Consider the following 57,671-nt stretch of genomic DNA (forward strand, 5'->3'; position numbering starts at 1 on the left):
GCCGTCCCGCGTCCGGGTGAACCAGACCGGCAGCTCGCCGAGTCCGCGGAGAACGCCCGTCTCGCGATACTCCAGCTTCTCGACCGGGAGGGCCAGCGTCATCTCGGAGAACTCGTTGAGCAGCGAGGTGAACGCGATCTCCGTCTCCAGGCGGGACAGGGGCGCCCCGATGCAGTAGTGGATGCCGTAGCCGAACGCCAGGTGGTTGCGGTCGCCGCGGCTGACGTCGAGCCGCTCGCCCTCGTCGAACCTGCGCTCGTCGCGGTTGGCCGACGCGTTGGCGATCGTCACCAGCGCTCCGGCCGGGATCGTCACCTCGCCGATCGTGATGGGCTCGGTGGCCACCCGCAGCATCGCCCGCTCCACGGGGCCGTCGTAGCGGGCCAGCTCCTCCACGGCCGACGGCATCAGCGACATGTCGCCGCGCAGCCGGTCCATCTCGCCGGGGTTCTGCAGCAGCGCCAGCATGCCGTTGCCGATCAGGTTCACGGTCGTCTTGTAGCCCGCGATGAGCAGCAGGTTGGCCGTGGAGACGACCTCCTTCTCGGTGAACGTGCTGCCCGAGTCGGACGCCACGATCAGGGCGCTGAGCAGGTCGGGCTGCTCCTCCTCGTGCCCGGAGCCGGGCTTGAGCTCGGCCCGCTTACGGGCGACCAGGTCGACGAAGTAGTCGCGCAGCAGCCGGTTGGCCTCGTACGGGCGGATCCGCTCGCCCTTGACGTAGGTCGGGGTCAGGGCCGCGAGCACCCAGTTCGTGAAGCTCACGGCGTCCTGGAACGGGACGCCCAGCAGCTCGCAGATGACCTTGATCGGCATCGGCGCGGCGAACGAGCTCATGAAGTCGAACTGCTTGGAAGTGTCGATCTCGGCGAGCAGCTCGTCGGTGATCTGCTGGATGCGGGGGCGGAGCCGCTGCACCCGCTCGGCGCTGAACGCCTTGTTCGCCAGCTGCCGGAGCCGGGTGTGATCGGGCGGGTCGGCGTTGAGCATGTGCGGCTCGGAGTCCTCCTCGCCCTCGTCGTACAGCTCGGTCTGCCGCATGACGTCCCACATGTTCCGGGGGTCGCGGGAGAGCCGGCGGTCAGCGAGCGCGGCCCGCGCCTCCTCGTACCGGGTGATCACCCAGTGCTCGATGCCGCGCGGCTCCTTGACGAGCTGGACCGGTCCCTCCTCCCGCATCTGCGCGTAGACGGGGAAGGGGTCGTGGCGGAGGTGCGGTTGATACAGCGGGTGAAGCTCGTCCTCGGCGTGTGCCATATCGCCGGTCCTTCCATGGTGGATGGGTGGGGAACTTGCGCGAGGTGACCGTCATCCGGGCATGCCGTCCGGCATGTCCGGCGGGGACATCCGCCGGACGAGATTGCCGAGACGGTCGAAGGCGGCGGCCCAGAACTGGGTGAGCAGGGTGCGGTCGTGCGGGGCGGTCTCCGTCGAGCCGAACATCTCCCACCCGTAGTGGAAGACCTGCAGCAGGCTGCCGCCGAGGTGCGTCGGCTCGATCCACAGATGGCCGGACAGATGGTCCGGCCATCCGCCCCGGTCGAGCCGGAAGTGCAGGCTCGGCAGGTACGACGGGAACCGCTGGCCGGCCTCGATGTGCTCGGTGACCGTCAGGACGCAGCTTCCGCTGGCGTCGCCGATCACGAACGTCATCGGGTCGTCGACGTTCAGCGAGCCCGACGTGCGGCCCGTCCAGTACTGCAGGGCCGGGACGGCGGTCAGCGCCGCCCATGCCTCGTAGGCCGGGACGGGCAGCTCGGTCTGCACGTAGGGCCCCATGCGCCGCCAGGTCCAGCGCACGTCACGTCCGGTCTGGATGTGGTCGGACAGCTGGTCGAGGATGCCCGGCCAGCCCGTGCCGTTCCAGCTCCGCCAGTCCGACGGCCCGTTCGAGCTGATCTCCGTGACGGTCACCGTGGTGGCGGCGCCCATGGCGGTGAGCTGCCACGTCACGCGCGTGGCCGGGCCCACGCCCACCCACCGCCATCGATAGCCAAGCCTGGCCGAGTGACCGTCCGCGCCGGGCGGCTCGACGACGTCGGTGTGACACCAGAAGAACTCGCCGTCGCGGAAGTCGAGCATGCTCCGCTCGCCTTCGCGGGCCCAGGCCGGCCCGGTCCTCGCCAGCCACCGCCCGACCCGGTCGGGATCGGTCAGCGCCGTCCACGTGGCGTCCAGGTCGGCCGGGACGGTCACCGAGGCGACCACCCGTTCCCACCGGTCGTGCGCGACCGGCTGGGCCGACGACCGGAAGGGCGGGAACGGCGACGGCTCCATGAGCGGGACGGTGAGATCGTCGGGCAGTGATTCGACAGCGGTCATGGCTCCTCGGCTCGATCAGCGGGGGCTGGGGACTGGTCTCGCCCTGGTCAGGCGAACCGCTCCGGGGCCAGGTAGCCGCCCATGTTGAACCGCAGGCTGGTCAGGTAGCCGACCGGCAGGCCGTCGGGGTCCGTGAGGTCCATCAGCGGCAGCATCCGGTAGATCTGCCCCTTGCCGGGGGCTCCCGCCGGCGGGATCGAGCGGACGTCGTCGATGGTCAGGATGACCGGCTCCTTGTTGAAGAGCGTCTTGCCCAGCTTCGGCATGTCGAACAGGCAGCCGACCGCCATCCGGCACGCCTTGGCCGCGGGGCCCTCACCGGCGTACGGGTCGAAGGGGGTGCGGATCTGGCCGGCGGACAGGCAGGTCGGGTTGAGGGTGACGGTGATGGTCCCCAGCTCTGCCGACTCCCCGGTCATCTTCATCTCGATGAGGTTGGTGTAGACCTCGGCGTCGGCCCATTCGTTGTCGGTGGGCTGGGACCGGACCACCCGGACGTAACCATCGAACTCGACGTCGAATTCGCCGACGCCGGGAATGGCGAACGTGTCCCAGGAGTGGATCCCGAGATTGTCGATCCCGGCCTCGGGCGTCGCCCACCTGACGACCGGCGTGCCCTCGTACAGGTTGGGCACCCCGTCGGTCGTGACCGGCCGGCCGAAGACGGTGGTCTTTGCGGGAGTGGTCATTGTGGTTGTTCCTTTCGGGGAGTGTGAGATCGGCCTGTGGTGACGGCGGGTCAGAGGCCCACGGCGCGGTGGTCGCAGCAGGTCCGCCCCGGCTCGTCGGCGATGCCGTCCTGGTCGCTGTCGACCTCGCCGTCGACCGTGCTGTAGACGTCGCGGGAGTTGAGGTCGATCCGGCCGTCGCCGTCCCAGTCGTTCAGCTTCCCCTTGAAGGTGCCGAGGATGAACACGTTGGTCAGGTCCCTGACCTCGGGGTCGTGCATGGTCGACAGGATCCCGTTGCCGGGCTGCAGGATCTCCTCGAGGGACTTGCCGGCGACGCCGGCGACGTTCGTGTAGCCCCAGCCCTGGAAGCGGCCCCGCACGTACCTGATGGCGTCCTCGCCGCGGACCTTCAGCGTCGGGTCCAGGTGCCAGGTGCCGTAGCGGGCGAACCCGATGCGCGTGTCGTGGGTGCCCATCGAGTCGTCGTCGGCCCGGCCGGACTTGAAGAACGTCCGCGGGACCTGCGACTCGAAGAAGAAGTTGCCGCGGTCCCGCCTGGACCGGTCGGTGAAGCCGCGGAACAGGTAGTTGTCCATGTGCGGCGAGCCGTCGGCGTGCAGGCCGCTGATGGTCTTGGCCATGAGCAGCTGCTTCTCGCGGGTGGCCACGTTCGGGCACGCGTGCGCCTGCCCGTAGATCCGGGCCAGGCCGAGAGGGCCGAGCGAGACCTTGCCCCAGTGCCGGTTGGTGTCGTCCAGCCGCACGTACAGGTCGCAGTGGATGAGCAGGTAGATCGTCTCGTCGAAGGTCCGGCCCTCGGTGAAGACGCCGCCGCGGCCGTCGAAGGCCGGGTCACCGGTGGTGAGCTCGCTGGCGAACAGCTTGGACCACTCGGCGATCTCGGGGTCGGAGTCCGTGGCGAAGCGGCGCAGCGCCGCGATCGCGTGCGGGCCGCCGAGCTTCTCCATGGCCCAGAGCGTGTCCCAGCGGACCTCGCGGTGCTTCTCGTGCCTGATGACCTCGGTGAGCAGCTCGAACGCGTCGGGCAGGTCGCGGTCGGCGTACTCGAAGACGGCCTGCTCGCGCATGACCGGGTCGGGGTGGTGCAGCGCGTCGTGCTGCAGCTCCTCGTCGGTGCGGTTGTCGACGCGGACGGCGGCCCGGTTCAGGGCGTAGCCGAAGTCGCTGCACCAGGCGGCGGGGTCGCCGGCCACGAAGCGCGGGTCCATGCTGAGCGTCGTGCGGTACGCGAAGTTGAGCGCGTCGCGCTGCTCGTCGCGCAGCGACTCAAGCGGCGGGGCCTCGACCGGAAGCGATGACTGAGGATCGGGATTGCCCACCGATTCTGGGGACTTATTGCATAGATCAATTGCCATCTGTTGCCTCCGAAGGGCGAAGTTGTGGCTACGGAATTCACGTTAGGAGGGGCCGGGTGACAAAACTTCTCCCACCTTGCCCACCCCCGTGGTCGGCGGTATCGGAGCTGGCGGACGCTGTGGTGATCGGATACCGTCGGCATGACTCGGGAAAGCCGATTCGCCGATCATGGGAGTCCACGGAAGGGCCGCGATGGGCAACCTAATCGCACCGAGCACGGATTTGACATTCGTTCCCCGACCCTGCCCGCCGCGACGTTGCGCCCCGGTGGCGACGTCGAATTCTGATTCACGAATTCACTTCGGTGACGAGGGAGTCGTCGTGGAGCTGGGGAGCCGCTGGCGTCCCGGCGACGCCACCGTCCTCCTCGACGGGATCAGGCGGGCGCTGGCCCGCGACGTCCCGCTGACCCTCGCCCACCGCGGCGCCGGCGGCGGCAGCCTGCTCCAGGCGGCGGCGGGCGAATGGCCCCGGCTGCGCTGCCGCGAGGTCGTGCAGGGCCGGCACGCGTCCTTCCATCCGCGCCCGCCACGCTGGATGCAGTACCGGCTCCCCGCCCCCGGCCTCCCCTTCCCCGGCCTCTCCGCCCCCGGCGCCGCCGCGGCGGGCCGCGAGCCGGCCGGGGTGGCGATCAGCGGCGGGCTCGGCGGGATCGGCCTGGCGCTGGCCGCGCGGCTGGCCGCCGCCGGGCACCCGCTGTGGCTGCTGGACAGGCGCCCCGCCGAGAGCCTGTCGCCGGCGGCCCGGCGGCGGCTGGCCGCCATCGTCACGCGCACCCGCGTGGTCGTCGACCGGACGGATGTCACCGCCGACGTTCCCCCGGCCCCGTTCCCGATCACGCGGCTCGTGCACGCCGCGGGCGAGCTGCACCTGAGCCCGCTGGCCGAGATGGCCGGCGACGAGCTGGAACGGCTGGCCGACGGCAAGGCGAGAGCGCTGCGGACCCTGGTGGGCGCGCTGGCCCCGGCCGGGCTGCGCTCGGTTGTGGCGTTCGGCTCGACCGAGTCCCGCCGGCCGCACCGGCTGTTCGGCGCGTACGCGCTGGCCAACGAGCTCCTGCGGCGCGAGGCCGCCCGGCTGCGCCAGGAGCATCCCGGGATGCGCGTCGTCACCGCCGAGTGGTCGCTCTGGTCGGCGGTCGGGATGGGCGCGGCCGCCGCGGCCATGGCGGGCCGGGCCGGGTTCGCGATCGTGCCGCCGGCCTGGGGCGTCCAGGTCACCGAGCACCTCCTGGACGAGCGGCGCCCGGCCCCCGACGAGATCGTGCTCGGCGGGCCCCAGCCCACGCCCGATCGCCCGCTGGCGGCGGTCGGCGGGATCGGCGGCAGCTCCCTGGCCCTGGACGACGCGTCCGTGCGTCGGCTGGTGGAGCTCTGCCGGCCGGGCCGGGCCGCGCGGCACCAGCCCGTCGGCCGGCGGGACCGCGTCATCCGCGCCCAGGTGGCCGACCACACCGTCTACACCTGGGGCTCCGGCTGTCAGGACTGGACCACACGGACACCGCGGAGGCAGGGGTGAGGGGTTTCACCGTCGAGCACTCGGTAGAGCTGCCGTCCGACGCCGCGACCGTATGGCGGATGCTGGTGGACGCCGGGCGCGCCCAGGCGTGGTGGGGGCGGCTGGAGAGCGACATCACCCACATCGCCCAGGAGCTGAGCGTCTCCACGGGCTCGTCGTCGGTGTACCGCGTCTGGATCGAGTCGATCGTCCCGGGCCGGACCCTCGAGTTCACCTCCGCGTACCTCGGGGTGAGTCCCCTCAGCTCCGTCCGGTTCGAGGTGCTCGGCAGCGGACCGGTGCGGCTGCGCGTCACCGAGGCCCTGGACGCGGCGGACCCGGCGACCGTCTACCAGGTCAGGAGGCTGTGGCAGCATCGGTTCGACCGCCTGGCGGCGGCGCTGCCGGTCGCGCCCGCCGGGCCGGGGGACGAGGTCGCGGAAGTCGTGGCGGGGGGCCCGATCCCCGACATCAGCGTGCGCTGCACGCTCGACAGGCCGGGATGGCGGCCGCTGCACCGGGCCGTGCTCGGCGAGTGGCTGCCGCTGTCCGGTCCCGCATGGCCGCCGCGCTGGTTCTACGTGGTCGACTCCGAGGGGCCGCGGCCGTTCCCCATCATCCGCTGGCGCATGCACTTCGACGACCTGATCGCCCTCGGGATCGAGGCCGTCCGCGGGTCCCCGCCCACCGAGGCCGAGGTCGCCGTCACGGCGAACGCGTCGTCGCTGGAGCTTCGGGTGCGGCACACGGGGTGGTCGGCACTGGACCTGGACACGGAGACGCGCGAGGTGCTCCGCGACCGGTTCCTGGCCACCTGGCAGCACACGCTCCAGCGGGCCGCCCACGTCTGACGGCGCTCACCCCACCCCCGAGGCGGCGGGAATCTGCAGGTCGGGCCACCATCGCCGGAGCGTTCCCTCCACGATCATCAAGGACATCAGCGGGAAGGCGAAGTCGGCCGGCGGGTGCACCCCGAACCTGTTCTGCGACTCGAAGACGCGGGGGCCGAAGTCCGTCATGTCGAACCGTCCTCCCGGCTCCGTCGCCGTCCGGACCAGCTCGGCGATCTCGCCGGCGAACGCGCGCCGGTCGGCCGCGGTGTGCCGGGCGGGTGGCCCGTCGGGGAACGCCGAGTCGTACATGATCTCTCCGCACCGGAGCCCGTTGCGCAGGGCCAGGTTGATGAAGAAGTCCCGGAGGGCGTCCCGGACCGCCGTGGGCATCTCCACGCAGTAGCCGGCGTCCAGGATGACGACGGTGCCGTCGGAGCGGATGTAGATGTTCCCCGGGTGCAGGTCGCAGTGGACGAAACCGTCCTTGAAGATCATAGAGCCGACGGCGTCGAGCACCCGCGCGGCTACCCGGTCGCCCGTCGCGGGGTCCACACCGGCCGGGGCGCCGTCGGCCAGGCCCGGGACCAGGTCGGTCACCAGGGCCGTGGCGCAGGTGTACTCCTCGTGCAGCCGCGGCACGAGGATCTCGTCGTACCGGGCGAGGTTGGCGGCCAGGCGGCGCAGGTACGCCGCCTCGCGGAAGAAGTCGATCTGCCCGTAGAGGGCCCGCGACATGTAGCCGACGAGGTCGGCCATGGGCGCGCCGCCCGCGGCGGGCAGCCGCTCGGCGACCCGGGTGAGCGCGGTCAGCAGCGTGAGGTCGATCGACATCGACTCGGCCACGCCTTCGCGCTGCAGCTTCACGGCCAGCGGGCGGCCGTCCGGGTCCAGGGCCTCGTACACGCAGGCGATGCTGCCGCTGCCGATGCAGCGATCCATCACCTTGAGCCGGCCCAGGCGCGGCTCCTGCCGCACCGCGAGGGCGAGCTGGCGGGCGAACTCCGCGGCGCCCATCGGGGTGACGTCGTCGTGCAGGGCGGCCAGGCGCGCGGTGACGTGGGCGGGGAACAGGTCGGCGCGGCTGGCCAGCATCTGACCGAACTTCACGTAGGTCGGCCCCATGCGTTCCAGGTGCAGGACGAGACGCCGGGTCCCGCGCGCCTGCGCCTTCACCCTGCCCGAGACGAGCCGGTCGAGGACCCACATCGAGACGACGTGCAGCGAGGCGGCGGCCACCCGCGCGGCGAGCCGGGCGGCCCGGCCGGCCAGGCGGAGCCGGCCGACGCGCGGAAGGCGGTCGAGGACGGCCTGCTCCTCCCGCGCCGCCTCCCCGGGCTCGGCGTCGCCCGGCGGCCGCGCTCCCGCCCTGCCGAACGCGTACGCCGACACGAGCGGGTGCACGGCGGGAAGGGTCGTGACCTGCGCCAGACCCGCGTCGGCGGCCATGGGCACCAGCACGTCGGGGGTGAGCCCCATGGTGCCCAGCGCCTGGCCGCCCCGTGCGGCGGTGGCCGGGACGCAGTACAGCACGCTGGTCGCCAGCAGCATCGCCGCCGCCGGTCCCGTCAGCGGTGGGGACTCCACCACCAGCAGGATGCCGCCGGGGCGCAGCGCGGACGCCGCCGCGCGCAGCAGCCGCGGGAGGTCGCTCACGTCGTGCAGCACGCTGAGGGCGACGATCAGGTCGTACTCGCCGTTCAGAGCCGTCGTCGCGTCCAGGGGGCTGAGCGTGACCCGGCCGGCCAGGCCCCTGTCGGCCAGCCGGGCGTTGCCGGCGCTGGTCAGCCGCTCGTCGAGGTCGAATCCGTCCGCCGTGATCCGGGGGAACGCCGTCGCCAGCGTCTCCAGCGTCTCGCCGGCCGCGCAGCCGATCTCGGCCACCCGTCCGCCGCCCCGCAGGGTGTCGGTGAGCCCGGGAACGGCGGGCAGCCAGACGTCCGGCAGGATGACCTTGGTCCACTGGGCGCTCATCCGCTGCATGGCGTCGGCGAGCTCGCGCGGGTACCACACGTCCGCGAAGGCTCCCCCGGCGCGGTAGGCCTCCGCGACCTCGGGGACGGATCGGGTCAGGGCGCCGAACAGCGCCACACCCGGCCCGACGTCCATCATGCCGCCGATGTACGGCCGGACCTCCGGCAGCCAGGCGTAGTGCGATCCGTCATGGGCGGCCAGTCCGGCGGCGACCATGCCGCGCAGCCACTCCTCCGCCAGCCGCGCGTCGCCGCCGGTGGCCTCGGCGAGCTCGGCCGCCTGTGACGGGCCCTCGGCCAGCGCCGCGCTCAGTCCCGTCCGTGAGCCGAATTCGAGCATGGCGGCGACCATCGCGGTGGCCACGATGGCCATCGGCCGCGGTAATTCGAGGCCGCCGTCGCTGTCGTCTCGGGCCGTCTCGGCGGACGGCGCGGATTTCCTGCTCATTCGGACGCCCCCGTATTCCGGCAGCAAATGACCAGATTCTAGCCGCGCCCGTCCCGCCGCACTTCTCCGAAATTGCTGCCCTGTACGCGTGATATGCCGGGGCCGACGCCGTTCCGTCGCCGATATCGCCGTGTTACCGTGACCCCATGCCCGCGGACAGAGATTCGGGAGCCGATTCCGCCACCGTATCCCTCCGTCGCCATTTCGACTGCGATTTCGCCGGTCTGTGGGAGGCCGTGTCCTCGCCCGGGTCCGTCTCCGTCTGGTTCACACCGTGTCGCCTGGAACCGGACCGGCGCTATTCCCTGCGATTCACCGAGGATTCCGGGGAGACGTATGTGAAATACGCGACGGTGCTCCAATGCCGCCGGCGCGGGAGCGTCGGCGAATACCGTCTTCTTCTGCAGGACGAGGGATATTCGGACAGCACGGTCGAGGTGCGGGTCAGCGCGGCCGCGCGGACAGGGGCCACTCTGGAGCTGCGGCACCTGCATCCACCGCCCGAGCTGGTCGACGGCTACGCGCGCGGCTGGGCCGACTACCTGGACCGCCTGCGGCGGCACCTGGCCGCCTCTCCCCCCGCCGGCCCTCCCCCCGCCGCCTGTCCGCCGGCCGTCTCTCTGCCGGTCCCCGCGGACGCCGCTGCCGCGACCCGGCGGGCCGGGAGCCCCGAGTGAGAGCCGCCGACCGGCGCCCGCTGCGCGACCTCGCCTGGCCGGTGGTCCGGACCGCTCAGATCGCCGTCGTCCTGTGCGGGGTGGCGGCGTCGCTGGCCGGGTCCCTGGTGCGGCACGCCGGGCGTGGCCGCCGTGAGCGGATCCTGCGGGACGCGGGCGCCGTCGTGAGCGCGGCCCTGTGGCGGCTGGGCCCGGCGTTCATCAAGGTCGGGCAGATGCTGTCCAGCCGCAGGGACCTCTTCGCGGCCGCGTTCTGCGAGGAGCTGGAGTCGGGCCTGGCCCGGGGCCGGGCCGGCGGCGCCGAGGAGGGCGTGGAGATCGGGTCGGTCGCCTCGGTGCAGCGACGTCTCGTCGGCGGCGTCGACGCCGCCGTGAAGACGATCCACCCCACCGCCGCCGAGCGGCTGCGGGTCGACCTCGGCCTCATCACGGCGATGACCGGGATCGCCGGCGCGCTGCTCCGGCGCTCGGGGCCGACACTGCGGCACGTGGTGCACGAGATGTGCGCGTCGGTGCGCCGGCAGACCGACCTGGTCGCCGAGGCCGCGGCCCTGCGCCGGCTCGAAGACCTCGAACTGGTCCTGCCCGTCGTCTTCCCCCGGGTCCTGGACGACGAGAGCGGGCCCGACGTGCTGACGATGACCTGGATCCCCGGGCAGGCCGGCGGGCGGCGGTTCGCCGATCCCCGGCGGACCGCCAAGCGGCTGGTCCTGACCCTGTACGAGATGCTCTTCGTCAACGGCGTCGTCCACTGCGACCTCCACCCGGGGAACTGGTGGGAGCTGCCCGACGGGCGGCTGGCGATCGTCGACGCCGGGTTCACCTATGAGCTGGACGACGAGATGCGGACGCACTTCGCCGAGTTCTTCCTCGGGATGTCCAGCGGCAACGCCGAGGTCTGCGCCACGCACGCCCTGGCCGCGGCCGCCCAGCCCGTTTCGCCGGAGCACGAGAAGGCGTTCCGCCGTGACATGGAGGACCTGATCGGCTCCATCACGGGGCTGACCGCGGGGAGGTTCTCCCTGACCGGGTTCGCCGCCCGCTTCTTCGCCGTCCAGCGGCGGCACCGGGCCTTCTCCCGCGCCGAGTTCATCTTCCCGCTCATGGCGTTGCTGGCCATCGAAGGGCAGGTCAAGCAGCTCGACCCGGGGATCAACTTCCAGTCGCTGGCGGGCCCCGTGGTGCTTCGCTCCATCGTCGCCCGCGCCCGAGCCGGGCGCTGAGCCCCTGCGTCACATCCGTCACCGGGAGAACCGGCTCGTCGCTATAGAGTTTATTGGTATGGCAAACGAGCCGGCGGTCCGCGCCGGCGAACGCAGACGCTACGGCCAGTACTGCGGCCTCGCCGCCGGCCTCGACGTGATCGGTGAGCGATGGACGCTCCTGATCGTCCGGGAGTTGCTCATCGGCCCGCAGCGCTACAGCGAGCTGCTTCACAATCTTCCCGGCATCGGCACCAACCTGCTCGCCGAACGGCTGCGCTGGCTCACCCGTCAGGGCGTGATCCGGCAGCATCCCCGCTCCAACGGCAAGGGCCACTCCTACGAACTGACCCGTTTCGGCGAAGGACTGCGTGAGCCGATTCTCGGCCTGGCCCGCTGGGGCCTGAACGTCCCGCACCCGTTCGACGCCGAGGACGAGGTACGGCCCCAGTGGGGGGTGCTGGCCGTCGAGGCGCTGATCAGGAGGGACCAGATCCCCGAGGTCGACGAGTCCTACGAGTTCCTCGTCGACGATCAGGTCTTCCACATCGCCGTGAAGGACCGGCGGATCTCGGTCCACCAGGAGGGCGCCGAACGGGCGGCCCTGCGGGTCTCCACCGACGCCAAGACGTTCGTGGACATCGGCTCGGGCCGGATCTCGCCGTTCGAGGCGGTGGCGACCAGGCGGCTGACCCTGGAGGGGGAGCAGGAGGCGCTGACCCGCTGCTCCCGCCTGCTGGGGCTGCTGCCCGGCGCCGGCCCCGCCGGGGCTACCAGGGAATCATCGGGTACCAGGGGATGATCTCGCGCCGGGCGAGCACCCGTACGTCCCAGTAGAGGAAGGTGAAGACGCCGACGACGATGAGGGCCGCTCCGGTGATCAGGGCCAGGCGGCCGGGGCGGGCGGCGAGCCAGCGCTGCACCCGGCTGCCCATGACGACGGCGAGGAGCACGAAGAGCACCGACAGGATCACGATGTTCCCGACGGACTGCAGCATGAAGGCCAGCGCACCGTACACCGGGTTGTGGCTCTCGGCCGCGTCCCGGAAGAGCTGCCGGAACAGCCCGTACGGCCGGCCGATGAGGAAGCCGCCGATCAGCGCCCCCATGACGACCAGCGGCGCGTTGGGGAAGCGCCGGGTGAGCCGGGCGAGCGGGTCGCGCACGACGCCGAGCGAGGCGAGCCCGAGCCAGAGGAAGGCCAGCCCGATCAGCCCGAAGGCCACCATGGACTGGATGCTCCTGGCCGACAGCTCCCCGGGGGCGGAGGCTTGGGTGGAGAACTGCGGCATGGCGGTCCCGACAAGCCCGACGACGATCCCGTACAGGCCGGAGACGGTGAGCATGCCCGCCGCCAGCCACCCGAGCGGTTTGAAGACGGCCCCGACCCGGGTGGCGAGCGAGCGAGGCTGCCCCACGACCGGGCAGAGCGCGCCGAGGACGGCGATGTTGCAGGCGGTGAAGGTGCCGCCCAGCCCGGTGGCGAAGGCGTAGACGATGCCGGGCAGGACCCCGCCGATGACCGTGCCCTCGGCCTCGCGGCCGAGCAGGGCGCTGGCGACGTTCTCCCCGATGACCGAGTCGACGAACTCGGCAGACCAGACGACGGTGAGCAGGAACCCGATCAGCACGCTGACGACGACGGCCGGCCAGGGGCGGCTGACCCCGATCCGTTCAGCGGACTGTTGCTGGGTGAGCGTCACGTGAGTCTCCCTTTCGCGGGCGAACTGAACGGACAGGGCGGAGCGGGTGAGGGCAGCGGCGTTCCACCCCGCCGCCGGCTCCGGTGGCGAGGTCGGGGGTGCTGTCGTCCGGATGAGCCGGGTCGTTGCGCGGGAGCCAGGCTGAGGAGGGACAGGGGTCGCGCAGAACCGCGGGGTCCACCTGGCCGAACCCGGGGCCGACGGGGGGAGCGTCGTGCTGACCGCACCTGTGCCGCTTGAAACACCTATATCAATCGTCCGGGTACGGGTCTAGATCTCCGTATTTACGGACGTACTGACTATGGTTTATTGAAGCGGGCGCTCTGCGAGCGGGAGGCAAGGGCGCGCTGCGGCGGCCGCGGGACGATCTCGGCGACCGGCCGGGGCGGGTTCCGGGCATGCCGGAGGAGTTCAGCCGGCCCGACGTGCCGGCGACGGAGTACAGGCAGGGCCTGGAGGGCTCCGGTCAGGGACCGGGCGCCCGTTCAGGACGGCTCGGCGACGAGCTCCACGAGGCGGGGCAGGACCGAGCTCTCCCAGCCGCGGCCCATGCGCTCGAAGGCGGCGCGGTCCCGCTTGTCGTCCAGGTCGAAGCCCGAGTGTTCGAGCAGCAGTCGGGTGCCCTTGCCCTCGGCGACCAGCCGCCAGGTCAGGACCCAGGTGGCGTTGAAGGTGTAGACGAGCCGCTCGTACGGCTCGACCTCCAGCACCTCGCACGGTACCGAGTCCCGGCCGGGCATCTGCAGATGGAACCGGTGACCGACGACGGCACTGATGTCACCAGGGACCCACCAGCGGGCGAGCAGTTCGGGCTCGGTCAGGGAGCTCCATACCTTCGCCGGCGGCGCGGGGATGTACTGGTCGACCGAGATGGCGGCGGGACTGGCGTCGTGCACGGTGCTCCTTGTTCATCGGAGAGCGACCCACCAAATCCTAGGACATCAACCGGGCCGGCCAGGGGAAACGGGCGTGACGGCGCGGAGGAATTTACGATCATGTCGTCGGATGGTCTGCACATGACCTGCCGCCACGAATATGCCGTCAAGATCTGCCCTTGCGACGCCTCCGGGCGATCGCACCCGCCCTGACGGCCCGCTTCCATGCGTCCTAACGCGTGGGAGACAATCCTCCACCCTTTCTGTCGGACGACTGTAAACCCCCGGTCACTTGAGGCGGCCGGCGATATTCGGAGGGCGTCGGCGTCCGTCTCCGCTCCGTAACCATTGCGGATGTCTGATTACCCTGCCGGAAAGCGCTCCTATTCGGATCGGGCCCGTCCGCACTCCGTCACGGGACCGCGTCGAACGGCCGCCGACCTCGCTCGTCGAACATTCACATTCCGCCGGGCCGGGGTCGCCGAATTCGCATTCGCCGCTCCCGTCCGAGCGATCAGAGCCGCCTTGACCCTCGCTTGAAAAATGCTTAGTTTCACCGTGAAGGTCGCCCAGATCAGGACGGGAACAGCCATGGAGCCTACCCGGCTATTTCGCCTGCCCGAAAATCGGCTGACAGGCTTCGTGCCAAACTCAAGCCCGGTTAAAGAAAATCTTTTGGAGGTTGTCGCCGCATTTGGAAAAGGTTATAACAGCGCCCTCACCGGGGACCCGGACGTCGGCGGCCTGCCGCGCCGCCTGCACGGCTTCGCCTTCGAGGGCGCCGCCATGAGCTGCACCCTGCTGGACACGATCACCCTGAGCGGGAACCGGCGGCTGCGTGCCCTGGAGAAGGACACGGGAGGGGCGTACACCCACCTGATCCACGTCGGCGCCGGCTGGGCGCTGGCCCGGCTGCGCCGCACCCGCTGGCGAGGCATCGGCCATCCCATGCTCACCTGGCTGGCCTGGGACGGCTGGGGATTCCACCAGGCGTACTTCAACCCCCGCCGCGTCTTCCACGATCACTGGGTCGAGCGCGGCGCCCGCGGCGCCACCCGGTCCATCAGGGACCAGGGAACCGGCCGTGCCCTGTGGTTCCACACCGGTGCCGACCCGGACCTGATCGCCCGGCTCATCGGCGCGTATCCGCGGCACCGCCAAGGCGATCTGTGGGCCGGCATCGGCCTGGCCGCGGCCTACACCGGAGTGGTCCACGAGCTGGACGACCTGCTCGCCGCCGGCGCCGGCCACCGCGCGGATCTCGCCCAGGGCGCCGCCTTCGCGGCCAAGGCGCACGTGCTCGGCGGCCATGTCCCGCCGGGTTCGGCCCGCGCCGTCGACCTGCTGACCGGGGTCAGCCCGCACCAGGCCGCCGAGTGGACCGACCAGGCCCTCGCCCGGATCCCCCGGCCGGCCTCGCCCCGCGACTACGAACGCTGGCGTGCCGAGATCCGCGGAGCCTACGAACGACACGCGGAGGACGTCCTCCGATGAGCAGATGGCCGGCCCCCGCGGTCAAGTTCGGCGCCCTCCTCACGATCCTCGTCACCGGCTGGGCGGCCGCCCTGCCCGCCATCCCCCCTGCCGAGGCGGGGCAGGTCGCCGCGTCGTTCTCCTTCGTCCAGCAGCCGCTCGACGCGCCGACCGGCGGGCGCACCGTCCGCCAGGTCGCCCCCGCCTACCAGGGCATCCGGCACTGGATCTCCTCGGTCGGGGCCGCGGTCGGGCTCGCCGACCTGGACGGCAACTCCCGTCCGGACGACGTGTGCCTGGTCGATCCGCGCACCGACACCGTCACCCTCCAGCCGGCCCCCCAGACGCGGAGCCGGTATCAGCCGATCCCGCTGACCCCGGTCGGGCTGCCGTACGACACGACGATGGCGCCGATGGGCTGCGTGCCCGGCGACTACGACGACAACGGCTCCATCGACGTCCTGGTCTATTACTGGGGACGCTCACCCGTGCTGTTCCTGCGCGGCACCGGGCCGCTCACCGGCCCGTCGGCCTTCACCGCGCGCGAGCTGGTCCAGCCCTACCAGCTGTGGAACACCGAGGCGCTGGCGCTGGCCGACGTGGACGGCGACGGCCGCACCGATGTGATCGTCGGCAACTACTTCCCCGACGGCGCCCGGGTGCTGGACCCGAAGGCCCCGGACCGGCCCGAGCTGCGGATGCAGGCGTCCATGTCGAACGCCGCCAACGGCGGCACGAACCGCGTCCTGCTGTCCCGGGGCGGCGGGACGTTCGCCGAGGCCGCCGGAGCCTTCGGCAAGGAGGTCGCGGACGGCTGGACCCTGGCGATCGGCGCCCAGGACCTCGACGGCGACGGGCTTCCCGAGCTCTACCTGGCCAACGACTTCGCCCCGGACCACCTGCTGCGCAACCGGTCCCGTCCCGGCAAGGTCGTCTTCGAGGAGGTCCACGGCCCGCGCCACCTCACCACCCCCAAGTCCAAGGTGCTGGGCAAGGACTCCTTCAAGGGCATGGGCGTCGCGTTCACCGACCTGAACGGCGACGACGTCTCCGACATCGTGGTCAGCAACATCACCCAGCAGTACGGACTGCTGGAGAGCAACTTCGCGTGGATCAGCGGCCAGAAGCGGATCTTCGACGGCGACGGCACCGCCCTCTACACCGACGAGAGCGAGGGCCTCGGCCTGTCGCGCAGCGGATGGGGCTGGGACATCAAGGCCGGCGACTTCAACGGCGACGGCGTCTCGGAGATCATCCAGGCGACCGGGTTCCTGCGCGGCGACGTCAACCGCTGGGCCGACCTGCAGGAGCTCGCCATGACCAACGACGACCTCCTCGACAACCCGGCGATGTGGCCCCGCTTCCAGCCGGACGCCGACATCTCCGGGGACAACGCCAACGCCTTCTTCGCCCGCGTCCCCGACGGCCGGTTCGCCGACGTCGCCGGCGACATCGGCGTGGCCGATCCGGGGCCGTCCCGCGGCATCGCCACGGCCGACGTCGACCACGACGGCCGGCTTGACTTCGCGGTCGCCAACCAGTGGCGGCAGAGCTACTTCTACCGCAACACCGCGCCGGCACGCGCGCCGTTCCTGGGGCTGCAGCTGATGCGCCCGGCGGGTGGCTGCTCCGCCGGCACCGGCGCCCTCTCCCCCGCCATCGGCGCGACCGTACGGCTGAAGGCCGGCGCCCGGGGCCTGCGGACCGGTCAGCTCTACCCCGCCAACGGGCACGCCGGCGTCACCGCCGCGGAGCTGATGTTCGCCCTTCGCCCGAACACCCCGTCCGTGCCCGTCGAGGTGACCTGGCGTGACACCTGCGGCCGGCCGCGCACCGCCGCCGCCGACCTCGCGCCCGGCTGGCAACGCCTCCGTCTCGGAGACGACGGTTCGATCACATCCCTCACGGAGGAGACGCCATGACCTCTGCTCAGCGCAACCCGAGAACGGCCGCGCTCCGCAGATTCGCTCTCTCGATCACCGTGTTCACGGTGCTCGGGCACGCCTGGCTCGGGTTCGAGCAGGCGTTCGTCACCCCCGTCGCCGCCGTGGCGTTCGCCTACCTGCTCGACCTCGCGCTGGAGACGGCGGAGGCGTGGGCCGAGCGGCGAGAGCCGAAGTACCGGACCGAGAAGATGTTCGACTTCCTCCTGCCCGCCCACATCACGGGCCTGGCCTGCGCCATGCTCCTGTACGCCAACGACCGTCTCCTGCCGGTGCTGTTCGCCGTCGCGGTCGCGATCGGCACCAAGTACCTCATCCGCGTGCGGGTCTTCGGCAGAAGGCGTCACGTCCTCAACCCGTCCAACGCCGGCATCGCGATCACGCTGCTGGTGTTCCCGTGGGTCGGCATCGCGCCGCCCTACCACTTCACCGAATGGGTCGCCGGCCCGATCGACTGGCTGATCCCCGGCTTCATCCTCGTCGCGGGCACCCTGCTCAACGCCGGGCTCACCAAGAAGATGCCGCTCATCCTCGGCTGGGTCGGCGCGTTCTTCGCCCAGGCCCTGATCCGTACCTGGATCGACGGCACGGCGACGACGAGCGCGCTGGTGGTCATGACGGGCGTCGCCTTCGTCCTGTTCACCAACTACATGATCACCGACCCTGGTACGACGCCGACGCGGCCCCGCAACCAGGTCGTGTTCGGGGTCGCCACCGCGGCGGTCTACAGCCTGCTCGTCCACCTGCACATCGTGTACGGCCTGTTCTTCGCGCTGGTCATCGTGTGCGCCGCCCGCGGAGTGCTGCTCGCGGCGCTGGCCGCCCGCGCGGCCGCCGCGCAGCACGGCGACGTGTCGGCTCCCGCCACCTCGGTGGCCGTCCCCACCTCCAGGTGATCGCCATGGCAGACGGCATCGCCATCGTCGGCATGGGCTGCCGCTATCCCGACGCCTCCGGCCCGGACCGGCTGTGGGAGCTGGTCATGGCGCGCCGGCGGGCGTTCCGGCCGCTGCCCGCGGCTCGGCTGAACACCGCCGACTACGACACCGACGACCCGGACTCGACCTACGTCCGCTACGCGGCGGTCCTGGAGGGCTGGTCGTTCGACCGGAACCGCCACCGCGTCCCCGGCGCCACCTATCGCGTCACCGATCCGGCGCACTGGCTGGCCCTGGACGTGGCCGCCGACACCCTGGCCATGGCGGGCTTCGCCGACGCCGGCGGGATGAACCGCGACAAGGCCGGGGTCGTCATGGGCAACACGCTGACCGGCGACTTCACCAGGGCCACCGCGATGCGGCTGCGGTGGCCGTACGTCCGCCGCGTCCTGCAGGAGACCCTGGCCCGCGAGGACATCCCCGAGGACGTCCGCGACCGGCTGCTCCTGCGCTCCGAGGAGCTCTACAAGGCGCCGTTCCCGGAGCCCACCGATGAGACCCTCGCCGGAGCGCTGGCCAACACCATCGCCGGGCGGATCTGCAACCACTTCGACCTGCACGGCGGCGGTTTCACCGTCGACGGCGCGTGCGCCTCGTCGCTGCTCGCGGTCGCGCACGCCTGCGCGGCGCTGACCGCCGGGGACCTGGACTTCGCCCTCGCCGGAGGCGTCGACCTCAGCCTCGACCCCTTCGAGCTGGTCGGGTTCGCCCGGACCGGCGCGCTCGCCCGTACCGACATGCGCATCTACGACGCCTCCCCCACCGGCTTCTGGCCGGGCGAGGGGTGCGGCATGGTCGCGCTGATGCGTCTCGACGACGCGCTGGCCACGGGACGGCGGCCCATCGCGGTCATCCGCGGCTGGGGGATCTCGTCCGACGGCCGCGGGGGCATCAGCAGGCCCGAGGCCGGCGGGCAGCTGCTGGCCCTGCGGCGCGCCTACGAGCGAGCCGGGTTCGGCCCGGAGACGGTCGGCTACTTCGAGGGGCACGGCACCGGGACCGCGGTGGGCGACCACGCCGAGCTGGAGGCCATGCGGGCCGTCCGGGGGCCGCACCGGAGCCCCGCGTTCGTGGGGTCCGTCAAGGCCAACATCGGGCACACCAAGGCGGCGGCCGGCGCGGCCGGTCTGATCAAGGCGGCACTGGCCGTGCACCACCAGATCATCCCGCCCACCACCGGCTCGCACACGCCGCACGAACTGCTCGGGGACGGCCTGGCGACCGCGGAGCGGCCCCTCCCCTGGCCAGCCGCCCCGGTGCGGGCCGCGGTCAGCGCGATGGGCTTCGGCGGGATCAACACCCATCTGGTGATCGAGGGGGCCGGACCGGCCCGGCGCAGCCGGTTGTCCGCCGTACAGGAGCGGATGGCGCGGGCCCCGCTGGAGGCGGAGGTGTTCGCCGTGACGGCGGGTACCCCCGACGAGCTCGCCGGGAAGCTGCGGCGGATCGCCCGCCGCGCGGAGACCATCTCCTTCGCCGAGCTCACCGACCTGGCCGCCCGGCTGGCCGACGAGCCGCCCGGCGCCTGCCGGGTGGCCTTCACCGCCCACCACCCGGCCCAGCTGGCCCGCCGGGCCGGACAGGCCGTGGCCATGGCCGGCCGCGACGCCGCCGAGTCCGGGATCTTCAGCGGGACCGGACCGGCCCGCAGGATCGGCCTGATGTTCACCGGCCAGGGCGTCCCCGCGCGCGGCAGCGCCGGGGCCCTGGGACGGCTGTTCGAGGAGGCACGGCCCTACTTCACCGGGCCGGAAGGCGTCGACACCGGCATCGTCCAGCCGGCCGTCTTCCGGGCCTCGATGGCCGCCCTGAGGTGGCTGGACAGCCTCGGCGTGACGGCCGTCGCGGCGCTGGGCCACAGCGTCGGCGAGATCGCCGCGCTGACCTGGGCCGGAGCCGTGGACGAGGAGGACGCGCTCGACCTGGTCGCCGAGCGCGGCCGGATCATGAGCGAGATGGGCGCCGCCGGCACCGGCATGGCGTCCATCGCCGCCCCGGCGGACCGCGCCGCCGCCCTGATCGAGGGCCTGGACCTGGTCGTCGCCGCGGACAACGGCGCCTCCACGGTCGTCGCCGGACCGCTGACCGCGATCGCGGCAGTGCTGGGGCGGGCGGGCTCGGCGGGCCTCCCCGCCAAGGAGCTGGAGGTCAGTCACGCCTTCCACTCACCCGCCGTGGGAGAGGCCACCTCGCCGTTCGCCGCCTGCCTGGACAAGGTGCCGTTCGCCGCGCCGGTGGGACGGGTCTTCTCGACGGTGACCGGCGTGGAGCTGGGCGCGGCCACCGACCTGCGGCAGCACCTGGCCGCGCAGATCACCGACCCGGTGCGCTTCCGCGAGGCCCTGGAGCTGCTGGCCGCCGAGTGCGACCTGCTCGTCGAGGTGGGGCCGGGCCGGTCGCTGGCGGCCCTGGCCACCGCTCACCTCGGCGCCTCGCCGCCCGCCGTGTCCGTCGACGCCGGCGCGCGGAGCGGGCAGGGCCTGCTGGAGAGCGCCGCCGCGCTGTTCGCGGCGGGCGCGACGGACTCGCTGCTGCCGCTGTTCAGCCATCGCTTCCATCGGCCGTACGACCTGGACCGGGAGCCGGTGTTCCTGACCAACCCGTGCGAGCTGGCGCCGGCGCACGAACCGGCGCGGAGGGAGACGCCGGAACCGGCGCGGACGGACACCACCGAGCCGGCCCGGCCGAGCGGCGGGAGCGTGGCCGAGACCGTCCGCGCCCTGGTCGCGGCCGCCCTGGAGCTGGAGCCGGACGCGATCGGCGACGACGACCACCTCCTGGCCGACCTGCACCTGAACTCCCTGCGCGTCATACAGCTCGCCGTCGAGTCCGCGTCGGCGTGCGGGAGGGCGCTGCCGGCGAAGCTGCCCCGGATCGCCGAGGCCACGGTCGGCGACCTGATCGCCGCCGTCGGGACGTTCCCCCCGGCTCGCGAGCGCGAACCCGACGCGCCGGAATGGTTCCGGCTGTTCGCCGAGCACCCCCTGCCCGTCCAGCCGTCCGAGCCGGAGGGCGCGCTGCGGGTACGCGTCCCCGCCGAGCCCGCCGACGCCGACGCCGCCCGCCTGGTCGCCACGGCCCGGCAGGCGATCGCCGAAGGGCGGCCCCTGGTCGTCGCCGACGAGGCCGACTGCGCGTCCGGGTTCGTCGCCGCGCTGCGTCAGGAGCACCCGGAGCTCGACGCCCACTGGCACGGCGTGGACCGCGCCGGGCAGGCGTACGCCGTCCGGCACCTGCCGTTGCCCCCCGGGGACGGCGCGGCTCCCCTCCACCGGGACGAGGTGGTCCTCATCACCGGAGGAGGCAAGGGCATCGGGCTGCACGCCGGGCTCACCCTGGCCGGGGCGTACGGGGTGCGGCTGGCGTTGATCGGCCGCTCCGATCCCGCGACCGACCCCGAGCTGGCCGGCGGCCTGGAGCGGCTGCGCGCCGCCGGGATCGTCGCGGCCTACCGCAGCGCCGACGTCACCGACGCGACCGCCGTCGGGCGGGCCGTGGCCGAGCTGTCCGGCCTCGGCCCGATCACCGGCGTCGTGCACGCCGGCGGGGTCAACCGGCCCGCGCTCTTCGGCGAGCTCACCGAGGAGGACTTCGCCGAGCACGCCCGTACCAAGTGCGAGGGCCTGGCCAACGTCCTGGCCGCCTTGGACACCGACCGGCTGCGCCTCGTGCTGGCCTACGGCTCGGTCATCGGGCGGTTCGGGCTGGCCGGCGAGACCCACTACGCGCTGGCCAACGGGCGGCTCCAGGCCATGGTCCGCGCCCTGGCCGGCGAGCTGCCTCCCGGCTGTGTCACCGCGACGCTCGCCTGGACCGCCTGGGCCGGGGCCGGGATGGCCGAACGGCTCGGCGTGGTCGAGCAGCTCACCGGCGCCGGCATCGGCACGCTGCCCGTGGAGCGCGGGGCGGAGCTGCTGCTGGAGGCGATCGCGGCGCGCCCGGCCGGCGAGACCATCGTCATCAGCGGCCGGCTGCCCCAGCTCGACCGCGCGGAGGACACCCCGTCACGGCATTCGCTGCTGCACCGGGTGCGCGGCTTCGTCCCCGGGGTCGAGTTGGCGGCCGAGTGCGAGCTCGACCCGGCGAGCAGGTTCCTCGCCGACCACCGGCTCGACGGGGTGCGGCTGCTGCCGGCGGTCTGCGCCCTGGAGGCCATGGCCCAGGCCGCGGAGATGCTCGGCACCCCCGCCCGTACGATCACGGACGCGCGGTTCGAGCGGCCGGTCATCGTGCCCGGCGACGGCACCCGTACGCTGCGCGTCCACGCCCTCCGCCAGCCCGGCGGGGACGTGGACGTCACCATCCGCAGCGCGGAGACCGACTTCTCCGCCGTTCACTTCGCCGGCCGGGTCTCCGCCACGTCCGCCGAGCCCCCGGACGTCGCCGTCCCGGCCGACGATCCCCCCGCCCACGACCCGTCCGACCTGTACGGGCCGCTGTTCTTCCACGGGCCCGCGTTCCGGCGGCTGACCCGCTTCGAGTCCCTGTTCCCCACCGGCTGCCGGGCCGTCCTGTCGGCCACCGGCGACGACCTCGGCATGGGCTCACCGGTCCTGGGGGAGGCCGCCCTGCACGACGCGGCCATCCATGTGCTCCAGGCCTGCGTGCCGCACCGGCGGCTCCTGCCGGTCGGCTGCGACCGGTTCGAGGCGCACGGCCGCGCGGCTCCGCCCGCGGAGGTGGTCGTCGAGGCGGTCGAGCGGTCCCATCACGGCACCGACTACGTCTACGACGTCGTGGCGCGGTCGGCGGACGGGCGGCCGGTGTTCAGCTGGACGGGGCTGCGGCTCCTCGACACCGGGCCGCTGCGCATGGACGCCATGCCTGCGCTGCTGACCGGCCCGTACCTGGAGCGGATGGTCGGAGACCTGTGCCCGGGGGCGTCGGCCGTGACCGACGAGTGGCTGGAGCTGGGCGAGCCGCCGCTCCAGCCCGAGCCTCCGCTGACGCCGGAGCCGGAGTGGGCCCGGCAGGCCGAGCAGCTCGCGCGGCTGACGGGCGAGTCCCGGCTCACCCTCGACTCCCGGCTGAGGACGGCTCACAAGTGCCTGCCCGAAGCCGGCCAGGCGGAGTCGCTCCAGGTGGAGGCGGCCTACGAGCACGGCTGGATCAAGCTGACCGGCCCGTCGGGGCTGGCGGTCCTGTCCGGCCTGCTCACCCTGAACAGCTCCGACGGCCCGCCGCGATCCATGGTCGTCGCCGTGCTCACCCAGGAGACGCGATGACTCCTTTCTACGAACACCGCCAGGTCGTCACCTTCGCCGACACCAACGTCGTCGGGAACGTGTACTTCTCCCACTATTTCGAGTGGCAGGGCCGCTGCCGGGAACGCTTCCTGGCCGACCAGGCGCCGGAGGTCCTCCAGGCGCTCGCCGGCGACCTCGTCCTGGTCACGGCCGACTGCTCGTGCGAGTTCTTCGCCGAGCTGTACGCCCTCGACGAGGTGTCGGTCCGCATGTCCCTGGGCGGCATCGCGGCGAACCGGGTGACCATGGACTTCCGGTACTACCGGCTGGGCGCCGGCCCGGCCCGGCTGGTCGCGGTCGGACGGCAGACGATCGCGTGCATGCGCCGCGACCCCGCAGGGGCCCTCGTCCCGGCCGAGATCCCCGTCTCGCTCGGACGAGCCCTCGACCGCTACTCCCCCATCACGGCGCCCTGAACATCCACCACCGGAAAGTCGACGTCAGGAGCTCGACCATGTCCACCCCCGTCACCACTCGACGGCAGCTCAACGAGCGACACCACAAGGCCGCCCTCGGCGTCTTCCTGGTGATCGTCCTCGCCCACTGGGCGGAACACGTCACGCAGGCGATCCAGATCTACGCCCTCGGATGGCCGATCTCGGAGGCGCGTGGGGTGCTGGGACTGCCGTTCCCCTGGCTCGTCACCTCCGAATGGATGCACTACGGCTACGCCCTGGTCATGCTCGCCGGACTGATCCTGCTGCGGCCGGGTTTCACCGGCCGCTCCCGGACCTGGTGGAACATCGCGCTCGCCATCCAGTTCTGGCACCACATCGAGCACCTGCTCCTGCTGATCCAGGCGATCACCGGCACGCATCTGGCCGGACGGCCCGTTCCGACCAGCATCATCCAGCTCGTGATCCCCCGCGTGGAGCTGCACCTGTTCTACAACGCCGTGGTCTTCGTGCCGATGGTGGTCGCGATGCTGCTGCACCGCAGGCCGCGCGAGGCCGAGCGCAGCGTCATGCGCTGTGGCTGCGCCCTCGGAGCGGCATGAGACGAAGGCGCCCGTCCCCGCCGCTGACCGTGGCCCTCCTGCTCGTCACCGCCCTCCTGCTGTCGTGGACGGTCCCCGGGATCGGCCCGGCGCTGCGGCTCGCCACCGGCGACGGCCGGTCCGGGACCTTCACCGCGCGACGCCTGGACTGCGTGCGGCACCCCGGCCACGAGAGCTGCGCGTGGACCGGCGACTTCCGCTCCCACGACGGCGTCGTCCGTCGCACGGGAGTCACCCTCGCCGGCAGCGACCGGACCACCGACCAGGCGGGCCGGCGGACCGAGGCGATCGACGTCGGGCTGCCCAACCGGGTCTACGGGCACGGGTCCAACGAATGGATCTTCACCGCCTTCCTGTTCCTGGCCGAGCTCGCGCTCCTGGCCTTCGCCCTCGCGCCGGTCGCCGGAACGGTGCGCCGGGAGCTGGCCTCCCGCCGGAACTCCCCCTTGGAGAGTGAACGAACATGATCGTCGCGATCACGGACGACGCGTGGCGGACGACGCGCGCCTCACTGGCGACAACAGGTGATCGTTTCGCCGACCTGGTGTCGGCCGCCGCACCGTCCGCTCAGGCGACCCGGCACTGGTCGGTGGCCGACACCGCCGCGCACGTGGCCACCCTCACCCAGGCGTGCGCCTCCATGGTCGGAGTCGCCCCGCCACCGGTCCACGGCCTGGGCGAGCTGATGAGGGAGACCACCATCGACACCGTCGCGGACCTCAACGAGGTCGTCCTGGGACGGTTCACCGAGCGCGACCCGGACGCGCTGGCCGGTCAGATCCGCTCGGACATCAAGCTGCTGCTCGACGCGACGGACGGCCGGGACCCGGCCGCCGCCCTGCCGTGGCTCGGCGGCTCCGCGGTCCCGCTGGCCGGCCTGCTCGCCCATCTGCTCAACGAGCTGCAGATCCACGGCCGGGACATCGCCCGGCCGGTGGGCGCGCGGTGGTGGGTGCCCCGGCGGGAGGCCGCCCTGTTCTTCGAGCTGTTCCTCATCGGCGTCATCCACCACGGCTACGGCCGGCTGCTCGAGGGTCACGGCCCCTGGCCGAGCCGGCGGGTCGCGGTGGAGTTCGCCTCGCCGTACACGACCACCCGGGCCATCGTGATCGACGACGGCCGGGTGACCGTGGAACCGCCGGGAGGGCAGGCCGATGTCCGCCTCCTCTTCGAGCCGGTGACGCTCAACCTGATGCTGTTCGGCCGGGTCAGCAGGGCACGGGCGGTGCTCGGCGGCGGCGTCGTCGTCCGGGGCCCCCGGCCGTGGTTGCTGCCCGCCTTCCTCCGCATCATGCGCCTGCCGTCCTGACGGCTCCATGCTCGCTCTCCGCTAGTCCACCTCCACGACGGCCTGGGCGAACTGGGCGGAGTACAGCCGGGCGTACGCGCCGTCCGCGGCCAGCAGCGACTCGTGCGTGCCCTGCTCGACGATGCGCCCATTCTCCATGACGAGGATCAGGCTGGCGTCGCGGATCGTGGACAGCCGGTGGGCGATCACGAAACTGGTGCGGCCCTCGCGCAGCGAGCTCATCGCCCGCTGGATGAGCACCTCGGTGCGGGTGTCGACCGAGCTGGTGGCCTCGTCCAGGATGAGGATCGCCGGCTCGGACAGGAACGCCCGGGCGATCGTGATCAGCTGCTTCTCGCCCGCGCTGACCGTCGCGCCCTCCTCGTCGACCACCGTGTCGTAGCCGTCGGGCAGCGTGTGCGCGATGCGGTCCACGTGGGCGGCCTCCGCGGCGGCCTCGATGCGTTCACGCGTGGCGCCCTCGGCCCCGTAGCCGATGTTCTCCGCGATCGTCCCGCCGAACAGCCACGTGTCCTGCAGCACCATGCCGATGCCGGCGCGCAGCTCCTCCCGGGACATCTCGGCGATGTCGACGCCGTCGAGCGTGATCCGGCCGCCGGTCACCTCGTAGAAGCGCATGATGAGGTTGACCAGCGTCGTCTTGCCCGCTCCGGTGGGGCCGACGATGGCCACGGTCTGGCCGGGCTCCACCGTCAGCGACAGGTTCTCGATCAGCGGCCTGTCCGGCGTGTAGCGGAAGGACACGTTCTCGAACGCCACCCGGCCCCGGACCCGCTCCGGTCGTGCGGGCCGGTCCGGCTCCGGGGACTGCTCGGTGGCCTCCAGCAGCTCGAAGACCCGCTCCGCCGAGGCGACGCCCGACTGCACCAGGTTCGCCATGCCGGCCACCTGGGTCAGCGGCTGGCTGAACTGCCGCGAGTACTGGATGAACGCCTGCACGTCGCCCAGCGAGATCGAGCCCGAGGCCACCTTGAACCCGCCCACCACGGCGACCAGCACGTAGTTGAGGTTGCCGATGAACATCATCGCCGGCTGGATCATCCCGGAGATGAACTGGGCGCGGAAGCTGGAGGCGAACAGGGCGTCGTTGTGCCGGTCGAAGGTCTCGGCGGCCTCCTTCTGCCGGCCGAACACCTTGACCAGGGTGTGGCCGCCGTACATCTCCTCGATGTGGCCGTTGAGCTTGCCCGTCGAGGACCACTGCTTGATGAACTGCGGCTGCGACCGCTTGCCGACGACCGTGGTGACGTAGACCGAGACCGGCACCGTGACCAGCGCGATGAGCGCCAGGATCGGCGAGATCCAGAACATCATCACCAGCACCGCCACGACCGTCAGCGCCGACGAGATGAGCTGGCTCATCGTCTGCTGGAGCGTCTGGGCGACGTTGTCGGTGTCGTTGGTGGCGCGGCTGAGGATCTCGCCGCGCGGCTGGGCGTCGAAGTAGCTCAGCGGCAGCCGCGCCAGCTTGGCCTCGATCCGCCCGCGCAGCCGGGACGCCGCCCGCTGCACGACGGTCGTGGTCAGCCGGAACTGCACGATCCCGAGCAGCGCGGCCACCACGTAGATGGCCAGCACCCAGCCCAGCACCTGGGCCAGCGCGGTGAAGTCGATGCCGTGGCCGGGCACCACGCTCATCGACGACACCATGTCGGCGAACGTGCCCTGGCCACGGGCGCGCAGCCCCGCCACGGCCTGCTCCTTGGTGATCCCCGCGGGGAGCCGGGCTCCGATGATGCCGGAGAAGATCAGGTCCGTGGCATGGCCGAGGATCTTGGGGCCCGTCACGGTCAGCGCCACGCTGGCCGTGCCGAGGGCCAGGATGACGACGAGCAGCGCGCGCTCGGGCCGCAGCAGGTTCAGCAGGCGGCGGAGCGAGCCGCCGAAGTCGAGGGCCTTCTCGGCCGGCCCGGACATCATCCGGCCGGGGCCGAACGCGGGCTGAGGGCGCCGCGGGGGCGCTTGGGGGGTGCTCATGCGGCCGCCTCCTGTTCGGTGAGCTGGGACAGCACGATCTCCCGGTACGTCGGGCAGGTGGTCATGAGCTCGGTGTGGTCGCCGCTGCCGACCACGCGGCCGTCCTCCAGCACGAGGATGCGGTCGGCGTCGCGGATCGTGTTGACGCGCTGGGCCACGATGACGATCGTGGCGTCGGTGATCTCCTCGGCCAGCGCGGCCCGCAGCCGGGCGTCGGTGGCGAAGTCGAGGGCGGAGAAGGAGTCGTCGAACAGGTAGATCTCGGGCCGGTGCACCAGTGTCCTGGCGATGGCCAGGCGCTGGCGCTGCCCGCCGGAGACGTTCGTGCCGCCCTGGGAGATCGGCTCCTCCAGGCCGCCGGGCATCGCCTCGACGAACTCGCGGGCCTGGGCCACCTCCAGGGCCCGCCACAGCTCCTCGTCGGTGGCGTCCGGCCTGCCGTACCTCAGGTTGGAGGCGACGGTGCCGGAGAAGAGGTAGGGCGACTGCGGGACCAGGCCGACCGCCCGGGAGAGCACGGCGGGGTCGAGGTCGCGGACGCTGACGCCGTCGACCAGCACCTCGCCGGCGGTCGCGTCGAACAGGCGCGGGATGAGGTTGAGCAGCGTGGTCTTGCCGCTGCCCGTGCTGCCGATGATCGCGGTGGTACGGCCCGGCCGCGCCGTGAAGCTCACGTCGCACAGCACCGGCTGCTCGGCGCCCGGGTACCGGAAGTCCACGGACCGCAGCTCCAGCTCGCCGATGCGTCGCTCGGGGGTGACGGGGTCGGCCGGCGGGTGGACGGTCGGCTCGGTGTCGAGCACCTCCTCGATGCGCTCGGCGCAGACCTCGGCCCTCGGGATCATCATGAACATGAACATGGCCATCATCACCGACATGAGGATCTGCATCAGGTAGGAGATGACCGCGGTCAGCGCGCCCACCTGCATGGTCCCGTCGGCGATGCGGTGGCCGCCGAACCAGACCACGGCGACGCTGGACAGGTTCACCACCAGCATGACCGTGGGGAACATCAGCGCCATCAGCCGCCCGACCCGCAGCGACACGTCGGTCAGCTGGTCGTTGGCCACGCCGAAGCGCTCGCGCTCGTGCCGGTCGCGGACGAAGGCCCTGATGACCCGGATGCCGGTGATCTGCTCGCGCAGCACCTGGTTGATCCGGTCGATGCGCTCCTGCATGGTGCGGAAGTGCGGGCGCATCCGCATGACGATCACGCCCACGACGACGATCATCACGGGCAGCGCGACGAGCAGCAGCGACGACAGCGCCGCGTCCTGGCGCAGCGCCAGGACGATGCCGCCGACGCACATGATCGGCGCGGCCACCACCATCGTGAACGTCATCAGCACGAGCAGCTGCACCTGCTGCACGTCGTTGGTGGTCCGGGTGATGAGGGACGGCGGGCCGAACCTGTTGACCTCCTGGGCGGAGAAGTCCTGCACCCGGTGGAAGATCGCGGCCCGCAGGTCGCGGCCCAGCGCCATCGAGGTCCGGGCGCCGTAGTACACGGCCACGACGGAGCAGACGATCTGGACGAGCGTCACACCGAGCATCACCAGCCCGATGCGGGCGATGTAACCGGTGTCGCCCTTGACGACGCCGTCGTCGATGATGTCGGCGTTCAGTGTGGGGAGATAGAGCGTGGCCAGCGTCTGCACGAACTGGAAGAGGACGACGAGCGTGATCTCTTTCCCGTACGGCCTGAGCTGGACCCGCAGCAGACGGAGCAGCATCAAGAGGGGCTTTCTGTCGAAGGGTCGGGGGAAGGCCGCACGAGCAGCCCGTCGAGCAGGACGGAGACGATCTCCTCGTCTTCCATGTCGCCGAACTCGCCGCCCAGGCCGAAGCCGCGGTGCACGCTCACCGCGATCAGCATGAGGAGCAGGTGCGCCGTGCCCTCGGGAGAGCGACGCAGCCGGTGGCGGTCGGGCTCGACCAGGGCGGCGATCGCCGTCCCGATCCGGTGCCGGCCGTCCAGCATCCGCTGGTGGAGCTCGGCGTCGTCGGCCATCAGCGCCCTGGGGGCGGTCATGAGGTTGGCGTTGGCGCTCATCCCCGCCCGCAGCAGCGTGACCGCCTCGCGCAGCCGCTCGCGCAGCTCGGACCGCGTGTCGATGGCCGCGAGCGCGTCCACCGCCGGCTGCGGGTCGAACGCGCTCGCCAGCGCCGCGCGCAGCAGCGAGGCCTTGTCGGGGAAGACGCCGAAGATCGTGCCCTCGGCCACTCCCGCGGCCTCGGCGATCTGACGGGTGCTGACGGTGGTGCCGTACTCGCGCAGCAGGGGAAGCGTGGCGGCGATGAGCGCGGCACGGCGATCTTCTGGTGCCATGGCCGGCACCCTTCTCCTCATGGCCATGGCGCAGAGCCTAGTGAGCGAGTACTCACTCGTTCAAATGGTTTTGTCCCGATACCGGGAAGGCGCCACCGGTTCGGGTCCCATGAGCGGGTGTGAGGCCGGTGGTCATGCGAGTCTCGGCACGAGCCTGACGGCGTTGCCGGTGTAGACCTGCTGGAGCACGTCGTCGGGCAGGTCGAGCCCCGAGATCGTCCAGCGGCCCATCAGCGGCGGGTCGTCCAGCGAGTGCGGGAACGCCTCGTCGGCGGTCTCCATGAAGCGGAAGTGGATGCGGTAGATGTCGCGCTCCGGCGGGATCTCGTCGGTGCCGAACAGCACCCGTCCCGGGTGGCGCAGCATCAGCGCGCGCGTGGCGCGCGGCTGACGGCCCAGCTCGGCGATGCGCGCCGCGATGTCGATGTGGAAGTTCGGGTACGTGTCGAGCATCCGCCCGGCGAAGCCGAGGTTCTCCGGCCAGCAGCCCGCGTGCACGCCGATCACGGTCGTGGCCGGGTGCCGGGCGACCATCGACTCCAACGCGTCCATCAGCCGCTGGAACGGCGGGAACCCGGGGCCGGAGAAGTTCCAGTCGGGGCGGGCGGCCAGCTGTTCGAGCCGCTCGTTGCGCTCGTCCATCGGCTCGAAGAACGCCACCGGGTCGGCGGTGTGCAGCGCGACGGGGATGCCGGCCTCGGCGACGGCCTGCCACAGCGGGTCGAGCCGCGGGTCGTCGAGCATCAGCAGCTCACCGCGGTCGTCGCGGACCCGCAGGCCCACGTCCTTCCAGACCTTCAGCCCGGCCGCGCCCTCCGCCACCGAGCCGCGCAGCTGCGCGGCCAGCCGCTCGCCGAAGCCGGGCTCGGCCGTCTGCGACCAGTCGACGTGGCAGAACGTGGCGAACCTGCCGGGGTGGGCGGCGTCGTAGCGCTCGATGTTCTCGGTCAGCTCCCGGCCCCAGCGGCCGTCGAGGTTGACCATGCCGCGCAGGTTCAGCTCGTCAATCAGGCCGATCAGGGCGGGGACGTCCTTGACCATCCAGTCGCCGTCCTCGGTCAGCCAGCGGCCGAGGTGGACGTGGGCGTCCACGGCGGGGACGCGGGCGCGCGCGACCTCGTGGGCGGCGACCCGGAGCCGGGAGATCGGACGGTACCTGGACAGGGGCAGATCGGCGTCACACATGGGGCGTCCCTGACTCTCTCGGGCGGCAGGTCGCCGCGTCCGCGATCAGGTCGTCGACCAGCTCACGGATGCGGCGTACCGGCAGCGTGGCGGCGGTGCCGGGGTCGAGCAGGGGGGGTGGATCTACATGACGGCCAGCTGACCACCGTCGATGACCAGCTCGGTGCCGTGGATGAAGGCCGCGTCGTCACTGGCCAGGAAGGCGTAGCCGGCGGCCACCTCCTCGGCCAGGCCGGCCCGGCCGAGCGGGATCAGCTCGCTCTCGTACGACGAGACGAAGTCGTCGGCCAGCCCGGCCGAGATCGACGCGTTGAGCGGGGTCCTGATGTAGCCGGGACAGAGCGCGTTGACCCGGATGCCGTGCCTGCCGAGCTCCACGGCCATGGTCTTGGTGAGCAGCAGCACCCCGCCCTTGGAGGCGTTGTAGTGGGCGTAGTCCGCCTCGCCGCCCAGGCCGTTGGTGGAGGACATGTTGAGGATCACCCCGCCCGTGCCCTGGTCCACGAGCCGCCTGGCCACGGCCTGGGCGACCAGGAACATGCCGCGCAGGTTCACGGCCATGATCCGGTCCCAGTGCTCGGGCGAGATCTCCAGGAACGGCTCCCGCCACGCCGTTCCGGCGTTGTTGATCAGGACGTCGAGCCCGCCGAGCGCCGCGATCGCGCCCTCGACCAGCCGGGAGACGTCCGCCTCCGCCGACACGTCGGCCGCCAGGCCGCTCACCTCGCCCAGCGCCGACAGCTCGGACACCGTCGCCTCCACCTCGGCCGGGTCCAGCCCGCCGATGACGACCCTGGCGCCCTCCTCCAGGAACCTGCGTGCCGTGGCGGCGCCGATCCCGCTGCTGCCGCCGCTGATCAACACCCTCCTGCCGGACAGTCCCCTCATGCGACCTCCCCCTTCTTCAGCATGTCAGCGCACGGCGCCGCGGGCCGCGACGCGCAGTTCGGTGGTGACCCGGCCGCCCTCGATCCCGTACGCGGAGTCGAACATGTTCACGGCCGAGCAGGCGTGGCCGGGGATGAGCTGGACCCGCGCGCCGACCGGCAGCGCGTCGTGGTGGCCCGGCTCCAGCAGCGCCACGCCGTGCTCCTCGTTGAGGAAGTCCATGTGCGCGTACGGATGCCCGACCACCCTGATCCAGTCGGGCGAGCCGGCGCCGTCGGAGGTGAGGCACTTGGTGCCGGCGTCGAACACGACCCGTTCGGGCGTCGGCCGGGCGATGACCGTGGACAGCACGCGGGCGCCGGCGGTCCGCTCGGTGGCGACCCCCAGCCGGATCATCGCGGTGTCGTTGAAGACATAGGTGCCCGGCCTGATCTCGGTCACCCCGGCCACCCCCGCGACGTGCCTGGCGGTGGGCGTGGAGCCCACGCTGATCTCGCGCAGGGCGATGCCCTCGCGGGCGCACAGCTCGGCGGTGGCCACCAGGTCGGCGCCCTCGCGGCGGGAGGTCTCGGCCAGCTCCTCCGGGGTGCGGGCGTGGTAGGCGTGCCCGGCCAGCGTGAGCAGGCCGACGACCTCGACACCGGGGATCGCGGCGATCTCGGCCACCAGGTCGGCGGTGGGCCGCCCCGGCGGGCGTCCGAGCCGGTGCTGGCCGGTGTCCACCTCGACCAGCACCTCGACCGGCGGCCCGCCCAGCCGGCCGAGCCCCTCCGCCACCTCGGGCGAGTCGAGGCTGACCCGGACCCTGGCCCGCTCGCGCAGCGCCGCCAGCCGGCGCAGCTTGGGCTCTCCCCAGACCGGGAAGGCGAGCAGGATGTCGTCGATCCCGGCGTCGGCCATCACCTCGGCCTCGCCGAGCTTGGCGCAGGTGATGCCGATCGCCCCGGCGTCGAGCTGCATGCGCGCCAGCTCGGGCATCTTGTGGGTCTTGATGTGCGGGCGCAGGCGGACGCCGTTGCTCGCCGCCGCCTTCGCCATCTCGCGCACGTTGGCCCTGACCACGTCCAGGTCCATGACGAGAGCCGGCGTGTCGATCTCGGGGTACATGCGTGGGACCGCCCCTCTGGTAGCTCCCGGCGAAAATAGCATCGATTCCGCATTGCGCACCAGCGTTCCGTTATACGGAAACCTTGACATCGTTGCGTGGTGCTGATGTTCTGACATGGTTTCGGAACTACATTCTGCATAGCGGAATCGGGAGCACATATGAGGCTTGGCGCCGTACGCGTCGGCACCGGCGATCCCCCGCCGGCCGGCACCCTGGCCGACCCCGTGATCGGAGCGACGCCGTGAAGGCATTGGTGTTCACCGGGCCCGCGACGGTGGAGCTGCGGGAGGTCGACGAGCCCGTGGTCGGCCGGGACGAGGTGCTGGTCCACGTGGTCGCCTCCGGCATCTGCGGGAGCGAGCTGCACGGCGTCAGGACGCCCGGCTTCCGGGTGCCGCCGCTGGTGATGGGGCACGAGTTCGCGGGCCGCACCGACGACGGGCGGGCGGTGCTGGTCAACCCGATCCTGTCGTGCGGGTCGTGCGACGTGTGCGCGCTCGGGCTGCGGAACGTGTGCCGGAACCGGCGGATCGTCGGGGTGCACCGGCCCGGCGGGTTCGCCGAGCGCGTGTCCGTGCCCGCCGCCGCGCTGGTCGACCTGCCCGAGGGGCTCGGCTGGACGGCCGCGGGCGTCGTGGAGCCCGCGGCGAACGCCGTGCACGCCTGGGAGCTGGCCGGGGCCCCGGCCGGGGCGCGGGTGGGTGTCGTCGGCGCGGGCGCGATCGGGCTGGCGTGCCTGCAGGTCGCCCGTACGGGCGGGGCCGCCAGGGTGGACGTCGCCGACCGGTCGGAGAGCCGCCTGGCCCTCGCGGGACGTCTCGGGGCGGACGCCGCCACCGGCGAGCTGACCGGCGAGTACGACGTGATCTTCGACGCGGTGGGCGCGGCGGCCACCCGTCGCGCGTCGGCCGCGCTGCTGCGGCCGGGCGGGACGGCGGTCTGGCTGGGGCTGGCCGACACCGAGCCGGGCTTCGACGCGGCCGGGCTGGTGCGCGGCGAGCAGCGGGTGCTGGGGTCGTTCGCCTACTCCGGCGCCGACTTCGCCGCCGCCTCCGCGATGGTCGGGAGCTGGGACCTGAGCTGGGTGGACACCTTCCCGCTGAGCGAGGGGGCGGAGGTCTTCACCAGGCTCATGAACGGCGACCCGAATCCGGTCAAGGCGCTCCTGTCCCCCGGCGCCTGACCTTCTCGGCTCTCCACCTCTGCTCTCGACGGGCGCCCGATCTCCTCGGGCGCCCGTTCTGCGTGCCTGCCGGCCGTCACGGGCTGGGCAGGTCGCGGTACGGGTTGGCGGGTAGGCCCGTGTAGGGGGTGGGACAGCGCCACAGCTCCCCGCCGCCGCTGCCGTCCCAGGCGGTGGTCACGTACAGCACGTCCAGATCGGGCCCGCCGAACGCGCAGCTCGTCACGTTGGCGGCGGGGACGGGGACGGTCAGGTCCGTGGAGCCGTCGGGCCGCAGCCGCACGACCGACGCGCCGCCCCACAGCGCGACCCACACGTGCCCGGCGGCGTCCACCGTGATGCCGTCGGGCTGCGGGAGCCCGGCGAAGCGCCGCCGGTTCGCCATCTCGCCGCTCGCCGGGTCGTAGTCGAAGACGTCCACCTGGCCGGTGGGCGTGTCCACGTAGTACAGCAGCCGCTCGTCCGGGCTCCACGCGATGCCGTTCGAGATCGTCACCCCGGCCAGCACCCGCTCGCAGCTCCGGTCGGTGTCCAGCCGGTAGAGCGAGCCCGCGCCCGGGGTGTCGTCCTCGGCCTTGGTGCCCGCGAAGAACCGTCCGGCACGGTCGCAGGCGCCGTCGTTCATCCGGTTGCCGGGGGGCTCGGCGGCGGTCACGGGGGCGACCACCTCCAGCCGTCCCCCCTCGTGGACGGCGAAGCCGTCCCTGACCGCGAGCGCCAGGCCGCCCGAGGCACGGGGCAGCGCCACGCCGACCGGCCGGCCCACGTCGATCGACTCCTGGGCGTCGTCGGCGGGGTCCAGGCGGTGCACCAGGCCGGCCGGGATGTCCACCCACAGCAGCGTCCCCGTGCGCTCGTCCCAGCGCGGCCCCTCGCCGAGCCGGGCCGCGGGAACCGGTACCGGTTTCAGATCCATCGCGAAGTCTTCCCATCCACCATACAGAACGGTATTCCGGTCACAGCTGCTCGGAGATCGCGCGCCGGAGGCCCGCGCCGACCTCTTCCAGCCGGGCCGGCGACATCCGGTCCTTGATCGCGGTCACGCTCACCGCGGCGACCGGCACGGTCCTGCCCAGGAAGATCGGCGCCGCGACGCAGCGCACGCCCGGCTCGTTCTCCTCCAGGTCGAGCGCGTAGCCGCGGCCCCGCACCTGCTCCAGGTGGGCGGCGAGCTTGGCCGGCGCGGTGATGGTGTTCCTGGTCCGCACCCCGAGGGGGCCGTACCTCTCGGCCCACGCCTTGACGGCCTCGTCGGTCGGGTACGTCCAGGCCAGCAGCGCCTTGCCGACGCCCGTGCAGTGCGCGGCGTTGCGGCCGCCCACCACCGAGCTCATCGTGATCGACCGCACCGCCTCGACCTTGTCGAGGTAGACGATCTCGCCGCCGTCGAGGACGGCGACGTGCACGGTCTCGTCGAACTCCTCGCGCAGCCGCAGCAGCAGCGGACGCACGAGGGTGCGCAGGTCCATGGACTCGTAGTACCGGAAGGCCGTGGCCAGCAGCTCGGTGCCCACGAAGTAGGGGCCGCCCGGCTCGGGCTGCGCGGCGAAGCCGCGGTGCTTCAGCGCGCCGAGCAGGCGGTGCAGCGAGCTCTTGGGCAGGCCGAGCCGGCTGGCGAGCTCGTCGAGCGTGACGCCCCGGCTGTGCTTGCCGATCTCCTGCAGGATCAGCAGGGCGCGGTCGACGCTGCCCACCGGGGACTGGGCCTCACCCACGGGGCTCTCTTCCACAGGATTCCATGCAATGGAATGCTAGCGCGTCATTCGGAATCTCGCCTCAGAGCCGCCCTTCAGGTGCCCAGGACGCCCTCACTCCGGTGGCAGGGGCCAGGCGACACGGGCAGCCACACGCGCATGCTCGACGGCCCGCGCTGGGCCCATGTCCGGTACGGGCGCAGCGGCACGTCGAACCACGCGGCGTCCCCGTCCCCGGCCACCGCGTCGGGCTGTGGGGAGGCGGCGGTGGTGTAGGGCCACGGCCCGGCGGCCGTCGCGCGCCGCCGGGCGCGGACCCGCGCGCCGCCGCCGTCCGCCCGCGGCCCCGCCAGGGGGTCGATCACCAGAGCGTCCAGCCCGCCCACGTGGGACCCGCCCACGTGGGACCCGCCCGTGTGGGACCCGCCCACGGCGGTCCCCTCCGCGAGAGACCCTCCCGCGCCGGACTCGCCCGCCTGGGACTCCCCCGTGGCGGGCAGGTCGAGGGATTCCACGCACAGGACGTCCGGGCCGCGCTCGACCGCGACGCAGCCGCGTACGGCGTCGATGCGCGGGTCCGGCCAGGTGAAGCGGGGCCCCATCGGCAGGTCGAGGGTGACGACCTCGCCCGCCCGGAACGTGCGCCGGATCGCGAGCGTGCCCGGCTCGACCGGCCGCGTCCGCCCGTCCTCGGTCACCGTGGCTCCGGCCGCCCAGGCGGGGACCCGCAGCGAGAGCGTCCACGGCGACGGCTCGTCGGCCGCGATCCGGACCCTGACCGTGCCCGTCTCGGGGTAGCCGGTCTCGACGTCGGCGGCCACGCGCCTGCCGTCCGGCAGCTCGGCGCTGATGGCGCACGGCGCGTACTGGTGGATCTGCAGGCCGTCGTCGTCGGTCGTGGCCAGGTAGGCGTCGAGGCTGGCCAGGGTCCGGGCGACGTTCGTGGGGCAGCACGACACGTCGAACCAGGCGGCCCTGGTGCCTCCCTCGGCGCGCGGGCTCACCGCGTCCGGGTCCGCCGGCCGTCCCGGCTCTCGCTGGTGCAGGGGGTTGGCGTAGAAGAACGCCGTGCCGTCGGGGCTCGGCGAGGTCGCGATGACGTTGTAGAGGGTCCGCTCGATCAGGTCGGTGTAGCGGGTGTCGGCCGTGGCGAGGTACAGCCGCCACGACACCATGATCGAGGCGACCCCGGCGCACGTCTCGCAGTAGGCGCGGTCCGGCGGCAGCTCCCAGTCCTCGCCGAAGCCCTCGTCCTGGTGGCGCGAGCCCATGCCGCCCGTGATGTAGGTCCGCCGCGCGACCGAGCGCTCCCACTGCCGCTCCACCGCGCGCAGCAGGTCGTCGTCGCCGCGTTCGACGGCGACGTCCACCGCCGCCGCGGTGAGGTAGAGCGCGCGGACGGCGTGGCCGCGCCACACGTCGGCGCGCCGGATCGGGATGTCGTCCTGGAAGTAGGCGCGTCCGAGGGGGATGTCGCGCAGGGTTCCGTGGCCGCGCCGTTCGAGGAACAGGCGGGCCTGCTCGACGTAGCGGTCCTCGCCCAGGGCGCGGCCGAACTCGGCCAGGCCGACCTCGATCTCGGGATGCCCGCAGATCCCGCGCAGGCCGTCCTCGCCGAAGGTCCGGCACACGTGGTCGGCCGCCCGCCGCGCGACGCGCACCAGGTCGTCCTCGCCCGCGGTGCGCAGCCGGGCCACCGCCGCCTGGAGCAGGTGGCCGGTGTTGTAGAGCTCGTGGCCCATCTCCAGGTCGCTGTAGCGCGGCTGCTGCCCGCCGTGGCCGAAGCACGTGTTGAGATAGCCGTCCGGGTCCTGGGCCCGGCCGACGCGCGCGGTGAGCCGCTTGATCGCCGTCTCCGCCTCCGGGTCGCCGGTCCTGGCCGCCTCCCAGGACAGCGCCTCCAGCAGCTTGTAGACCTCCGAGTCGGAGAACGACCAGCCGGGCCGGTCGGGCGAGGTCGTCCCGTCCGCGACCCGGTCGAAGTTGGCGAGCCAGCCGAGGCGCTCCATCCAGCTCTCGCAGTGGGCCAGCGTCGCCGTGGCGTTCACGCTCTGGAGCCGGCCCCAGAGGCCGCCGGTGATGGAGACCTGCGGCAGCCCGAGCGGGCGTACCGGGCCGTGGAGCGGCAGGACGGGGACGGAGCGGGCGGCGGCGGGGGCGCCCGGCAGTCCGGGGTCCGTCGTGCCTTCGATCATGTCAGGGGCCTTTCGAGTCACTGGGTGTTCAGTCCTTCACGGCGCCGGCGGTGACGCCGGCGGCGATGTAGCGCTGCGCGAGGACGAGGAGGAACGCGGCGGGGACGGAGGCGATCACCGCGGTCGCCATGATCGAGTTCCACTGCGTGGTGTTGTTGCCGATGTAGCGGAAGATGCCGAGGGTGATCGGGATCGTGTCGCTGTTGCGGTTGAGGGTGGAGGCGAAGATGAAGTCCGACCACGCCCACAGGAACGTGAACAGCGAGACGGTGATCACCGAGTTGCGGCTCAGCGGCAGGATGATCGAGCGGAACGTGCGCCAGGTGCTCGCCCCGTCGATCTGCGCCGCGGACATGAGCTCGGCCGGGATGCTCGCCATGAACGCGCGGAACAGCAGCACGGCGAACGGCACGGCCAGCGTCGAGTCGGCGACGACCAGGCCCGCGACGGTGTTCAGCATCCCGAGCCTGATGTAGACGGCGTAGAAGCCCATGGCCATGACGACGGCCGGGATCATCTGCGCGACGAGCAGCAGGAAGTCCACGACGCGGGTGCCGCGCGGCCGCAGCCTGGCCAGCGAGAACCCGGCGGGCAGGGCCACGAGCAGCGTGAGCGCGACGGTCGTGAGGCCGATGAAGAGGCTGGTGGCCAGGGCCGGCAGTTGCTGGCCGAGCGCCGCGGTGTAGCCCTCGAACGTGGGGTTCCAGGGGAACCAGTGGGGCGGGTCGGCCCGCATGTCGCCCGTCCTGGTGAGCGAGACGTTGAACATCCAGTAGACCGGGAAGAGCATCAGCGCGACCAGGACGACGCCCAGCGCGGTCTTCCACCACGTCCTCGTCCCGGTCATCGCTGCTCCTCCTTGCGCTGCAGGTGGACGTGCGCGAGCCCGGCGGCGAACGCGATGAGGATGAGCACGTTGCCGACGGCCGCCGCCGGGGAGAAGTCGGGCTGGCCCGTGCCGAACGCCTCGCGGTACGACCAGATGGCCAGCGTCGCCGACGCGTCCGCCGGCCCTCCCCTGGTCATGATCCAGATGATGTCGACGACCTTGAGCGTGTAGATGAGGCCGAGCAGCAGCGTGATCGCCGACACCGGGCGCAGCAGCGGGAAGGTGATGCGCCAGAACCGCTGCCACGCGTTCGCGCCGTCCAGCCCGGCGGCCTCGTAGAGGTCGGCCGAGATGTTCTGCAGCCCGGCGTAGAGGATCACCAGGTTGAACGGGATCCCGAGCCAGATGTTGGCGACGGTGACGGACAGCAGCGAGGTGTCCGGGGACGTCAGCCAGTTGATCTGGCCGATCCCGAACGCCTGGAGCGCGGAGTTCACGATGCCGTTGTCGCTGTTGAGCATCCACGACCAGGTGGAGGCCGAGACGATCAGCGGCAGCAGCCACGGCACGAGGAACATCGCGCGCAGCACGGCGGACAGCCGGAAGCTGCGGTGGAAGAAGACCGCCAGGGCCAGGCCGAGCGCGTACTGGGCGGCGATGGACACCAGCGTGAACACGGCCGTGTTGCGCAGGGCCGACAGGAACGTGTCGTCGGAGACGATGTCCCGGTAGTTGTCCAGGCCGGTGAACTCCGCGTCGCCGCGCACGAACGCGCGCGGCGTGTAGTCGTGGACGCTGAGCTCGATGTTGCGGTACAGCGGGTAGGCGTAGAAGAGCAGCAGGTAGACGGCGAGCGGCGCGAGGAAGGCGAAGGCCGTCCACTGCGGCGAGCGCCGGCGGCCGGAGGTGGAGCTCACCCCCGCCGCCGGCCTGCCGGAGGCCGCGACCACGCCGGTACGTGACGATGCCATGACAGGGCTCCGCTCAGCCGCCGACGGCCTGCGCGGCCTTGGCCTGCGCTTCCTTGAGCGCTTCGGCGGGGCTCGCCGAGCCGCTCAGCGCCTTCTGCACCGCCGTCCACAGGGCCTCGGAGATCTTCGGGTACTTCGTGCCGAGGTTGTCGCTCGTCCGGCCCTTGGCCGACCGGACGGCCTCGGCCCACGGCTTCAGGCCGGGCTCCTTGGCCAGGATGGCCTGCTGCCCCTCGGCGGTGGACGGGATGTAGTAGGCGAAGGTCGTACCGGTCTCCACCAGGCCCTCGGGCGTCGTCATGCACTCGAGGACCTTCTTGGTGACGTCGTAGCGCTTGGTGTCCTTCTGCACGGGGACCGTGATGAACTCCCCGCCCGTGGGCGTTGGAGCGTTCCCACCCGCCTTGGCGGGGATCTGCACGATGCCCGTCGGGAAGCCGGCCTTCGCCGCGCTGTTGATCTGCCAGGTGCCGTTCTCGGCGAACCCGAACTCGCCCGTGAGGAACTCCTCCCAGGTGGTGTTCTGCGAGTTGCTGATGACCGAGTTGGGGGCGGCGCCGTCCTTCAGCCACGAGCTCCAGAGGTCGAGCGCCTCGACGGCCTGGGGCGAGTCGAGCCGGGTGAGCTGCGCGCCGGCGCCCCAGAACCACGGCAGGAACTGGAAGGAGCCCTCCTCCGTGCCGATGGCCGAGAACGTGATCGGCTTCTTCCCGGCGGACTTGACCTTCTTCAGCGCCGTGGTGAGCGAGGCCCAGTCCTTGATCGTGGCCGGGTCGACGCCCGCGGCGTCGAGGATCTTCTTGTTGTAGTAGAGGGCGAGGGTGTTCGCGCCGATGGGGATGCCGTACGTCTTGCCGTCCAGCTCCCCGGCGGCGATGAGGTTCTTGTCGAACCTCGCCGTGTCGAGGCCGAACTCGTCCATCGAGGTGAGCATCCCCGCGTCCGCCAGGGTGGAGACGGCGGGGTTGTCGAGGAGGATGACGTCGGGGGCGTTGCCCTCCTGGCCGGCCAGCAGGGCCTGGTTGGTGAGCGCGGTCGTGTCGTAGGCGGTGCGCTGGATGGTGACGCCCGCCTGCTTGCCGCAGGTGTCCACCCGCTTGGCCCACGCGGAGGACGCGTCGTGCTGCGGGTACGGGTCCCACCAGGTGTAGGCGTTGCCCGCGGTGGACGTGGCGGCGCCGGCGCCACCCTGGGGGGCGGACGAGCAGGCGGCCAGGGCGAGGACGGCGGTTCCGACGACCGCCGCCCGGGCGGACATCGATGACGGGTTCATGCGATTCCTCCATGGTTAGCGCTAACAAAACAGGCGCGACGAGACGGGAGCCGCGGCGGTGCGCCGCGGTCAGCGTGCGAGGGAGGCCGGGGGCGCGGTGCTGCCCCGCGACACCAGCTCGGGGGAGATGAAGCGCACCACGAAGGGCTCGGCCCGCCCCTCCTGCGACTCCACGCGGCGCACGAGCTGGCGCACCGCCATGGAGCCGAGGCGGTCGGGCGCGCTCTCGATGAACGAATAGGGCAGGGAGAAGGAGGCGGCGAACTCGCTGGAGTAGCGCCCGATGACCGACAGGTCCTCGGGCACCCGGAGTCCCCGCCCGTAGGTGACGGACGGCAGCGCGGCGGCCGCCGCCTCGTTGTTGACCAGCAGCCCCGTCGCCGCCGGATAGGCGTCGAGCAGGGCGTTGAGCAGGCGCCCGACGGCCGGCTGGCGGGACTCGCCGTACACCGCGTGCAGCGTGACGCCGAGCCGGCGCGCTCGCTCCAGCGCGGCGTCCCGCAGGCGCCAGACATAGGCGCCGCCCCGCTCGACGACGTGTTCGGGCTGCGAGACCAGGACGATCTCGCGATGGCCGAGCTGGTGGAGGTGGTCCACCATGACCCTTCCGGCCTCCTCGAAGTCGAGGTCGAACACGTCGAGTCCCGAGCAGTCGCCCGGCAGCCCGACCAGGGCGCCCGGCTGGGGCGCCGCGCGCAGGATGGGCAGCCTCGGGTCGGCCTCCGCGATGTTCATCAGCACGACCCCGTCGACCATCCGGGAGTCGGTGATGCGCCGCAGCGCCCGCGCGCCGTCCGCCTCGGTGACCAGCAGGGTGTCGTACCCCAGGTCGCGGGCGGTGTCGGTGACGCCCAGGATGTACTGCATCATCGCGGGCGCGAACTCGTCCTCGTGGAACTGGGCGAGCAGGCCGAGGACCTTGGTCTGGGAGGTGGCGAGCGCGCGGGCACCGGCGTTGGGCGTGTAGGCCAGCGCCTCGGCCGCCGCCAGCACGCGCCGGCGGACCTCCTCCGAGATGGGCCGCTTGCCCGACAGCGCGTACGACGCCGTGCTCCGGCTCACCCCGGCCTCCCGGGCCACGTCTCCGATCGTCGCCACGCCCACCCCTGTTCATCGAACCGGTTCGACGATGTCGCCGACTCCCTGTATCGCTTGCCGGCCCACGGGGTGGAGGACGCCACACCTGGGAATTTCCGGGCTCACGCGGCTCCGAGGCACGGCACTACCTCGGGTCGCGATCACCTGGGTTCCTGGAATCCAGCGAACCGGTTCAACGATGTGGCTCGACTGTCACTCCACGGGCCGGGCCCCGTCAAGAGCGAAGGTCACCGGCGATACAGAATCGTGACATCCCAGAAACAGGCGTGGAGGCGGGGACCCATCGGTTCCCGCCTCCACGCGAGGCCGGCCGTCACGGCAGGCGCGTCAGCCGCGCGGGTTCCAGCCGTCGGTGTCCACGTCCAGGTCGAGCCCGTCCGCGATGTCGTCCCAGCCGGTGAACTTGAAGTTCGTGTTCTCCCGGTCGGCCTCGGCAGGGGTGTTGAGGCCGTCGTGGGAGACGAACAGGCCCTCGTCGAAGTCGCCCAGCGGCGTGTTCAGCACGGTCGAGCCGTCGCTGTTCTCGACGCCGTCGATGCCGTCGTCCTGGCCGATCCGGAACTGGCCCAGGTAGGGGTTGGCCCCTTCCCTGCGGTAGACGGCGAAGGTGCTGTCGCCCTGGCTGGAGGCCAGCAGGTAGCCCTTGCCGTTGTCCCGGTAGTAGATGGTCAGGCCCTCGGCGTCCGCGGTCAGGTGCCGGCCGCCGTAGCCGGGGTCAGCGCCGGGGGTGCACTCCTCGGTCGCCGGGTCGTAGGTGCCGGGGACGCCGTACTCGCGGACCTTGTCCACCAGGACGGGGGCCCCGGTGAGGTCGGCCCGCATCCGCCAGATGCCGACGTCCTCCTGGGCGGCGTAGAGGACGTCCTTGTCCTGGTCCACGACCATGCCCTCGACCTGGGCCTGCTCGTCGGGCTCCAGGCAGGGGGCCCAGGTCCGTCCGTTCGGCAGGGTGAACGACGCAGGCAGGTCCAGCGTCCTGACGACCTGGTAGCCGACCGTGCCGCCCGGCTTGGCGAGCAGCTTGACCAGGCCGACGGAGGTCCGGTGCCGGCGGCTGACCAGGGCGTAGGTGCCGGTGGAGTCCTTCCAGGCGGCCAGGCCGTACGCCGTCTCGCCGTCGTCGACCTGCTGCTGGGTGGTGTTGAAGACGAACGGCGCGGCCGGGTCGGTCACGTCGGTGAGGTGTCCGCCGGAGACGGCGTAGACGCGCAGGGTGTCGCGGCCGCGGTCGGAGACGATCGCGAGGTCCCTGCCGCCGAAGCCGTAGGTGACGTCCACGTTGTTGAACCGGCCGGGCTCGTCGTCGGGGCCGGGGGCGGCGGGCGCCGGGAGGTGCTGGAGCTGCTGTCCGCCGAGGTCGTAGACGTAGAGCCCACCCTCCTTGGCGGTGCTGATCACGACGCTCCTGCCCGAGTCGGACGGGTGCACCCAGATCGCGGGGTCGTCGCCGTTGGCGTTGCCGCCGGCCTCGTCGTCGAACAGGGCGGGGGTCTCGACGTCCGGGTCGATCGACGCCACGCCGGAGCCGGCCGCGGGCACGGCCAGCCCTCCTGCCACGGTGAACGTCAGGGCTGCCAGGAGAAGCCTGGACAGGGGACGCATCGCGCCTCCTCTTTCGGGGGTGATGGGGCCATGGAGCTACGGGAGCCGACACAGGGACACGGGCGAGTGTCGCCGGGCCGGATGACGGGCCGGTGAACGCCGGGGACCCTCCACGGGTCAGCCGTGGTTGACGCGCCAGAAGTCGGAGACGGTCTGGCGGTCGCGCAGGTCCCCGAGGAGGCCCTTCGGGTCGGTGTGGAAGAGCTGACCCTGCCAGTCCGACAGGCCGGGCGCGGTGACGAGCGGCTTGACGGTGGTGTTGCCGGACATGCCGCCCTCGCCGATCTCGTGCTTGACGCCTTCCCCGGTCATGATGAAGCGGACGTACAGCTTGGCCGCGTTGGGGTGCCTGCTCTTGGCGGCGACCGCGACGTACTTGGGGTAGCTGAAGCCGGCGAACGGCGTCATCCCCTCGCAGGTCGCCTGCTTGTACCCCTTGTCCTCGTTGTTGCGGAACTTGGAGATCGACATGAAGCCGATCTTCTTGTCGGTGGCGCTCGGCGCGCCGACCGCGGCGGAGATGTCCTCGTCGGAGCCGGTCAGCACCGGCTTGTTGCGGGAGATCCGCTTGATCCACTCGTAGGCGGCGCTCTTCTCCTCGGTCTTCAGCGCCTTGCCGTACTTCGCCTGGTACGCCTGCTCCAGGGCCTGGTTGCCGTGTGCGTCGAGCTGGGTGAAGAACGACAGCACGGTGGGCTTGCCCAGGGGGTCCTGCATCACCAGCTTGCCGGCCCACTCCGGCTCGGTCAGGTCCCAGACGTTCTTGACCGGGCATCCGCCGGGAGAGAGCCTGCCGTTGTAGGCGAAGACCGTGGCCTTCGACAGGGCGAGCAGGGGGTTCCGGTTCTCGGCGGGGATCTGGTCCGTCAGGTCGGAGGGGATCCACGTCCGCGCCACGCCCTGTGGCATGAGCTGGCCGACCAGCACGCCGCCGTCCTCGTACATGGCCGCGTCGATGGTGACGTTGTCCGCGGCGTGCTCCCTGACCATCTTCTCCGCGGTCTGCGGAGTGTCGGACTTCACCCCTTCCATGGCGATGCCGTACTTCGCGGTGAACGCCTTCGCCACCTCCTCGATGTCGCCGCTGGAGTCGTAGACCAGCAGGCTGCCCTCCTTCTTCGCGGCGGCGACCAGGGCGTCCAGGTCCAGGCCGGTGTCGAGCGACGGGGCGGGCAACGCCCCGGCGGTCGCCGCCGGGGACGGAGCGCCGCTGGTGGACGGCGCGCAGGCGGCCGCCGCGACCGCCAGCAGCGCCACCAAGATGATCTTCCCGGTACGCCTCATGGGTGGCGTCACTCCTTGCCTCTCGGATCACCGGCGCCCGCAGAGCCCCGAGCCGCCGCCGGTGGGCTCAACGATGAACATCAGGTGAATAATTTGTCAAGACATACTTACGTGGAGGCGAACGCACTCGACCTGTTCTTCCCACTCGGCAAGACGACAGGTAGTGAGAATGTCAAGACAAAGTATTGACCGTTCATCTCGCGTTCATCTAATACTGAAGGCCCCTGACGAGGAGCCGACATGCGTGTGAGTCCGCCGGAGCCCGGTCGAACAGGCGCCACCGGCGCCGCCGCTGTCACCACGTGATGGGCTGGACGGCGGCGTTCGCCGTGGTCGCGGTCCTCTTCGTGCTCATCAGCGGCGCCAACGACGGAGCCACCCTGATCGGGCTGGGGCTGCGCTTCCCCAGAACCCCGGGGTGGGCCGCCGCGGCACTGCTCACGGTGGTCCTGTTCGCCGGGCCGTACGTGCTGGGGCTCGCCGTCGCGCGCACGTTCACCGAGGGCCTGGCGGGGCTGGGCACCCACGGCGGCGCGGCGGTGTTCCTGGCCGGAGTGGTCACCGCGGTGGCCGTGGTCGCCGCCCTCACCGGCAAGGGACTGCCGACCAGTCTGACGCTGGCCGTCATCGGCGGCATCGCCGGCGCCGGGCTGGGCGCCGGGCTGCCGGTGTCGTGGCACGGCGTGGCCGTCGTCCTCGGGGTCGGCGCCTGCGCGCCGCTGGCCGGTCTGGTCCTCGGCTACCTGCTGGGGGCCCTCTCGCGCCGCGTGCCGTCCTGCCGCCGGATGCCCCGGCTGGTGCTCGCCGCCCACCTGCTGGCCTACGCCGCCCAGTGCACGGCGTACGCGGTCAACGACGGCCAGAAGATGGTGGCGGTGGTGAGCGTCGCGGTGGACGTGGGCCGGGACGGTCTCGGCGGGGTCGGTCCCGTCGGCCTGTCCCCCGGCTGGATGGCCTGCCTCGCGCTGCTGTTCCTCGCCGGCTCCCTGACCGGCCTGACCCGCGTGGGCGAGCGCCTCGGCCGCGGCCTGGTCATCGCCCGGCCGCTGCACGTCCTCTCGGCCGAGACGGCCGCCACCGGCGCCGTCCTCGGCAGCTCGGCCCTGGGCAGCCCGGTCAGCATGACCCAGTCGGTGCTCGCCGGTGTCGTCGGCGTGGTGGCGAGCGAGGGCTCCCGGCGGGTGCGCTGGCAGGCGGTGGCGAACGTGGGCACGGCCTGGCTGGTCACCCTGCCGTCGTCCCTGGCGCTCGGCTGCGTGGCCGGCCTCGCGCTGAGGCTGCTGTGAGCGGCGGCACCGGCCGCAGGTGGCGGTTCGGGCGGGCCTGGGACGAGCTGCGCGGCCGGTCGGGCCGGCGGGTCGTCGACCTCGTCCGCGGCCAGGTCGCCGTGGCGCGGGCCGGGGCCGTCCTGGCCTGCTCGGCCGCCTCCGGCGCGATCGAGCGCCCGGCCGCGCGGACCCGGATGACCGAGGTCGAGCACGAGGGCGACGCGGCGCGGGCCGAGCTCGTGCGCGCCCTGCGGCGGACCCTGGCCACCCCCCTCGACCGGGAGGACCTGTTCCGGCTCTCCCGCTCCATCGACGACGTCCTCGACCACCTGCGCGACTTCGTGCGCGAGGCGGACCTGTTCGGGCCGGCCGGCCTGGACTTCGCCGTCGAGCCGCTGCGGGCCGTGGTCGACGGCCTCGACGAGCTGGAGGAGGCCCTGCTCAAGGTCTTCGACGACCCCGGCTCGGTCACCGTGGCCGTGCTGGCCACCCGTAAGTGCTGCAGCCGGGTCCGTCAGCTCCACCAGGCGCGGCTCACCGAGCTGTTCGCCCGGTCGCTGCGGATGGACACCCTGCGCGAGCGCGAGCTGCTGGCCCGCCTGGACGCGGTGGGCCGCCGGCTCGGGGAGTCCGCCGACGCGCTCGCCGACGCGATGCTCAAACGAAGCCACTGAACGTCCCTCATCCCCCCGGAGGAGATCCCATGGCCGTAACGACCAGGACGCAGCCGCCGCGCCGGCCGCCTTGGCGGCGCCGGCTGCTGTACCGGCTGCGCGTGCTGCGCCACGACCCGACGGCCCTGCTCGGCCTGGTCCTCGTCGTCCTGCTCGCCTACCTGGTCGTCGCTCCGCTGGTCGCCGTGCTGTCGGACGCCTTCCGCCTGCAGTACGGCGACGAGGTCCACGCCGGGCAGCAGCCGGGCGAGTGGACCGGCTACTACCTGTGGCGGGTCTTCCGCTCCCCGATCAGCGGCCTGCTGTTCTGGGAGCCGCTGGTCAACACCATCGTGGTGGCGATCGGCACCACGCTGTTCGCGCTGCTGCTCGGAGGCGGGACGGCCTGGCTGCTGACCCGGACCAACGTCCCGGGGCGCGGCTGGCTGGCGGGCGCGCTCGTGGTGCCGTACATGCTGCCCTCGTGGACGTTCTCGCTGGCGTGGCTCACGCTGTTCAAGAACGAGCGCTCCGGCGGGCAGCCCGGCTTCCTCCAGGCCCAGGGCGTCCGCACGCCGGACTGGCTGGCCTACGGCGCGCTGCCGATCATCATCACGCTGGGGCTGCACTACTACCCGTTCGTCCTGCTCCTCGTCGGGAACGCGCTGCGCCGCATCGACGCCCAGCTGGAGGACTCCGCCAGGGTCCTCGGCGCCCCCCGGCGCACCGTCGTGCGGCGGATCGTGGCGCCGTTGATGCTGCCGGCGCTGTCCTCGGCCGTCCTGCTCGTGGTGGGCCGGGTGCTGGGCACGTTCGGCACGCCGTACGTGCTGGGCCTGCCCGCGGACTACCGGGTGCTGTCCACCGGCCTCTTCCAGTCGATCCGCGACCGCGGCACCGGGGTGGCCTCCGTCCTCGCCACCGTCATCGTGGTCATCGGCGTGCTGATCGTCTTCACCGACATGCGGCTGGTGCGCGAGCACCGCCGGTTCGTCACCGTGGGCGGCAAGGGGGCGATGGACCGGCTGGGCGACCTGCGCCGCCGCCGCTGGCCCGCCTTCGCGCTCGGCCTGCTGGTCTTCGCGGTCAGCGTGCTCGTCCCGGTGCTCACGCTGCTGCTGTCCACGCTCACCCGCACGCCCCTCGACCTGTCCACCCTCACCCTCGACTACTGGCTCGCCGACCGGCTGCCCGGGGCCGTCGGGTTCCCCCACGGCGTCCTGCGCGGCCCGGAGCTGTGGGAGGCGGCGTGGAACTCGCTGCGCGTCGTCGGCGTGGCCGCGCTGATCTGCGCCGTCGCCGGCCTGCTCATCGGGTACGTCGTGGTCCGGGGGACGGCGCCGCGCATCGGCGGCTTCCTCCGCCAGGTGTCCTTCCTGCCCTACCTCGTCCCCGGGATCGCGTTCGCGGCGGCCTCGCTGTCGCTGTTCGCCGTCGCCAGAGGCCCCGTCCCCGCGCTGTACGGCACCACGTTCCTGCTCATCCTCGTGATGGCCGTGACCCACCTGCCCTACAGCTCCCGCTCGGGCATCGCGGCGATGACGCAGCTCGGCCGGGAGCCGGAGGAGGCCGCGCAGGTCGCCGGCGCCTCCTGGTGGCAGCGGATGCGGCGGATCGTCTTCCCCATCCAGAAGGGCGCCCTCGTCACCGGGATCACGCTGCCGTTCGTGTCCGGGCTCAAGGAGCTCAGCATCGTCATCATGCTGACCACCACCGGCACCGAGCTCCTCACGACCCTGTCCATCGGCCTCGTCGACTACGGATACACCCAGCTCGCCAACGCGGTCGTCCTCGTGATCGCCCTGCTCTCCTTCACCATGACGTCCCTGACCCAGCGCCTGACCAAGAGCGGCCTGGCGTCCGGCCTAGGAGGATAGATGCCGACCATCACCCTGAGCGGAGTCGCCAAGAGCTACGGCGGCGGCGACCGCGCGGTGAACAACCTCGACCTCGTCGTCCCCGACGGCGCGTTCATGTGCCTGCTCGGCCCCTCCGGCTGCGGCAAGACCACCACCCTGCGGATGATCGCCGGTCTCGAACAGCCGACCGCGGGCACCATCACCGTCGGCGACCGGGTCCTCGACTCCGTGGAGCAGGGCCTGTACGTCCCGCCGGAGAAGCGCGGCATGGGGCTGGTCTTCCAGAACTACGCGCTCTGGCCGCACATGTCCGTGCGCGAGAACGTCGAGTTCGGCCTGCGCATGCGCAAGGTCCCCGGCCCGGAGCGGCGGGCCCGCGCCGAGGCGGCGCTCAAGATGGTCCACGTCGACGCCGCCATGGACCGCTACCCGTCGCAGCTCTCCGGCGGGCAGCAGCAGCGCGTCGCCCTGGCCAGGATGCTCGCCGTCAACCCGTCCGTGCTGCTGCTGGACGAGCCGCTGTCCAACCTCGACGCCCGGCTGCGCCTGGAGATGCGCGCCGAGCTCAAGCGCATCCACGAGGAGTCGGGAGCCACGATCGTCTTCGTCACCCACGACCAGCTTGAGGCGCTGACCATGGCCACCGACATCGCGGTCATGAACGAGGGCGAGCTGCAGCAGCTCGCCGCGCCCATGGAGATGTACGCCAGGCCCGCCAACCGGTTCGTCGCCGAGTTCGTCGGCAGCCCGCCCATGGCCATCGTGGACGTCGGCCCCTCCCCCGCCGGACTGGCCGCGTCCCTGTCACGCCACGTCGAGCGGCGCATGCCGCGCCCGGAGCCGCCCGCCGCCGTCGGCGTCCGCCCCGAGGCGCTGCGACTGGACCCGCCGCCCGGCTCCGCCTGGCGCGAGGAGGCGGTCGTCGAGGCCGTCCTGCCGGCGGGCTCCTCCTGGACCGTACGGCTGCGCGTCCTCGACACCGAGCTGTACGCCGTGTCCTACACGCCGGTCCTGGCCGAGCCCGGCGACGTACTGACGGTCTGGACCGAGCGGCTGCACCTGTTCGGCGCGGACGGGACCCGGATCTCGTCCTGGGACGCCGAGGGGGTGGGCGCGTGATCCGCCCCAAGGCGCTGCTGCTGGACTTCGGCGGCGTGATCGTGCAGACGGGCAAGCGCCCGTCATGGGCTGCCGACCTGGCCGCCGAGGTGCACGGCCTGCTGCTCGGGGCGGGCTTCGGCGCTCTCACGGCCGAGGAGGTCGAGGGCGACATCCGGGCCGGGGCGCGGGCCGACTCGTCCTGGAAGAACGCCGCCTCCCGGCGGATCGCGCCCGAGGAGCTGACCCACCGCCGCTTCTGGGCGGAGTTCGTCGCGGCCGACTGGCCGGACCAGGCGCGAACGCTGGTGACCGTCGAGGCGACGGCCCTGTGCAAGCGCATGGGCGAGCTGCGCGGCGACCGGAAGATCCGGCCGGGGACCGAGGAGCTGCTGGCCGCCTGCCGCGAGCACGGCGTCACGCCCGCGGTCGTCAGCAACGCGCTGTGCGGCGCCGTGCACCGCGACTTCCTGGCCCGCACCGGCCTCGACCGCCAGGTGGCGGCGCAGGTCTACAGCGACGAGGTCGGCGTCCGCAAGCCGAACCCGGAGATGATCCTGCTCGCCTGCCGCGCGCTCGGAGTCGATCCGGCCGACGTCTGGTACGTCGGCGACACCCACGACCGGGACGTGGTGTGCGGCGCGCGAGCCGGGGTGGGGGCCACCGTCCTCATGGTCTCCCCCAGCACCGACAAGATGCCGTACCCCGTGCGGCAGAGCCCGCAGGCCACCGTCGAGGACCCGCGCGGCCTGCTGAACCTTCTGGAGGCGACATGGACGTGAACACCTCACGCGAGCTGGCGGCCATCGCGGCCGAGGCGGCGCGGGCGGTCGGCGACCGGCTCAGGAACGCCTTCCGCTCCAGGCCCGAGGTCCGCACCAAGCGCGACTTCCACGACCCGGTCACCGAGCACGACAAGGCGGCCGAGGACCACATCAGGCAGGTCCTGGCGCGGCGCTCCCCCGGCAGCGTCGTGGTCGGTGAGGAGGGCGGCACCCACGGCGAGGGCGCCGTCCACTGGTACGTCGACCCCATCGACGGCACCGCGAACTTCGCCGCCGGCCTGCCGTTCTTCTGCACCTCGATCGGGGCGGCCGTGGACGGCGAGGTGGTGGCCGGCGTGGTCTACGACCCCGTCCGCGACGACGAGTTCACCGCCTGGCTCGGCGGCGCCGCGTACAACGGGGAGCCGATCCGCAGCTCCGGCGCCCGCACGGACCGGGACGCGGTGCTGCTGTCCAGCTATCCCAGCCCCCGCGACCTGGAGGCGGAGGGCGAGGAGGCGCTGCACCGCTTCGCCCGCATGGTCAACGCCTTCGCCTCCACCCGCCGGCCGGGCAGCGCCGCGCTGAAGCTCGCGCACGTGGCCGCGGGCTGGTCGGACGTCGCCTACGGCACGCACGTCAACGCCTGGGACGTGGCGGCCGGGTCGCTGCTGGTCCGGCAGGCCGGGGGCGTCTACATCCCGCTGTCCGGCGACGTCCTCGCCCCCGGCGGCTACCTCGCCTGCGTGGGCGGGTACGACCTGGCCGGCTCCGTCATGGCCGAGGTGGCCGGGCCGGGGATGACCGCGTGATCCGCTGGATCGTCACCGATCTGGACGGCACGCTCGTGGGGCGCGACCTGGCCATGGTGCCCGCCGGCCGCGACGCGCTGCGCCGCTTCCGCGAGGCCGGCGGGGAGGTCGTCATCGCGACCGGGCGGATGGAGGCGTCGGCGCGCCGCTACTACGACGAGCTGGGCCTGGACGGGCCGGCGATCCTCTACAACGGCGCCCGGACCGTCAACCTGGCCACCGGAGCCGTCCTGCGCTCGCGTCACCTGCCGGCCACGGCGTGGAAGGCGCTGCTCGGCGGGTTCGACGAGCTGGCCCGGCGGGGCGTCCACCCGGTCGTCTTCTGCGGCGAGGAGGCGCTGGCGGTGCACGACGTGCCCGAGCTGCGGGACTTCGCGCGGCGCGACGGAATCGAGCTGCGCGACCCGGGCGACTGGACGGCGCTGCCGCCCGGCGGCATCACCAAGTGCATGCTGATCGGCGACCGGCTGCCCCACCTGGACATCCCCGGGACGGTCACGGTCCGGTCGGAGGCGACCTACCTGGAGGTGCTGCCGGCGGGGGCGACCAAGGGCACCGCGCTGCGCGAGCTGGCCGCGTCCCGGGGCATGCCCCTGGAGCGGGTCGCGGCCGTCGGCGACAACCCCAACGACCTCGACATGATCGCGGCGGCCGGGGTGGGCGTCGCGGTCGGCGACGGCCACCCGGACGTCCGCGCGGCCGCCGACGTCGTCACCGGGGCCTGCGCGGACGGCGCGGTCGCCGAGGTGGTGGAACTCGCCCTCCGGTCCTGACCCCGGCCGCCCCGACGTCGGAGGGCGTCAGGCGGGGGTGGCCCGCCTCCGCTGGACGCCGCCTCCCGCTAGACGATGTTCAGCTCGGGCCGCGCCCCCGCGTGCGTGAAGCGGCGGGCGTCCAGGCCGCTGACGTCCACGAACGGCTCCCGGCCCAGGTACAGGTCGCGGACCACCTCCCCGACGGCCGGGCTCATCAGGAAGCCGTGGCCGGAGAAGCCGGTGGCGTAGATGAACCGGTCCACGTCCGGGGCCACCCCGATGAGGGCGTTGTGGTCGGGCGTCACCTCGTACAGGCCGGCCCAGCCGGTGGCGATGCCGGTCTCCATGAGCGCCGGGACGCGGCGGGCCATGGCCTCGCCCAGTCTCGGCAGCCACGCGTCGGACCGGTCGAGCTTGAAGCCGGGGGTCTCGTCGGGGTCGGACATGCCGAGCAGCAGGCCCGGCCCCTCCCGGTGGAAGTAGAACGTGGTGGCGAAGTCGATGGTGAACGCCGTCGGCGGCAGGTCCGGCATCGGCTCGGTGACCAGGACCTGCCTGCGCAGCGGGGTGACCGGCAGGTCGACGCCCACCCAGCCGCCGACCGGGGCCGACCAGGCGCCGGCCGCGCAGACCACGGTGTCGGTCTCGATGCGCCCGCCCTCGGTGTGGACCGCGACGATGCGGCCGTCCACGGTCTCGATGCCGGTCGCGGCGCAGTTCGGCAGCAGCCGCGCGCCGAGCCGCCGGGCCGCGCCCGCGTACCCGAGGACCACCGACTCGGGCGTGCAGTGGCCGTCGGTGGGCGAGTAGGCGGCGGCGAGCAGCCCGTCGGTGTCGATGAGCGGCGACAGCTCGGCGGCCTCGCGCAGCGAGATCATCCGGCTGGGCACGCCGAGGTCGTTCTGGACGGCGACGTTCTTCTCGAACTCGGCGACGGCCTCCGGCGAGTCCAGCAGGAACAGGTAGCCGGGCTTGTGCAGGTCGATCTCCTGCCCGAAGCGCTCGGCGAAGGCGTCGAACATCTCCAGGCTGCGGACGGCGAGCTCGATGTTGACCCGGTCGGAGAACTGCGCGCGCACTCCCCCGGCGGCCTTCGAGGTCGAACCGGAGCCCAGCGGCCCCTTGTCGAGCAGGACCACGTCGGGGACCCCGGCCGCGGCCAGCGCGTGGGCCGAGCTGACGCCCATGGCGCCGCCCCCGATGATCACGGCCGAGGCCCGCGAGGGCAGCTCGCGCCCGGACTCCTGCATCAGACGGCTCCTTCCGGCGACGGCAGGTCCAGCATCGCGGAGCGGGCGACGCCGGCGGAAGCGGGCGAGCGCGGGCATCTGTCGGCGTGGCGGAAGAACTTCTTATGCTCCATCACCGCTCACCGCTCACCGCTCATCACCGCGTGAGTCGCCGCTCATCGCCGCTCATCGGGTGGATCGCCGACGCCGGAGAGGCCGGGGTGCCCGCCGTCGCCCAGCCGGGCGGCGGCCTGGCGCAGGGCGCGCACCGCGCCGCCGACCGTCGGGTTCGTCGTCTGGGAACGGTACACGGCGCTGATGCGGCGGCGCGCCGCGACCCCGGCGAGCCCGGTCGCGACCACGCCCTCGCTGGGCTGGTGGGCGAGCGCCGGGACGAGGGCCACACCGAGGCCGGAGCGCACGAAGCCGCGGATGATGCCGTAGTCGCTGCTGCGGTAGTCGACCTGCGGCTGGTAGCCCGCCTGGGCGCACAGGCCGCGCAGGAACGCGGCTCCGGCGGTGCCCTCCCGGGTGGCCACCCACGTCTCGTGCTTGAGGTCGTCGAGCCCGACCGTCTCGGCGCCGGCCAGCGAGTGCCGCTCGGGCAGCAGCACCAGCAGTTCCTCCTCCAGCAGCCTCACCTGGTGCAGGTCCCGCGGCCAGGCCCTCGGGACCAGGTCGTACCGGTAGACCAGCGCCATGTCGAGCTCCCCCGCGCGTACGAGGGGGATGAGCTCGTCGGGCTCGCCCTCGTCGAGGAGGGTCTCGACGGACGGGTGCGACTGGGCGTACGCGGCCAGGGCGATGGGCAGGAGCCGCTGGCTGGCCGTGGGGAAGCTGCCCAACCGGAGGCGGCCGATCGTGCCCTCGCACAGGCCGCGGACGTCCTCCTCCAGGGCGTCCAGCGCGGACAGCACGTCCACGGAGCGCAGGACGAGGTAGCGGGCCGCCGGGGTCGCCGTGATCGTGTGGGCGCCGCGCTCGAACAGCGGCACCTTGACCACGCGTTCCAGCGCCGCGATCTGCTGCGAGACCGCGGAGCCGGTGTAGCCGAGGCTCCTGGCGGCGCCGGCGAACGATCCGGCGTTCAGCACGGCGGCGAGCGTCCGGAGGTGAACCGGGTTCAACATCAGCAGATCTGTCCTTACATGTACCAATTCCACCCATTCTCGCGCAGCAGCACGTCCGCGAACAGCCGCCACCCACATGCCGGACAGGCCGCGTTCCGCTCTTTTGTCAGTGATGATCTCTACTGTCCCGCCCATGACCCAAGCGACGCAGACCTACAGCTACGCCGCGCCCTCCGCGATGGTGGACGGGCGTCTGGGACTGTCCACCTGCGGTGGCCGGGCCCTCAGCGGTCCCTCCCTGGCGCCCCGGTTCTTCAGCGGCGTGGTGACCCAGGCCGCGCCCGCGGCCGCGGCGCTGCTGGGCGTGGCCGACGTGGCCCTCACCCGCTACCACCAGCCGCGTCCCGGCTGGACGCGCGACCCGGTCGTCACCTGCGGCGGCGACCTGCTGCGCTTCGAGTCGTTCTCCGCCTGCGGCGGCGTCTACTCCCGGCTCGACCTGCTCGGCGGCGCCCTGGACGGCGAGGTGTTCGACCGGGGCACCACCAACGTCGACGTCAACGGCCCGCTGCGCGAGGCGCTGGCCCGGGTGGGCGGACGCGACCCACTCCACCTGGGCGTCGGCGCGGACGAGCTGACCGTGACGACGCTGGACGGCGCGGTCGTGGAGAAGAAGGTGCCGCTGCCGGAGCGGTGGCTGCGGGGCTTCGCCGAGGTCCAGGTCATCGCGGCGGGCATGGACCTGCGGGCCGAGCTGCCCGGCATGAGCGCCGTGCGCTTCCTGCGGTCCCTGCCCAAGCGGGCGACGGCCGACCTCTGGGTCGCCCCCGCGGGCCGCGACCTGCGCGTCACCGACCGGCCCGCCGCGGGCGCGGTGTGCCTGTCCGGCGTGGGCCGCCTGGCCACGCTGCTCCCCCTGCTCCGCTTCGCCAGGAGCCTCAAGGTGTACGGCCCGGCCGGGACCGGCGGCCCGGCGTCCAGCGCCTGGGAGCTGGAGCTGCCCGGCATGCGCTACACGCTGGTCCTGTCGCCGGAGCGCTGGCGCGGCTTCTCCGGCGAGGGCGCGGTGCTGGCCGACCTCGCCACCGACGAGGCCGAGGCCGACGCCGACGTGGTGGGCATGCTGCTCAACTTCGAGCCGGAGGTGGAGATCGGCCTGCTCGCCGACCGCGCGGGCCTGCCCACCGACCGGGTCCGGGTCGCCCTGACCCAGCTCGGCACGGCCGGCCGCGTCGGCTACGACCTGTCCGAGGCCGCGCACTTCCACCGTGAGCTGCCGTACGACCGCGAGCACGTCCAGCATCTCAACCCGCGCCTGGCCTCGGCGAAGGCGCTGGTCGAGGCGGGGGCCGTACGGCTCGACGGCGACACGGCGCGGGTGCGCACCGACGGCGGCGTGCGCGAGGTCGGGCTGGCCGACGGCTCCTGCACGTGCCCGTGGTGGTGGGACCACCGCGGCTCGCGCGGCCCGTGCAAGCACGTGCTCGCCGCCCGCATCGCCGCCCGCGCCACCGCCGACGCGTTCGTGGACGCGTCACCCCTTCCCGGCGGTCCGGCGTAGACGGCGTACACTCTTGGGCCGGCCACGCTCTGGTACGTCGCCGACCTGCTCGGCCTGGCCGAGTCCCTGGGTTACCGGCCCCGAGGCGTCCACCGCACGGAACCGGCCGTCGACCTCCTCACCCGGTAGTGCCTGGTCATGCTCCGGCCGGGCCGGCGGGGTGGGACACGTCGGCGCCGTGCTCCGCCAGCAGCTCGGCCAGGCGGGCGGCGTTGCGCTGGGAGTTGTCGGCGCAGCAGTTGTTCGTGAGCACGTGCGTGGTGGCGGCCTCGCCGGACAGCTTGGCGATCCGACCGGCCCAGTCCCGCAGCTCCTCCTCCGCGTACAGGTAGCCGAACCGCTCCTCGATGACCCGGCTCGTCCACTTGTCCGAGTGGCCGTGCAGGCGTACCACGGCCAGGTCGGAGGTGGCGGCCAGCACGGGCGGGACCGACGACGGGTGCCCCTGCGGCATGTCCACTCCCACGTACGGCAGGTCGTGGGCCTCCAGGAAGGCGAGCGTCTCGCGGCGGTGGTCGCCGTCCAGCCAGGCGGCGTTGCGGAACTCGACGCAGACGCGCGCCGGCCGGCAGCGGTCGCGGCACTCCAGGATGTGCCGGCGGCTCGCGGCGCCGGGGGTGAACCACTGCGGGAACTGGAACAGCAGCGCCCCCAGCTTGCCCGCCTCCCGTAACGGCCGCAGCGCGCTCAGGAACCGCGCCCACACCTGCTCGGCCACCTCCGGCGGAACGTCACGCAGATAGAGCGTGCGCCGGGGCTCGCCGAGCGCGGCCCGTAAGTCCTTATACAGCGCCGCCGGGCGGGTCGGGTGGTGCGTGAGCAGCGAGAACGCCTTGACGTTGAACGTGAAGCCCGCCGGGGTGCGGTCCCGCCACAGCTCGGCGGTGCGCTCGGCGGGCGGGTGGTAGTAGGTGGCGTCCACCTCCACCAGCGGGAACCGGCTCGCGTAGTACCCCAGCCTGGCCTCCGGCGTGGCGGCATCCGGGGGATACCAACCGGAGGCGAGAAGCGACTTGTCCGTCCAGGAGGCCGTACCGACAAGGATCTTCCCCATCCCTCCACCGTACGTGCCGGCGCCGCGAGGTCAGCTCGTCGCCGGAGATTCGTCCGGCCGGGGCGCGATGAGCCGCTGGAGCCTGCGCGCCTCCTGGAGCAGCCGGCTGGAGCCCCTGCGGGACGCCAGCTCCGCGAGCCCCGGCAGGTCGGCGCGGGCGTCCGTGAGACGGGCCGCCGCGGCGGCGACGGCCAGCAGGTCGGCGAGTCCGGCGCGGGGCCTGTCGCCGTCGGCCGGGAGCAGCCCGGGGACGTGTTCCGGAGCGAGCTCCGGGATGAGTCCCGGCAGGACTCCCAGCAGGAGTCCCGGCACGAGCCGCGCCGACAGTGCCCACACCGCCTCGTGGGCGCCCGCCCGGGTGGCGTCGCCGAGGACCGCGACCACGCGGTTGAGCTTGGCGTAGCCGTTCGTGACCCGCTCGGTGAGCGCGTCGGCCATGGCCGCGACGGGC

General features: G+C 72.5%; 48 protein-coding genes (2 of these 48 only partly in view). 22 read left to right on the forward strand and 26 right to left on the reverse strand.

Features of this window, described 5'->3' with window-relative positions; all coding sequences use genetic code 11:
* The 4 genes in view from AB0H64_RS19295 to AB0H64_RS19310 are tightly spaced (at most 51 nt apart) and all read right to left on the reverse strand, a layout consistent with a single transcriptional unit that may run on beyond the window.
* Positions 1–1,257 carry the 5' portion of a cytochrome P450 gene (locus AB0H64_RS19295; RefSeq protein WP_357625997.1) on the reverse strand. Its footprint begins 12 nt before the window's first position, so only the first 1,257 of its 1,269 coding nucleotides appear in the window; it begins with the start codon at positions 1,255–1,257; the stop codon falls past the left edge of the window.
* Between the two features lie 51 nt (positions 1,258–1,308).
* Positions 1,309–2,322, reverse strand: coding sequence for an SRPBCC domain-containing protein (locus AB0H64_RS19300; protein WP_357625999.1), 1,014 nt, complete (start codon positions 2,320–2,322; stop codon positions 1,309–1,311).
* A gap of 47 nt (positions 2,323–2,369) precedes the next feature.
* Positions 2,370–3,011, reverse strand: a complete 642-nt coding sequence (locus AB0H64_RS19305) for a DUF6073 family protein (protein ID WP_357626001.1) — start codon at positions 3,009–3,011, stop codon at positions 2,370–2,372.
* A 50-nt stretch (positions 3,012–3,061) separates the two neighbouring features.
* On the reverse strand, positions 3,062–4,333 hold the full coding sequence (locus tag AB0H64_RS19310; protein ID WP_357626004.1) for a HEAT repeat domain-containing protein: 1,272 nt from the start codon (positions 4,331–4,333) through the stop codon (positions 3,062–3,064).
* A gap of 358 nt (positions 4,334–4,691) precedes the next feature.
* On the opposite strand from AB0H64_RS19310, the gene AB0H64_RS19315 reads away from it, so the two are divergent.
* Both AB0H64_RS19315 and AB0H64_RS19320 read left to right on the forward strand, forming a co-directional pair.
* Entirely contained in the window at positions 4,692–5,888 is a 1,197-nt protein-coding gene (locus AB0H64_RS19315; RefSeq protein ID WP_357626007.1) for a KR domain-containing protein, read from the forward strand.
* On the forward strand, positions 5,885–6,718 hold the full coding sequence (locus AB0H64_RS19320) for a hypothetical protein (RefSeq protein ID WP_357626010.1): 834 nt from the start codon (positions 5,885–5,887) through the stop codon (positions 6,716–6,718). The genes AB0H64_RS19315 and AB0H64_RS19320 overlap by 4 nt, the downstream gene beginning before the upstream one ends.
* Before the next feature lie 6 nt (positions 6,719–6,724).
* Here the strand turns inward: AB0H64_RS19320 and AB0H64_RS19325 are convergent, their stop codons facing one another.
* Positions 6,725–9,118, reverse strand: a complete 2,394-nt coding sequence (locus AB0H64_RS19325; protein ID WP_357626012.1) for an AarF/UbiB family protein — start codon at positions 9,116–9,118, stop codon at positions 6,725–6,727.
* Between the two features lie 338 nt (positions 9,119–9,456).
* Here AB0H64_RS19325 and AB0H64_RS19330 point away from each other — a divergent pair, with 338 nt between their 5' ends.
* Genes AB0H64_RS19330 through AB0H64_RS19340 form a run of 3 tightly spaced genes read left to right on the forward strand, consistent with a single transcriptional unit; the run spans position 9,457 to position 11,799 of the window.
* The gene (locus tag AB0H64_RS19330) at positions 9,457–9,795 is read left to right on the forward strand and encodes a hypothetical protein (RefSeq protein WP_357626014.1); all 339 of its coding nucleotides are present in this window, start codon (positions 9,457–9,459) and stop codon (positions 9,793–9,795) included.
* Entirely contained in the window at positions 9,792–11,018 is a 1,227-nt protein-coding gene (locus tag AB0H64_RS19335) for an AarF/UbiB family protein (protein ID WP_357626016.1), read from the forward strand. The genes AB0H64_RS19330 and AB0H64_RS19335 overlap by 4 nt, the downstream gene beginning before the upstream one ends.
* Before the next feature lie 58 nt (positions 11,019–11,076).
* Complete coding sequence (locus AB0H64_RS19340) at positions 11,077–11,799, forward strand: winged helix-turn-helix transcriptional regulator (protein ID WP_357626019.1); 723 nt, start codon at positions 11,077–11,079, stop codon at positions 11,797–11,799.
* On the opposite strand, the gene AB0H64_RS19345 is transcribed toward AB0H64_RS19340, so the two are convergent.
* Both AB0H64_RS19345 and AB0H64_RS19350 read right to left on the reverse strand, forming a co-directional pair.
* Positions 11,768–12,700, reverse strand: coding sequence for a hypothetical protein (locus AB0H64_RS19345; protein ID WP_357626022.1), 933 nt, complete (start codon positions 12,698–12,700; stop codon positions 11,768–11,770). The two genes, AB0H64_RS19340 and AB0H64_RS19345, sit on opposite strands and share 32 nt — an antisense overlap.
* 485 nt (positions 12,701–13,185) lie before the next feature.
* Entirely contained in the window at positions 13,186–13,596 is a 411-nt protein-coding gene (locus tag AB0H64_RS19350; RefSeq protein ID WP_357626025.1) for an SRPBCC domain-containing protein, read from the reverse strand.
* A gap of 570 nt (positions 13,597–14,166) precedes the next feature.
* Here AB0H64_RS19350 and AB0H64_RS19355 point away from each other — a divergent pair.
* From AB0H64_RS19355 to AB0H64_RS19390, 8 genes are read left to right on the forward strand one after another with little or no spacing between them, the layout of a single operon-like run.
* On the forward strand, positions 14,167–15,069 hold the full coding sequence (locus AB0H64_RS19355) for a DUF1702 family protein (protein ID WP_357626214.1): 903 nt from the start codon (positions 14,167–14,169) through the stop codon (positions 15,067–15,069).
* Positions 15,066–16,970, forward strand: coding sequence for a CRTAC1 family protein (locus AB0H64_RS19360; RefSeq protein WP_357626028.1), 1,905 nt, complete (start codon positions 15,066–15,068; stop codon positions 16,968–16,970). The genes AB0H64_RS19355 and AB0H64_RS19360 overlap by 4 nt, the downstream gene beginning before the upstream one ends.
* Positions 16,967–17,887 carry an enediyne biosynthesis protein UnbU gene (locus AB0H64_RS19365; RefSeq protein ID WP_357626030.1) on the forward strand — a complete coding sequence of 307 codons (921 nt, stop codon included), beginning with the start codon at positions 16,967–16,969 and terminating at the stop codon, positions 17,885–17,887. Before AB0H64_RS19360 ends, AB0H64_RS19365 begins: the two co-directional genes overlap by 4 nt.
* Before the next feature lie 5 nt (positions 17,888–17,892).
* A complete protein-coding gene (locus AB0H64_RS19370) occupies positions 17,893–23,154 on the forward strand; it encodes an SDR family NAD(P)-dependent oxidoreductase (RefSeq protein WP_357626033.1) in 5,262 nt (1,753 codons plus the stop codon).
* On the forward strand, positions 23,151–23,591 hold the full coding sequence (locus AB0H64_RS19375; protein ID WP_357626035.1) for an acyl-CoA thioesterase: 441 nt from the start codon (positions 23,151–23,153) through the stop codon (positions 23,589–23,591). Before AB0H64_RS19370 ends, AB0H64_RS19375 begins: the two co-directional genes overlap by 4 nt.
* A gap of 38 nt (positions 23,592–23,629) precedes the next feature.
* Entirely contained in the window at positions 23,630–24,172 is a 543-nt protein-coding gene (locus tag AB0H64_RS19380) for a hypothetical protein (RefSeq protein WP_357626036.1), read from the forward strand.
* Positions 24,169–24,639, forward strand: a complete 471-nt coding sequence (locus AB0H64_RS19385) for a hypothetical protein (protein ID WP_357626038.1) — start codon at positions 24,169–24,171, stop codon at positions 24,637–24,639. The genes AB0H64_RS19380 and AB0H64_RS19385 overlap by 4 nt, the downstream gene beginning before the upstream one ends.
* Positions 24,636–25,481, forward strand: a complete 846-nt coding sequence (locus tag AB0H64_RS19390; RefSeq protein ID WP_357626041.1) for a hypothetical protein — start codon at positions 24,636–24,638, stop codon at positions 25,479–25,481. The genes AB0H64_RS19385 and AB0H64_RS19390 overlap by 4 nt, the downstream gene beginning before the upstream one ends.
* A gap of 21 nt (positions 25,482–25,502) precedes the next feature.
* Here AB0H64_RS19390 and AB0H64_RS19395 read toward each other — a convergent pair whose 3' ends face one another.
* From AB0H64_RS19395 to AB0H64_RS19420, 6 genes are all read right to left on the reverse strand, one after another.
* Entirely contained in the window at positions 25,503–27,458 is a 1,956-nt protein-coding gene (locus AB0H64_RS19395) for an ABC transporter ATP-binding protein (RefSeq protein WP_357626044.1), read from the reverse strand.
* Positions 27,455–29,191, reverse strand: a complete 1,737-nt coding sequence (locus tag AB0H64_RS19400; protein WP_357626215.1) for an ABC transporter ATP-binding protein — start codon at positions 29,189–29,191, stop codon at positions 27,455–27,457. The genes AB0H64_RS19395 and AB0H64_RS19400 overlap by 4 nt, the downstream gene beginning before the upstream one ends.
* Positions 29,191–29,787 (reverse strand): helix-turn-helix domain-containing protein, encoded by a 597-nt coding sequence (locus tag AB0H64_RS19405; RefSeq protein ID WP_357626047.1) that lies wholly within the window; start codon positions 29,785–29,787, stop codon positions 29,191–29,193. The genes AB0H64_RS19400 and AB0H64_RS19405 overlap by 1 nt, the downstream gene beginning before the upstream one ends.
* 132 nt (positions 29,788–29,919) lie before the next feature.
* The gene (locus tag AB0H64_RS19410; RefSeq protein ID WP_357626050.1) at positions 29,920–30,972 is read right to left on the reverse strand and encodes an amidohydrolase family protein; all 1,053 of its coding nucleotides are present in this window, start codon (positions 30,970–30,972) and stop codon (positions 29,920–29,922) included.
* A 123-nt stretch (positions 30,973–31,095) separates the two neighbouring features.
* Entirely contained in the window at positions 31,096–31,860 is a 765-nt protein-coding gene (locus tag AB0H64_RS19415) for an SDR family NAD(P)-dependent oxidoreductase (RefSeq protein ID WP_357626052.1), read from the reverse strand.
* Positions 31,861–31,884: 24 nt separating this feature from the next.
* A complete protein-coding gene (locus AB0H64_RS19420) occupies positions 31,885–32,967 on the reverse strand; it encodes an alanine racemase (RefSeq protein WP_357626055.1) in 1,083 nt (360 codons plus the stop codon).
* A 242-nt stretch (positions 32,968–33,209) separates the two neighbouring features.
* Between AB0H64_RS19420 and AB0H64_RS19425 the strand changes: the two genes are divergently transcribed.
* Positions 33,210–34,151, forward strand: a complete 942-nt coding sequence (locus AB0H64_RS19425; protein ID WP_357626057.1) for an alcohol dehydrogenase catalytic domain-containing protein — start codon at positions 33,210–33,212, stop codon at positions 34,149–34,151.
* Positions 34,152–34,227: 76 nt separating this feature from the next.
* On the opposite strand, the gene AB0H64_RS19430 is transcribed toward AB0H64_RS19425, so the two are convergent.
* The 9 genes from AB0H64_RS19430 to AB0H64_RS19470 form a co-directional block, all read right to left on the reverse strand.
* Positions 34,228–35,067 (reverse strand): SMP-30/gluconolactonase/LRE family protein, encoded by an 840-nt coding sequence (locus AB0H64_RS19430; RefSeq protein WP_357626059.1) that lies wholly within the window; start codon positions 35,065–35,067, stop codon positions 34,228–34,230.
* 40 nt (positions 35,068–35,107) lie between these two features.
* On the reverse strand, positions 35,108–35,866 hold the full coding sequence (locus AB0H64_RS19435) for an IclR family transcriptional regulator (RefSeq protein ID WP_357626062.1): 759 nt from the start codon (positions 35,864–35,866) through the stop codon (positions 35,108–35,110).
* A gap of 74 nt (positions 35,867–35,940) precedes the next feature.
* Positions 35,941–38,040 (reverse strand): beta-L-arabinofuranosidase domain-containing protein, encoded by a 2,100-nt coding sequence (locus AB0H64_RS19440; protein WP_357626065.1) that lies wholly within the window; start codon positions 38,038–38,040, stop codon positions 35,941–35,943.
* 28 nt (positions 38,041–38,068) lie between these two features.
* The gene (locus AB0H64_RS19445; protein ID WP_357626068.1) at positions 38,069–38,887 is read right to left on the reverse strand and encodes a carbohydrate ABC transporter permease; all 819 of its coding nucleotides are present in this window, start codon (positions 38,885–38,887) and stop codon (positions 38,069–38,071) included.
* Positions 38,884–39,840 carry a sugar ABC transporter permease gene (locus AB0H64_RS19450; protein WP_357626071.1) on the reverse strand — a complete coding sequence of 319 codons (957 nt, stop codon included), beginning with the start codon at positions 39,838–39,840 and terminating at the stop codon, positions 38,884–38,886. Before AB0H64_RS19450 ends, AB0H64_RS19445 begins: the two co-directional genes overlap by 4 nt.
* Positions 39,841–39,853: 13 nt before the next feature.
* Positions 39,854–41,113: an extracellular solute-binding protein gene (locus AB0H64_RS19455; RefSeq protein WP_357626073.1), complete on the reverse strand. Its 1,260-nt coding sequence runs from the start codon at positions 41,111–41,113 to the stop codon at positions 39,854–39,856.
* Between the two features lie 69 nt (positions 41,114–41,182).
* Entirely contained in the window at positions 41,183–42,211 is a 1,029-nt protein-coding gene (locus AB0H64_RS19460) for a LacI family DNA-binding transcriptional regulator (protein ID WP_357626075.1), read from the reverse strand.
* Between the two features lie 327 nt (positions 42,212–42,538).
* On the reverse strand, positions 42,539–43,813 hold the full coding sequence (locus tag AB0H64_RS19465) for a phytase (protein WP_357626076.1): 1,275 nt from the start codon (positions 43,811–43,813) through the stop codon (positions 42,539–42,541).
* 117 nt (positions 43,814–43,930) lie between these two features.
* Entirely contained in the window at positions 43,931–45,097 is a 1,167-nt protein-coding gene (locus AB0H64_RS19470) for an ABC transporter substrate-binding protein (protein WP_357626077.1), read from the reverse strand.
* Between the two features lie 305 nt (positions 45,098–45,402).
* Between AB0H64_RS19470 and AB0H64_RS19475 the strand changes: the two genes are divergently transcribed.
* From AB0H64_RS19475 to AB0H64_RS19505, 7 genes are read left to right on the forward strand one after another with little or no spacing between them, the layout of a single operon-like run.
* Positions 45,403–46,383, forward strand: coding sequence for an inorganic phosphate transporter (locus tag AB0H64_RS19475; protein ID WP_357626217.1), 981 nt, complete (start codon positions 45,403–45,405; stop codon positions 46,381–46,383).
* Positions 46,380–47,039 (forward strand): DUF47 family protein, encoded by a 660-nt coding sequence (locus tag AB0H64_RS19480; RefSeq protein ID WP_357626080.1) that lies wholly within the window; start codon positions 46,380–46,382, stop codon positions 47,037–47,039. The genes AB0H64_RS19475 and AB0H64_RS19480 overlap by 4 nt, the downstream gene beginning before the upstream one ends.
* A gap of 29 nt (positions 47,040–47,068) precedes the next feature.
* On the forward strand, positions 47,069–48,895 hold the full coding sequence (locus tag AB0H64_RS19485) for an iron ABC transporter permease (RefSeq protein WP_357626082.1): 1,827 nt from the start codon (positions 47,069–47,071) through the stop codon (positions 48,893–48,895).
* Positions 48,896–49,996, forward strand: a complete 1,101-nt coding sequence (locus tag AB0H64_RS19490) for an ABC transporter ATP-binding protein (RefSeq protein ID WP_357626085.1) — start codon at positions 48,896–48,898, stop codon at positions 49,994–49,996. It abuts the gene before it with no gap.
* Entirely contained in the window at positions 49,993–50,757 is a 765-nt protein-coding gene (locus tag AB0H64_RS19495; protein ID WP_357626087.1) for an HAD-IA family hydrolase, read from the forward strand. The genes AB0H64_RS19490 and AB0H64_RS19495 overlap by 4 nt, the downstream gene beginning before the upstream one ends.
* Entirely contained in the window at positions 50,748–51,551 is an 804-nt protein-coding gene (locus tag AB0H64_RS19500) for an inositol monophosphatase family protein (RefSeq protein ID WP_310713467.1), read from the forward strand. The genes AB0H64_RS19495 and AB0H64_RS19500 overlap by 10 nt, the downstream gene beginning before the upstream one ends.
* Positions 51,548–52,324 (forward strand): HAD hydrolase family protein, encoded by a 777-nt coding sequence (locus tag AB0H64_RS19505; protein ID WP_357626091.1) that lies wholly within the window; start codon positions 51,548–51,550, stop codon positions 52,322–52,324. Before AB0H64_RS19500 ends, AB0H64_RS19505 begins: the two co-directional genes overlap by 4 nt.
* Before the next feature lie 68 nt (positions 52,325–52,392).
* Here AB0H64_RS19505 and AB0H64_RS19510 read toward each other — a convergent pair whose 3' ends face one another.
* Positions 52,393–53,556 (reverse strand): FAD-binding oxidoreductase, encoded by a 1,164-nt coding sequence (locus AB0H64_RS19510; protein WP_357626093.1) that lies wholly within the window; start codon positions 53,554–53,556, stop codon positions 52,393–52,395.
* A gap of 155 nt (positions 53,557–53,711) precedes the next feature.
* Positions 53,712–54,665: a LysR family transcriptional regulator gene (locus AB0H64_RS19515; RefSeq protein WP_357626095.1), complete on the reverse strand. Its 954-nt coding sequence runs from the start codon at positions 54,663–54,665 to the stop codon at positions 53,712–53,714.
* Between the two features lie 133 nt (positions 54,666–54,798).
* Between AB0H64_RS19515 and AB0H64_RS19520 the strand changes: the two genes are divergently transcribed.
* Complete coding sequence (locus tag AB0H64_RS19520) at positions 54,799–56,166, forward strand: SWIM zinc finger family protein (protein WP_357626098.1); 1,368 nt, start codon at positions 54,799–54,801, stop codon at positions 56,164–56,166.
* Positions 56,167–56,302: 136 nt separating this feature from the next.
* On the opposite strand, the gene AB0H64_RS19525 is transcribed toward AB0H64_RS19520, so the two are convergent.
* Both AB0H64_RS19525 and AB0H64_RS19530 read right to left on the reverse strand, forming a co-directional pair.
* On the reverse strand, positions 56,303–57,220 hold the full coding sequence (locus AB0H64_RS19525) for a DUF72 domain-containing protein (protein ID WP_357626100.1): 918 nt from the start codon (positions 57,218–57,220) through the stop codon (positions 56,303–56,305).
* 30 nt (positions 57,221–57,250) lie between these two features.
* Positions 57,251–57,671, reverse strand: partial view of a hypothetical protein gene (locus tag AB0H64_RS19530; protein WP_357626103.1) — the final stretch only. 2,264 nt of this gene lie beyond the right edge of the window; the window shows 421 of its 2,685 coding nt (coding positions 2,265–2,685); the start codon falls outside the window, past its right edge; its stop codon occupies positions 57,251–57,253.

Source organism: Nonomuraea sp. NPDC050733 (genome assembly GCF_040654215.1).
Lineage (GTDB): Bacteria > Actinomycetota > Actinomycetes > Streptosporangiales > Streptosporangiaceae > Nonomuraea.

Bases quoted from the DNA above. Each gene is read 5' to 3' on its own strand.
- AB0H64_RS19300 (WP_357625999.1), bottom strand. From the start codon at position 2,322: ATGACCGCTGTCGAATCACTGCCCGACGATCTCACCGTCCCGCTCATG.
- AB0H64_RS19305 (WP_357626001.1), bottom strand. From the start codon at position 3,011: ATGACCACTCCCGCAAAGACCACCGTCTTCGGCCGGCCGGTCACGACC.
- AB0H64_RS19325 (WP_357626012.1), bottom strand. From the start codon at position 9,118: ATGAGCAGGAAATCCGCGCCGTCCGCCGAGACGGCCCGAGACGACAGC.
- AB0H64_RS19340 (WP_357626019.1), top strand. From the start codon at position 11,077: ATGGCAAACGAGCCGGCGGTCCGCGCCGGCGAACGCAGACGCTACGGC.
- AB0H64_RS19355 (WP_357626214.1), top strand. From the start codon at position 14,167: ATGGAGCCTACCCGGCTATTTCGCCTGCCCGAAAATCGGCTGACAGGC.
- AB0H64_RS19360 (WP_357626028.1), top strand. From the start codon at position 15,066: ATGAGCAGATGGCCGGCCCCCGCGGTCAAGTTCGGCGCCCTCCTCACG.
- AB0H64_RS19365 (WP_357626030.1), top strand. From the start codon at position 16,967: ATGACCTCTGCTCAGCGCAACCCGAGAACGGCCGCGCTCCGCAGATTC.
- AB0H64_RS19370 (WP_357626033.1), top strand. From the start codon at position 17,893: ATGGCAGACGGCATCGCCATCGTCGGCATGGGCTGCCGCTATCCCGAC.
- AB0H64_RS19375 (WP_357626035.1), top strand. From the start codon at position 23,151: ATGACTCCTTTCTACGAACACCGCCAGGTCGTCACCTTCGCCGACACC.
- AB0H64_RS19380 (WP_357626036.1), top strand. From the start codon at position 23,630: ATGTCCACCCCCGTCACCACTCGACGGCAGCTCAACGAGCGACACCAC.
- AB0H64_RS19385 (WP_357626038.1), top strand. From the start codon at position 24,169: ATGAGACGAAGGCGCCCGTCCCCGCCGCTGACCGTGGCCCTCCTGCTC.
- AB0H64_RS19390 (WP_357626041.1), top strand. From the start codon at position 24,636: ATGATCGTCGCGATCACGGACGACGCGTGGCGGACGACGCGCGCCTCA.
- AB0H64_RS19395 (WP_357626044.1), bottom strand. From the start codon at position 27,458: ATGAGCACCCCCCAAGCGCCCCCGCGGCGCCCTCAGCCCGCGTTCGGC.
- AB0H64_RS19400 (WP_357626215.1), bottom strand. From the start codon at position 29,191: ATGCTGCTCCGTCTGCTGCGGGTCCAGCTCAGGCCGTACGGGAAAGAG.
- AB0H64_RS19405 (WP_357626047.1), bottom strand. From the start codon at position 29,787: ATGGCACCAGAAGATCGCCGTGCCGCGCTCATCGCCGCCACGCTTCCC.
- AB0H64_RS19410 (WP_357626050.1), bottom strand. From the start codon at position 30,972: ATGTGTGACGCCGATCTGCCCCTGTCCAGGTACCGTCCGATCTCCCGG.
- AB0H64_RS19415 (WP_357626052.1), bottom strand. From the start codon at position 31,860: ATGAGGGGACTGTCCGGCAGGAGGGTGTTGATCAGCGGCGGCAGCAGC.
- AB0H64_RS19420 (WP_357626055.1), bottom strand. From the start codon at position 32,967: ATGTACCCCGAGATCGACACGCCGGCTCTCGTCATGGACCTGGACGTG.
- AB0H64_RS19430 (WP_357626059.1), bottom strand. From the start codon at position 35,067: ATGGATCTGAAACCGGTACCGGTTCCCGCGGCCCGGCTCGGCGAGGGG.
- AB0H64_RS19440 (WP_357626065.1), bottom strand. From the start codon at position 38,040: ATGATCGAAGGCACGACGGACCCCGGACTGCCGGGCGCCCCCGCCGCC.
- AB0H64_RS19445 (WP_357626068.1), bottom strand. From the start codon at position 38,887: ATGACCGGGACGAGGACGTGGTGGAAGACCGCGCTGGGCGTCGTCCTG.
- AB0H64_RS19450 (WP_357626071.1), bottom strand. From the start codon at position 39,840: ATGGCATCGTCACGTACCGGCGTGGTCGCGGCCTCCGGCAGGCCGGCG.
- AB0H64_RS19455 (WP_357626073.1), bottom strand. From the start codon at position 41,113: ATGAACCCGTCATCGATGTCCGCCCGGGCGGCGGTCGTCGGAACCGCC.
- AB0H64_RS19465 (WP_357626076.1), bottom strand. From the start codon at position 43,813: ATGCGTCCCCTGTCCAGGCTTCTCCTGGCAGCCCTGACGTTCACCGTG.
- AB0H64_RS19470 (WP_357626077.1), bottom strand. From the start codon at position 45,097: ATGAGGCGTACCGGGAAGATCATCTTGGTGGCGCTGCTGGCGGTCGCG.
- AB0H64_RS19475 (WP_357626217.1), top strand. From the start codon at position 45,403: ATGGGCTGGACGGCGGCGTTCGCCGTGGTCGCGGTCCTCTTCGTGCTC.
- AB0H64_RS19485 (WP_357626082.1), top strand. From the start codon at position 47,069: ATGGCCGTAACGACCAGGACGCAGCCGCCGCGCCGGCCGCCTTGGCGG.
- AB0H64_RS19490 (WP_357626085.1), top strand. From the start codon at position 48,896: ATGCCGACCATCACCCTGAGCGGAGTCGCCAAGAGCTACGGCGGCGGC.
- AB0H64_RS19500 (WP_310713467.1), top strand. From the start codon at position 50,748: ATGGACGTGAACACCTCACGCGAGCTGGCGGCCATCGCGGCCGAGGCG.
- AB0H64_RS19510 (WP_357626093.1), bottom strand. From the start codon at position 53,556: ATGCAGGAGTCCGGGCGCGAGCTGCCCTCGCGGGCCTCGGCCGTGATC.
- AB0H64_RS19515 (WP_357626095.1), bottom strand. From the start codon at position 54,665: ATGTTGAACCCGGTTCACCTCCGGACGCTCGCCGCCGTGCTGAACGCC.
- AB0H64_RS19520 (WP_357626098.1), top strand. From the start codon at position 54,799: ATGACCCAAGCGACGCAGACCTACAGCTACGCCGCGCCCTCCGCGATG.
- AB0H64_RS19525 (WP_357626100.1), bottom strand. From the start codon at position 57,220: ATGGGGAAGATCCTTGTCGGTACGGCCTCCTGGACGGACAAGTCGCTT.